Origin of the sequence: Streptomyces sp. NPDC008313 (assembly GCF_042956125.1) — a bacterium.
Taxonomy (GTDB): Bacteria; Actinomycetota; Actinomycetes; order Streptomycetales; family Streptomycetaceae; genus Streptomyces.
Map to the genome: position 1 here is coordinate 57672 of NZ_JBIBFR010000005.1, position 57671 is coordinate 115342.

48 protein-coding genes and 2 tRNA genes (2 of these 50 cut by a window edge) are annotated in these 57671 nt (G+C 71.5%); 10 read left to right on the top strand and 40 right to left on the bottom strand.

Going from position 1 to position 57671, the window contains the following annotated elements; genetic code table 11:
* From ACFY93_RS08610 to ACFY93_RS08625, 4 genes are all read right to left on the bottom strand, one after another.
* Window positions 1-1594, bottom strand: the 5' portion of a protein-coding gene (locus ACFY93_RS08610) for a LytR C-terminal domain-containing protein (RefSeq protein ID WP_391354944.1). 161 nt of this gene lie to the left of the window's left edge; 1594 of the gene's 1755 nt are visible here — the first part of the coding sequence; it begins with the start codon at window positions 1592-1594; its stop codon lies off the left edge, out of view.
* Between the two features lie 16 nt (window positions 1595-1610).
* On the bottom strand, window positions 1611-2249 hold the full coding sequence (gene nadD, locus ACFY93_RS08615) for a nicotinate-nucleotide adenylyltransferase (protein ID WP_391354946.1): 639 nt from the start codon (window positions 2247-2249) through the stop codon (window positions 1611-1613).
* A gap of 79 nt (window positions 2250-2328) precedes the next feature.
* Window positions 2329-2493 (bottom strand): hypothetical protein, encoded by a 165-nt coding sequence (locus ACFY93_RS08620; protein ID WP_003990192.1) that lies wholly within the window; start codon window positions 2491-2493, stop codon window positions 2329-2331.
* 256 nt (window positions 2494-2749) lie between these two features.
* On the bottom strand, window positions 2750-2911 hold the full coding sequence (locus ACFY93_RS08625) for a hypothetical protein (RefSeq protein WP_391354949.1): 162 nt from the start codon (window positions 2909-2911) through the stop codon (window positions 2750-2752).
* Between the two features lie 95 nt (window positions 2912-3006).
* Here ACFY93_RS08625 and ACFY93_RS08630 point away from each other — a divergent pair, with 95 nt between their 5' ends.
* Entirely contained in the window at window positions 3007-4143 is a 1137-nt protein-coding gene (locus ACFY93_RS08630; RefSeq protein WP_391354951.1) for a M48 family metalloprotease, read from the top strand.
* Window positions 4144-4152: 9 nt separating this feature from the next.
* Here the strand turns inward: ACFY93_RS08630 and ACFY93_RS08635 are convergent, their stop codons facing one another.
* From ACFY93_RS08635 to proB, 5 genes are all read right to left on the bottom strand, one after another.
* Window positions 4153-5220 (bottom strand): hypothetical protein, encoded by a 1068-nt coding sequence (locus ACFY93_RS08635; protein WP_391354954.1) that lies wholly within the window; start codon window positions 5218-5220, stop codon window positions 4153-4155.
* Between the two features lie 123 nt (window positions 5221-5343).
* The gene (locus tag ACFY93_RS08640) at window positions 5344-5973 is read right to left on the bottom strand and encodes a hypothetical protein (RefSeq protein ID WP_391354956.1); all 630 of its coding nucleotides are present in this window, start codon (window positions 5971-5973) and stop codon (window positions 5344-5346) included.
* Between the two features lie 58 nt (window positions 5974-6031).
* A complete protein-coding gene (locus tag ACFY93_RS08645; protein WP_391354958.1) occupies window positions 6032-7318 on the bottom strand; it encodes a glutamate-5-semialdehyde dehydrogenase in 1287 nt (428 codons plus the stop codon).
* A gap of 75 nt (window positions 7319-7393) precedes the next feature.
* Window positions 7394-7852 (bottom strand): hypothetical protein, encoded by a 459-nt coding sequence (locus tag ACFY93_RS08650; RefSeq protein ID WP_391355487.1) that lies wholly within the window; start codon window positions 7850-7852, stop codon window positions 7394-7396.
* A 139-nt stretch (window positions 7853-7991) separates the two neighbouring features.
* Complete coding sequence (gene proB, locus ACFY93_RS08655) at window positions 7992-9110, bottom strand: glutamate 5-kinase (protein ID WP_391354960.1); 1119 nt, start codon at window positions 9108-9110, stop codon at window positions 7992-7994.
* Window positions 9111-9468: 358 nt separating this feature from the next.
* Between proB and ACFY93_RS08660 the strand changes: the two genes are divergently transcribed.
* A complete protein-coding gene (locus tag ACFY93_RS08660) occupies window positions 9469-11565 on the top strand; it encodes a hypothetical protein (RefSeq protein WP_391354962.1) in 2097 nt (698 codons plus the stop codon).
* Between the two features lie 91 nt (window positions 11566-11656).
* On the opposite strand, the gene obgE is transcribed toward ACFY93_RS08660, so the two are convergent.
* The 19 genes from obgE to ACFY93_RS08755 all read right to left on the bottom strand — a co-directional run bounded on the left by obgE (window position 11657) and on the right by ACFY93_RS08755 (window position 39505).
* A complete protein-coding gene (gene obgE, locus ACFY93_RS08665) occupies window positions 11657-13093 on the bottom strand; it encodes a GTPase ObgE (protein WP_391354964.1) in 1437 nt (478 codons plus the stop codon).
* Between the two features lie 123 nt (window positions 13094-13216).
* A complete protein-coding gene (rpmA, locus tag ACFY93_RS08670; RefSeq protein ID WP_307540488.1) occupies window positions 13217-13471 on the bottom strand; it encodes a 50S ribosomal protein L27 in 255 nt (84 codons plus the stop codon).
* Between the two features lie 14 nt (window positions 13472-13485).
* Complete coding sequence (gene rplU, locus ACFY93_RS08675; protein ID WP_028802589.1) at window positions 13486-13806, bottom strand: 50S ribosomal protein L21; 321 nt, start codon at window positions 13804-13806, stop codon at window positions 13486-13488.
* A 186-nt stretch (window positions 13807-13992) separates the two neighbouring features.
* A complete protein-coding gene (locus ACFY93_RS08680; RefSeq protein ID WP_391354968.1) occupies window positions 13993-15345 on the bottom strand; it encodes a phospholipase D-like domain-containing protein in 1353 nt (450 codons plus the stop codon).
* Window positions 15346-15620: 275 nt separating this feature from the next.
* Window positions 15621-19925, bottom strand: coding sequence for an Rne/Rng family ribonuclease (locus ACFY93_RS08685; RefSeq protein ID WP_391354970.1), 4305 nt, complete (start codon window positions 19923-19925; stop codon window positions 15621-15623).
* 246 nt (window positions 19926-20171) lie between these two features.
* On the bottom strand, window positions 20172-20963 hold the full coding sequence (locus tag ACFY93_RS08690; protein ID WP_391354973.1) for a TIGR03936 family radical SAM-associated protein: 792 nt from the start codon (window positions 20961-20963) through the stop codon (window positions 20172-20174).
* Window positions 20964-21108: 145 nt separating this feature from the next.
* Entirely contained in the window at window positions 21109-22323 is a 1215-nt protein-coding gene (locus ACFY93_RS08695; RefSeq protein WP_391354975.1) for a hypothetical protein, read from the bottom strand.
* A gap of 131 nt (window positions 22324-22454) precedes the next feature.
* Complete coding sequence (locus ACFY93_RS08700; protein ID WP_391354977.1) at window positions 22455-23372, bottom strand: DUF2382 domain-containing protein; 918 nt, start codon at window positions 23370-23372, stop codon at window positions 22455-22457.
* 220 nt (window positions 23373-23592) lie between these two features.
* Window positions 23593-25542, bottom strand: a complete 1950-nt coding sequence (locus tag ACFY93_RS08705) for a TIGR03960 family B12-binding radical SAM protein (RefSeq protein WP_391354979.1) — start codon at window positions 25540-25542, stop codon at window positions 23593-23595.
* Window positions 25543-25702: 160 nt separating this feature from the next.
* Window positions 25703-27217, bottom strand: coding sequence for a CHAD domain-containing protein (locus ACFY93_RS08710; protein WP_391354982.1), 1515 nt, complete (start codon window positions 27215-27217; stop codon window positions 25703-25705).
* A gap of 63 nt (window positions 27218-27280) precedes the next feature.
* Window positions 27281-28480 carry a rod shape-determining protein RodA gene (gene rodA, locus ACFY93_RS08715; protein ID WP_391354985.1) on the bottom strand — a complete coding sequence of 400 codons (1200 nt, stop codon included), beginning with the start codon at window positions 28478-28480 and terminating at the stop codon, window positions 27281-27283.
* A gap of 112 nt (window positions 28481-28592) precedes the next feature.
* A complete protein-coding gene (gene mrdA, locus ACFY93_RS08720) occupies window positions 28593-30860 on the bottom strand; it encodes a penicillin-binding protein 2 (protein ID WP_391354987.1) in 2268 nt (755 codons plus the stop codon).
* Window positions 30861-31049: 189 nt separating this feature from the next.
* Window positions 31050-31721 carry a rod shape-determining protein MreD gene (gene mreD / locus ACFY93_RS08725; RefSeq protein ID WP_391354988.1) on the bottom strand — a complete coding sequence of 224 codons (672 nt, stop codon included), beginning with the start codon at window positions 31719-31721 and terminating at the stop codon, window positions 31050-31052.
* A gap of 12 nt (window positions 31722-31733) precedes the next feature.
* Window positions 31734-32678, bottom strand: a complete 945-nt coding sequence (gene mreC / locus ACFY93_RS08730; protein ID WP_391354990.1) for a rod shape-determining protein MreC — start codon at window positions 32676-32678, stop codon at window positions 31734-31736.
* A 269-nt stretch (window positions 32679-32947) separates the two neighbouring features.
* The gene (locus tag ACFY93_RS08735) at window positions 32948-33967 is read right to left on the bottom strand and encodes a rod shape-determining protein (RefSeq protein WP_037747701.1); all 1020 of its coding nucleotides are present in this window, start codon (window positions 33965-33967) and stop codon (window positions 32948-32950) included.
* Between the two features lie 356 nt (window positions 33968-34323).
* A complete protein-coding gene (gene ndk / locus ACFY93_RS08740) occupies window positions 34324-34737 on the bottom strand; it encodes a nucleoside-diphosphate kinase (RefSeq protein WP_391354992.1) in 414 nt (137 codons plus the stop codon).
* A gap of 74 nt (window positions 34738-34811) precedes the next feature.
* Complete coding sequence (locus ACFY93_RS08745; RefSeq protein WP_391354994.1) at window positions 34812-35189, bottom strand: DUF4233 domain-containing protein; 378 nt, start codon at window positions 35187-35189, stop codon at window positions 34812-34814.
* 3 nt (window positions 35190-35192) lie between these two features.
* Window positions 35193-36710 (bottom strand): glutamate ligase domain-containing protein, encoded by a 1518-nt coding sequence (locus ACFY93_RS08750; protein WP_391354997.1) that lies wholly within the window; start codon window positions 36708-36710, stop codon window positions 35193-35195.
* A gap of 170 nt (window positions 36711-36880) precedes the next feature.
* On the bottom strand, window positions 36881-39505 hold the full coding sequence (locus ACFY93_RS08755) for a valine--tRNA ligase (RefSeq protein WP_391355001.1): 2625 nt from the start codon (window positions 39503-39505) through the stop codon (window positions 36881-36883).
* Window positions 39506-39641: 136 nt separating this feature from the next.
* Between ACFY93_RS08755 and ACFY93_RS08760 the strand changes: the two genes are divergently transcribed.
* A complete protein-coding gene (locus ACFY93_RS08760; protein ID WP_391355003.1) occupies window positions 39642-40607 on the top strand; it encodes a hypothetical protein in 966 nt (321 codons plus the stop codon).
* Between the two features lie 106 nt (window positions 40608-40713).
* Here the strand turns inward: ACFY93_RS08760 and ACFY93_RS08765 are convergent, their stop codons facing one another.
* The 6 genes from ACFY93_RS08765 to ACFY93_RS08790 all read right to left on the bottom strand — a co-directional run bounded on the left by ACFY93_RS08765 (window position 40714) and on the right by ACFY93_RS08790 (window position 46479).
* Window positions 40714-41001 carry a hypothetical protein gene (locus ACFY93_RS08765; protein ID WP_391355006.1) on the bottom strand — a complete coding sequence of 96 codons (288 nt, stop codon included), beginning with the start codon at window positions 40999-41001 and terminating at the stop codon, window positions 40714-40716.
* Window positions 41002-41230: 229 nt separating this feature from the next.
* Window positions 41231-42517, bottom strand: a complete 1287-nt coding sequence (clpX, locus tag ACFY93_RS08770) for an ATP-dependent Clp protease ATP-binding subunit ClpX (protein ID WP_391355008.1) — start codon at window positions 42515-42517, stop codon at window positions 41231-41233.
* Window positions 42518-42688: 171 nt separating this feature from the next.
* Window positions 42689-43369 carry an ATP-dependent Clp protease proteolytic subunit gene (locus ACFY93_RS08775; protein WP_391355011.1) on the bottom strand — a complete coding sequence of 227 codons (681 nt, stop codon included), beginning with the start codon at window positions 43367-43369 and terminating at the stop codon, window positions 42689-42691.
* Between the two features lie 88 nt (window positions 43370-43457).
* Window positions 43458-44066: an ATP-dependent Clp protease proteolytic subunit gene (locus ACFY93_RS08780; RefSeq protein ID WP_391355491.1), complete on the bottom strand. Its 609-nt coding sequence runs from the start codon at window positions 44064-44066 to the stop codon at window positions 43458-43460.
* A gap of 718 nt (window positions 44067-44784) precedes the next feature.
* Window positions 44785-46176, bottom strand: coding sequence for a trigger factor (tig, locus tag ACFY93_RS08785; protein WP_391355014.1), 1392 nt, complete (start codon window positions 46174-46176; stop codon window positions 44785-44787).
* 226 nt (window positions 46177-46402) lie between these two features.
* Window positions 46403-46479: transfer RNA gene (locus ACFY93_RS08790), tRNA-Pro, on the bottom strand.
* 269 nt (window positions 46480-46748) lie between these two features.
* Here ACFY93_RS08790 and ACFY93_RS08795 point away from each other — a divergent pair.
* A tRNA-Gly gene (locus ACFY93_RS08795) sits at window positions 46749-46822 on the top strand.
* 144 nt (window positions 46823-46966) lie between these two features.
* On the opposite strand, the gene ACFY93_RS08800 is transcribed toward ACFY93_RS08795, so the two are convergent.
* Window positions 46967-47161, bottom strand: a complete 195-nt coding sequence (locus ACFY93_RS08800; protein WP_391355017.1) for a hypothetical protein — start codon at window positions 47159-47161, stop codon at window positions 46967-46969.
* Between the two features lie 623 nt (window positions 47162-47784).
* Here ACFY93_RS08800 and ACFY93_RS08805 point away from each other — a divergent pair.
* On the top strand, window positions 47785-48984 hold the full coding sequence (locus ACFY93_RS08805) for an acyltransferase family protein (RefSeq protein ID WP_391355020.1): 1200 nt from the start codon (window positions 47785-47787) through the stop codon (window positions 48982-48984).
* A gap of 114 nt (window positions 48985-49098) precedes the next feature.
* Here ACFY93_RS08805 and ACFY93_RS08810 read toward each other — a convergent pair whose 3' ends face one another.
* Entirely contained in the window at window positions 49099-49584 is a 486-nt protein-coding gene (locus ACFY93_RS08810; protein WP_391355022.1) for an HD domain-containing protein, read from the bottom strand.
* A 126-nt stretch (window positions 49585-49710) separates the two neighbouring features.
* Window positions 49711-50883, bottom strand: coding sequence for a SpoIIE family protein phosphatase (locus ACFY93_RS08815; protein WP_391355024.1), 1173 nt, complete (start codon window positions 50881-50883; stop codon window positions 49711-49713).
* Window positions 50884-51032: 149 nt separating this feature from the next.
* Between ACFY93_RS08815 and ACFY93_RS08820 the strand changes: the two genes are divergently transcribed.
* Complete coding sequence (locus ACFY93_RS08820; RefSeq protein WP_391355027.1) at window positions 51033-52262, top strand: GNAT family N-acetyltransferase; 1230 nt, start codon at window positions 51033-51035, stop codon at window positions 52260-52262.
* Window positions 52263-52305: 43 nt separating this feature from the next.
* On the opposite strand, the gene ACFY93_RS08825 is transcribed toward ACFY93_RS08820, so the two are convergent.
* The 3 genes from ACFY93_RS08825 to ACFY93_RS08835 all read right to left on the bottom strand — a co-directional run bounded on the left by ACFY93_RS08825 (window position 52306) and on the right by ACFY93_RS08835 (window position 54590).
* Complete coding sequence (locus ACFY93_RS08825) at window positions 52306-53121, bottom strand: DNA-formamidopyrimidine glycosylase family protein (RefSeq protein ID WP_391355029.1); 816 nt, start codon at window positions 53119-53121, stop codon at window positions 52306-52308.
* 183 nt (window positions 53122-53304) lie between these two features.
* Window positions 53305-53790, bottom strand: coding sequence for a ribose-5-phosphate isomerase (locus ACFY93_RS08830; RefSeq protein WP_391355031.1), 486 nt, complete (start codon window positions 53788-53790; stop codon window positions 53305-53307).
* Between the two features lie 218 nt (window positions 53791-54008).
* Window positions 54009-54590: a biotin transporter BioY gene (locus ACFY93_RS08835; RefSeq protein WP_391355034.1), complete on the bottom strand. Its 582-nt coding sequence runs from the start codon at window positions 54588-54590 to the stop codon at window positions 54009-54011.
* 347 nt (window positions 54591-54937) lie between these two features.
* Here ACFY93_RS08835 and ACFY93_RS08840 point away from each other — a divergent pair, with 347 nt between their 5' ends.
* From ACFY93_RS08840 to ACFY93_RS08855, 4 genes are all read left to right on the top strand, one after another.
* Window positions 54938-55090 (top strand): hypothetical protein, encoded by a 153-nt coding sequence (locus tag ACFY93_RS08840; protein ID WP_391355036.1) that lies wholly within the window; start codon window positions 54938-54940, stop codon window positions 55088-55090.
* Window positions 55091-55510: 420 nt separating this feature from the next.
* The gene (locus ACFY93_RS08845) at window positions 55511-56578 is read left to right on the top strand and encodes an ABC transporter substrate-binding protein (protein ID WP_391355039.1); all 1068 of its coding nucleotides are present in this window, start codon (window positions 55511-55513) and stop codon (window positions 56576-56578) included.
* Window positions 56579-56584: 6 nt separating this feature from the next.
* Complete coding sequence (locus ACFY93_RS08850) at window positions 56585-57454, top strand: ABC transporter permease subunit (RefSeq protein WP_391355042.1); 870 nt, start codon at window positions 56585-56587, stop codon at window positions 57452-57454.
* On the top strand, window positions 57430-57671 hold the 5' portion of the coding sequence (locus tag ACFY93_RS08855) for an ATP-binding cassette domain-containing protein (RefSeq protein ID WP_391355044.1). It continues 523 nt past the right edge of the window; the window shows 242 of its 765 coding nt (coding positions 1-242); the start codon lies at window positions 57430-57432; its stop codon lies beyond the right edge, outside the window. Before ACFY93_RS08850 ends, ACFY93_RS08855 begins: the two co-directional genes overlap by 25 nt.

Sequence of the window (57671 nt, forward strand, 5' to 3'; positions counted from 1 at the left end):
CGGACGCGGAACGGGCCGCGGCGGTGCCGGAGTCCAGGAAGGTGTAGCCGCCGTTGACCAGGGCGACGCGGGACTTCTCGGTGGCGCCCTTGTCCCCGGTGGCGTTCTTGAGGCCGACGCGGACGGCGTCGCCCTTCTCGGGGCTCTTCGCGGTACCGCCGAGGACGTCCTTGATCACGCTGTCGGTGGCCTGTGCGCTCAGGCTGCCGTCCTGCTGGACGGGGAGCATCGCGGTCCGGTAGTCGCCGCCCTTGGCGTGCTCGGCCAGTCCGGCGAGGAAGGTGCCGAGGTCCTTGTCGGTGAGCGAGGGGTCCAGGATCTGCGCCAGCGTCTGCACGGTGGTCGTCGCGGCCTGCGGGTCGGAGGACAGCTTGCGCAGCACGCCCTGCATGACCTGCCCGAACCGCTCCAGCTGGGCGTTCTGCTCCTCGCCCGGCCCCTGGTAGGTGGCGTAGGCGACGGCCATCCTGCCGCTGAGGGTCTGCTTCTCGCCCTTCTTCACGAGGGGCGGCTCGCCCTTCTTCTTCGCGTCGGGGTCGGGCACGTCGGTGTCGGTGTCGATGTCGATGTTGCCGACGAGTTCGACGAGGTTGTCGAGGTACGGGGTGTCGAGCCGCCAGGTGCCCTCGATGTCGGTCCCGAGCACCGTGTCGATCGAGTCCTGGGTCCCGGAGGAGCCGTCGTCGTCGACCGACTTGGCGAGGGTGGTCGTCGAGCCGTCCTCGTCGGTCAGGGCGAGGGAGTTGGGCAGCAGCACGGTGGTGCCCTGCTTCGTGGTGGAGTTGTCGACGAGCAGCGCCGTGGAGGTGCCGCCCTTCTTGGTGTGGTGCAGGTGGACGACGATGACGTCGCGCTTCTGGGCGCCGGCGGCCGTCGTGGTGCCGCCCTTGTCCTCGGAGGAGGTGCCGGGGAGCTTGCCCGCGTACCAGAGGTAGCCCACGCCGCCGACGACGACCAGGGCGAGGACCACGACCAGGGCGACGACCCGGCTGCGGGCCCGCCGCCGGGCCTCCTCGCGGCGCTCGGTGCGGTTCTCGGTGAACGCGAGCCAGTCGATGACGTCCTCGGAGTCCTCTTCCTCCTCCTCGACGAACGCGAACTGCCCGGTGCGGTGCTCACGGTCGTCCGCGGAATCCCGTCCGGAGTCCTCCGCGGGGCCGGCCTGCTGGGGGATGTACGCGGTCTGCTCGGCGGCGGCGGTCCGCCGCCGCTGCCCGCCGCCGTGGGCGCCGGGGCCGCCGTACGCGCCGGGGGCCCCCTGGGCGTCACGGGTGCCGTACGGGTCCTGGGGGCCGCCGTACGGGGACACGGGAGGCTGCCCGCCGGTGTCGTACCCGGTGCCGTAGGCGTCGTACGGGGGCACGGGGGCCTGTTGGCCGGTCGCGTACGGGTCGTAGCCGTACCCCGGCTGCTGTTGAGGCTGTTGCTGTTGCTGTTGAGGCTGCTGCTGCTGTTGCTGCTGCCCGTACGGGTCGTAGCCCTGGTGCTGCGCCTGCTGCGGCGGGACCTGCCGGTACACGGGCTGCCCGTACTCGTCGTAGCCGACGAGCTCGTACTGGTCCCCGCCCGGGTATCCGTCGTATCGGTCGTTCACCGGTGCCCCTCTCGGCTCACTCGCCGCGGTACAGCTCGCGCTTGTCGATGTAGCGCACCACACCGTCCGGCACCAGATACCAGACGGGGTCGCCCTTGGCGACCCTCGCGCGGCAGTCCGTGGACGAGATGGCGAGCGCGGGGACCTCGACGAGCGAGACGCCCCCTTCGGGCAGCCCGGGGTCGGTCAGGGTGTGGCCGGGCCGGGTGACCCCGATGAAGTGTGCGAGGGAGAAGAGTTCCTCGGCGGACCGCCAGGTGAGGATCTGGCCGAGCGCGTCGGCGCCCGTGATGAAGAACAGGTCCGTGTCGGGGTTGAGCGCGCGCAGGTCGCGGAGCGTGTCCGTGGTATAGGTCGGGCCGCCGCGGTCGATGTCGATGCGGCTGACCGAGAACTGCGGGTTCTCGGCGGTCGCGATCACCGTCATCAGGTAGCGGTCCTCGGCCGGCGAGACACTGCGGTGGCTCTTCTGCCAGGGCTGCCCGGTCGGCACGAACACCACCTCGTCGAGGTGGAACTGCGCGGCGACCTCGCTGGCGGCCACGAGGTGCCCGTGGTGGATCGGGTCAAACGTTCCGCCCATGACTCCGAGGCGGCGCTTGCCCGGGTTCGACGGACCGTTCGCCGGGCCGGTAGGCATGTCCTGCTCTCCCATGCGTGAAGACCCTACCGGCCCGGTCCGGGGGCTCCGGCCGACGGGCCTGTCCGGACGGCCGGGCCGGCCCGCCGGGCGGTCAGCGGTCCCGGTTGAAGCGGGTGGTGATCCACAGCAGCAGGAGAAGGATGAAGAGAGCGCCGCCACCGGTCAGGTACGGGCTGAGGCTCTCGTGGTTGCCGCCGTGCTCCTCGCCCTCGGCGGCAAGCGTGACCAACTGGGCAGCGGTGCTGTGGAAGCTCATCGTCGGCAGTACCTATCCGGGTGTGGGATCGGGATAAAGACTTCGGCCCATCGTAAGCGTGGGCCCGTTCCGGCCTCACGCCGACTCTGCCGTTGGGCCACTTCACCGGTCCCCGGACCCGCCCCGAGGCAACGTCCGCGGGGCGCGGGACGTCACTTGAGGTGAGAGCGGGTCAAGCGACGCCGACGGGAGGCGGGACGGAGGAAGAGCGACGGGTGGAGGGGCGGGCGGGGCCCGCGAGGGAACCGGCTCCCGGTCAGTCGTCGTCCCGCTTGTAGCCGCGCAGCAGGAACCACGCGAGCAGGACGGCACCCACCACCATCACGACCAGCACGACACGGAGCAGATTGCCCGGCCCCTGCTTGCCGGCGGCGTCGGCGGCCTCGGTCAGCCGGAGGGCTGCGGGAATGTGCTCCATGGGACGGCTCCTTACGGTGTGCTGCCCCATCACGGTATCTCCGCCTACGCTGGAGCCCGCTTCGGGGGGCACGGCACTGAGAGCATGGGGGACACATGTCCGACGACAGTCACGGTCACAACGGGCGCGAGCGGGTGCCCAGCAGGCAGCGCAGGCGTTTCGAGGGGATCTCCTCACGCGCGTACGAACACCCGGCGGACCGCTCGGCCCTGGTGGCCCTGCGCAAGCTCAGCGGCTTCGACACCGTCTTCAAGGCGCTCAGCGGGCTGCTCCCCGAGCGGAGCCTGCGGCTGCTCTTCCTGTCCGACTCGGTGCGGGTCTCGGACGCCCAGTTCGCGCACCTGAACGACATGCTGCGGGACGCCTGCTACATCCTGGACCTGGAGAAGGTCCCGCCGATGTACGTGAACCAGGACCCGCAGCCGAACGCGATGTGCATCGGCCTGGACGAGCCGATCATCGTGGTGACGACCGGCCTCGTGGAGCTGCTCGACGAGGAGGAGATGCGGGCGGTCATCGGCCACGAGGTGGGGCACGCCCTGTCCGGCCACTCGGTCTACCGGACGGTGCTGCTCTTCCTCACCGGCCTGGCCCTGCGGGTGGCGTGGATACCCCTGGGGAACCTCGCGGTCATGGCGATCGTGACCGCGCTGCGCGAGTGGTTCCGCAAGTCGGAGCTGTCCGCGGACCGCGCCGGCCTCCTGGTCGGCCAGGACCTGCGGGCCTCGATGCGCGGGCTGATGAAGATCGCCGGCGGCAACCACCTGCACGAGATGAACGTGGACGCCTTCCTCGAACAGGCCGAGGAGTACGAGGCGGGGGGCGACCTGCGGGACTCCGTGCTCAAGATCCTGAACGTGCTGCCGCGCAGCCATCCGTTCACCACGGTGCGGGCCGCCGAGCTGAAGAAGTGGGCCGAGTCCCGTGACTACCAGCGGATCATGGACGGGCACTACCCGCGTCGCAGCGAGGACAAGGACACGTCCGTCGCGGACTCCTTCCGGCAGTCGGCGGCGAGCTACGCCAGCGATGTGAAGGGGTCGAAGGACCCGCTGATGAAGCTGGTGAGCGACCTCGCGGGAGGCGCGGGGGACCTCGGCGGCCGGGTGCGGCGCGGGTTCGGCGGGTTCGCGAACGGGAGTGCCCCGGACTCCTCGGGGGAGTCCGGGGCGTCCGGGGCGCCCACGGAGGCGCCGCCGCGGGACGCGGGTGACGGCCCGCCCGCCGAGTAGGCCCGGCGGTCAGAGCTTCGGCTGTGCGCCGGCCGCGAGGGTGCCGCAGAGGGCCGTGGCGCCCTCGGTGGCGTACGGGTTGGTGCCGGCCGGGCCGCCCGCCTTCGCGGTCTGGCCGGCCAGCAGCGGGCGCAGCAGGCTGACCGAGTCCTCGGCGCAGGCGAGCGGACCGGCCTGGACGTAGGAGACGGCCAGCTCCGTCTGGTGCATGCGCAGGTCGTCGCGCTCGAAGCGGAAGTGCAGCTCGCGCCGGACGGTGAACAGCGACGCCTTGGCGTTCTCGTCCGAGCCGGTCGGCCGCAGCGCGTAGACGAAGGTGTGGTCGGAGACGACCTCCAGCGTGTTCGCGTCGGACTCGGCGGCCCGCAGGGTGCCCTGGACACGGATCCGGCTGTCGGCCAGCTCGGCGCGGGACGCGTCGAAGCGGATCACCCAGCCGGTCGGCGCGTGCCGCCCGTCCCCCGCCGGGCTGTCGAAGCTCTGGTCGAACTGGTCGAGCTGCCGCGGGTCCAGCAGTGTCCGGGCGGGCCTGGTGGCGCCGCCGGTGAGCACGTCCGGGTCGAGCGCGGACTCGACGAGGTAGTCCTTGGCGGTGGTCAGGGCGGTGACGACCTGGTTCTGCGAGAAGTGCGCGGTGCGCCGGGAGGAGGGCAGGGTGATGCCCTCGGCCCCCACACGGAACTGCGCGGCCGGACTGTGCGCGTACAGGTTCTCGGCGTTCGCGGAGCCGGGCACCGCGGCCTGCGGGGAGAGCGGGATCACGGTCATCCGCAGCGGCTCCGGCGGCCGTGCGGAGGCGCCCTGGTACGGATGGCGCACGCCCATGTAGATCGCGGTGCCGAAGGCGAGGGCGATCAGCAGGACGAGCATCAGCGCCTGCCGGGACAGACCGCGGCGCAGGCCGGGGCGGCGGCGCACCGCCGGGGTGTGGTCGCCGACACGCTCCTGCGCGGAGAACTCCTGGAGGCGGGCAGCGCGGACGAACGACTCGTCGAAGACGACGGATCGGTACTCGTCCTCTCCACCACCGGGAGCGCCCTCGGGCGTCCCCTCAGGTGGGTTTCCTGGCCCGCCCATACTCTGAGAGTAGGTCTGCGCGGGCGCCCGTAAACGCCCTGGTACGCGTCAAGTTGTGGCGCGGGTCCGGCCGGGATCCGAACGGTGTCCGGGCCGCGGTCCGGGCGGGCGTACGGCCCCGGCTCAGGGGGCGTGCGGAGCCGCCGGGACGGCGGGCCGGGAGTACCCGGCCGGGCCGGAGGGGACGGGGCCGGTGGGTGCGTCCCTGCCCTGTTCCATGCCGGTGGAGGCGGGCGACGGGACGGGGTCCTGGCCGCCCGAGGAGGCGCCCCGGTAGACGGCGCTGAAGGCCAGAGCGACCATGCCGACGCCCATCACGAGGGCCAGCATCCAGGCGACGGGGCGGTGCCAGCGGGCGACCTTGCCGTACGCCCCCGGCGCCCCGTGGCGCCCGTCCGCGAAGTCGGGGTCGTCCAGGTCGTCGAAGTCCGGGTCGTAGCCGAAGCCGCCGTGGCCGTCGGGCCCGAAACCGTCGTCGTAGCGGTCGTCGTCGCCGCGCGCGCCCCTCAGGCGGGCCCGGCGCGCCTCGGCCTCGGTGGCCTCCGCACGGGCCTCGGCGGCGGCCAGGAGGCGCTCCACGGCGGTCGGCTCGTGGACCTCGGCCGCCCGGACGAAGTCCTCGTCGAAGACCACGGTGGCGAACTCCTCGTCCCAGCCACCGCGGTCGCGGTCGTCGTCGGGCTCCCTGCCGTCGGCGAACGGCGTGCCCCCCACGTCCTCCGGCACGTGTCCAGAGTAGACCTGGGGGGTCAATTTGGGCAGACGGTACGGAAATTCTCCCGGCCCGTACGGGCGCCCGCCCCGCCGGGTCTCAGCGCCGGGTGTGGCCGTCCCCGGTGACGATGTACTTGGTGCTCGTCAGCTCGGGCAGGCCCATGGGGCCGCGGGCGTGCAGCTTCTGGGTGGAGATGCCGATCTCCGCGCCGAAGCCGAACTGGCCGCCGTCGGTGAACCGCGTGGAGGCGTTGACGGCGACCGTGGTGGAGTCCACCAACCGGGTGAACCGGCGGGCGGCCTGCTGCGAGGTGGTGACGATGGCCTCGGTGTGCCCGGACGTCCACAGCCGGATGTGCTCGACGGCCCGCTCCAGCGAGTCGACGACCGCCGCGGCGATGTCGTAGGAGAGGTACTCGGTCTCCCAGTCGTCCGGGGTGGCCTCCACGACGGTGGCGCGGGAGTCCTTGGCGTACGCGAGGACGCGCTCGTCGGCGTGCACGGTGACCCCGGCGTCCGCGAGGGCGTCCAGGGCACGCGGCAGGAACTCGGCGGCGATGTCCTGGTGCACGAGCAGGGTCTCCGCGGCGTTGCACACGCTGGGGCGCTGCGCCTTGGAGTTGATCAGGATGTCGACGGCCATGTCGAGGTCGGCCTCGGCGTCGACGTAGACGTGGCAGTTGCCGGTGCCGGTCTCGATGACCGGGACGGTGGACTCCTCGACGACGGTGCGGATCAGGGAGGCGCCGCCGCGCGGGATGAGCACGTCGACCAGACCGCGGGCGCGCATCAGCTCGCGGACGGAGTCGCGGCTCTCGCCGGGGACGAGCTGCACGGCGTCGGCGGGGAGCCCGGCGCCGCCCACGGCGTCGCGCAGCACGCGGACGAGGGCGGTGTTGGACTCGTAGGCCGAGGAGGAGCCGCGCAGCAGGACCGCGTTGCCGGACTTCAGGCAGAGGGCGGCGGCGTCGACGGTCACGTTCGGCCGGGCCTCGTAGATGATGCCGACGACACCGAGCGGCACCCGGACCTGGCGCAGGTCGATGCCGTTGGGCAGGGTCGAGCCGCGGACGACCTCGCCGACCGGGTCGGGCAGGGCCACGACGTCCCGCACGTCGGAGGCGATGGCGCGCACGCGCTCGGGGGTGAGGGTGAGTCGGTCGACGACGGTCTCGCTGGTGCCCGCCTCGCGCGCCTTGGCGATGTCCTTGGCGTTGGCGGCGACGATCTCGCTCGTACGGACCTCCAGCGCGTCCGCGATCGCGAGCAGCGCGTCGTCCTTCTCGGCGCGCGGCAGCGGCGCGAGGTCGGCGGCGGCGGCCTTGGCGCGGTAGGCGGCCCGGGTGACCGGGGACATCGAGTCGTACGGCGAGAGCGTGGTCATGCCCGCAGCGTAATGGTCCGGACGGGCCCGTTCGGAAGGTGTCCCACACCCCGAGACCGAACCGTCATGAAGCTCTCAAAAGGGGTGGACGCCGACGGGGGTGGCGGGCAGGGGGCCGTAGCCCTCGGCGACCCGCTGGTGGTAGGTCTCGCGGTCGACGACCTCCAGGCCGACGATCTCCCAGGGCGGCAGCCCGGCCGTCCGGCGGTGCTCGCCCCACAGCCGCAGCGCGACCGCCGCCGCGTCGTGCAGGTCGCGGGCCTCCTCCCAGTAGCGGATCTCCGCGTGGTCGCCCGCGTAGCGGCTGGTGAGCAGGAAGGGGTGGTCGTGGGCGAGCTGCTCCAGGCCGCGCCTGACCTCCTGCAGCGGGGCCTCGCCGCCCGAGACGCTCAGCGTGACGTGCCAGAGGCGGGGCTGTTCGGCGGGCTCCCCTCCGCCGTAGCTGTCACCGGCGGCGACGCTGGTGAGGGCGCGCTCCTCGCCGAGCGGGCGGGAGGTGCCACCACCGCGGGACACGGCCGCCCCAGGGCGCACTCGTCTCACGACGGCCTCCTTCTCGCAACGGTCGCGCTCGAACTCCCTGACAAAGTTGAGCAGGTGGGGCGCCGCCGCGTGGCGGTTTTACGGAACGTCCACCGCCGGGGCGGGGGATTCGGCCGGGCCGGCCCCTCGGCTACGGCCGCAGGAGTACCAGGTCGTCGCGGTGGACGACCTCCCGTTCGTACGCGGGGCCCAGCTCGCGTGCCAGTTCCCGGGTCGAGCGGCCGATCAGCTGGGGGATCTCCCTGGCGTCGAAGTTGACGAGTCCGCGTGCGACCGCGCGCCCGGAGGCGTCGCGCAGTTCGACGGGGTCCCCGGCGGTGAAGTCGCCCTCGACCGACGCGATGCCCGCGGGCAGCAGGGACGTCCGCCGCTCGACGACCGCGCGCACGGCTCCGTCGTCCAGCGTGAGCGCGCCCTGCGGGGTGGAGGCGTGCTGGAGCCACAGCAGCCGGTCGGCCGAGCGCCGGCCCGTGGCGTGGAAGTACGTCCCGGTGTCGCGCCCGGCGAGGGCGTCGGCGGCGTGCACGGCGCTGGTCAGCACCACGGGGATGCCGGCCGCCGCCGCGATCCCGGCCGCCTCGACCTTGGTGACCATGCCGCCGGTGCCGACCCCGGCCTTCCCGGCGCTGCCGATCTCGACGCCGGCCAGGTCCGCCGGACCCCGTACCTCCGCCATCCGGGAGGTGCCGGGCCTGCTGGGGTCGCCGTCGTAGACGCCGTCCACGTCGGAGAGCAGGACCAGCAGGTCGGCGTGGACGAGGTGGGCGACGAGGGCGGCGAGCCGGTCGTTGTCGCCGAAGCGGATCTCGTCCGTGGCCACGGTGTCGTTCTCGTTGACGACCGGGAGCGCGCCCATCGCCAGGAGCTTGTCGAGGGTGCGCGAGGCGTTGCGGTGGTGCGCGCGGCGGCTGGTGTCGTCGGAGGTGAGCAGCACCTGGCCGACCCGGATGCCGTACCGGGCGAAGGAGGCGGTGTAGCGGGCCACCAGGAGGCCCTGGCCGACACTGGCGGCCGCCTGCTGCCGGGCCAGGTCCTTGGGGCGGCGGCGCAGCCCCAGCGGGGCGAGACCCGCGGCGATGGCGCCGGAGGAGACGAGCACGATCTCGCGCTCGCCGCCGCTGCGGCCCTTGGCGAGGACGTCGACGAGGGCGTCCACGCGGTCCGCGTCGAGTCCGCCGGCGGCGGTGGTGAGCGACGACGAGCCCACCTTCACGACCACACGGCGGGCCCCGGCGGCGGCCTCCCGCACGGCCCGGTCCGGGTTCCCCCCGTCCGGCGCCGTCCGCTCCCCCGGCGTCGTCCGTCCCGCTCCCTGAGCCCTCTGTCCTGCCGCTGACACGCGCTTCCCCCACTGTTCCGACCAGCCCGGTCCCCGCAATCTACGGGAGGGCGGAGGGCGGACGCCGCCGCGTTTCGAGTGATGGACGGTGACGGCACCTTCGAACCCAAGGGCAGTATGCCCCTTTTCAAGTGATTACTCTCACCGAAGATTGCTACGCGGGCGCCACAAGTCATACGGTCAGTGGTCGGCCTCGTCAGAAGGCCGCGCCGCGCCCCACGCTTCCGTCCGCCGTCCGCCCACCGCACCCTTCGCAGGAGCCCAGCCCGTGCCCTCCGCAGGCCTCGCCCCCCGCCGCTTCGTGCAGCTCTCCGCACTGCTCGCGATGTTCGCGCTCTTCACGGCCCAGATCGTCGCAGCGCTGCTGCCGAGCGTCCCGGTGCTCGTCACCGCGAGCGCTGCCGGCCTCGCTCTGGACATCTATCTGCAGTACCGGGACCCCGGTCTGCTCGCGGCCCTCGGCAAGGTCCGCTTCGACGTCATGATCCGCCAGCTGCTGCGCGACATGCTGATCCTGGTCGGCCTGCTGCGGATCGACGGCATCAACCCGCTGCACGAGCAGGCTCCGCTGCTCATCGCGCTCTGCGTCTTCTACGCCCTGCACTTCGTGTGCCAGGCCGTCGCGGTCCTGGTCCGCCGCACCCGGACGCTGCCGATCGTCACCCGGAACATCGACGCGTCCGCGCTGCGGCTGAGCGCCGCGCCGCCGCGCATCCTGGCCCGCCGCCAGGGCCACCGCCTGCTGCTGTTCTCCGTCCCGGCGACGGCCGGCCTGCTCGCCACCGCCGCCACCACGGACGCCGTCTGGGGCTACTGCGGCCTCGGCGCCGCCGTCGCGCTGATCGCGGGCGGCACCGTGTACCTCGGCACCTGGATGCTGCCCCGCAAGCGGGCGAAGAGCGAGCAGCAGGTCATGAAGTGGCTGGACAAGTGGCTGGCCGACTACAAGCCGACGGTCGCCATGTACTTCTCCGGCGGCACGACGTCCGCGTACCAGGCGAACATGTGGCTCTCCACGCTCTCCGAGATCGACGCCAAGCCGCTGATCGTGCTGCGTGAACGTTTCATGGTGCAGAAGATCGAGGCCACCGACGTCCCCGTCGTCTGCTTCCCGAAGGTCTCCACGCTCTTCTCGCTGGAGAACTCGACCGTGAAGATGATGCTCCACCCGGCGAACGCCGCGAAGACCTCGCAGGTGCTGCGCATCCCCACGATCAAGCACGCCTTCATCAACCACGGCGAGAGCGACAAGCTGTCCTCCTGCAACCCGTACGCCAAGGCCTACGACGAGGTGTGGGTCGCCGGTCCCGCCGCGCGCGAGCGGTACGCGCTGGCCGAGGTCGGCGTCGAGGACAAGGACATCGTGGAGGTCGGCCGCCCGCAGCTGGCGCCGATCCGCCCCTACTCGGGCGCGCCCACGGGTACGTACACGACGGTCCTGTACGCCCCCACCTGGGAGGGCTGGGACGGCAACCCGGGCAACACGTCCGTGCTGCTCGCCGGCGAGAACATCGTGCGCCGGCTGCTCGCCGACGACGGTGTGCGCCTCCTCTACAAGCCGCACCCGATGACCGGCTCCGTGGACCCGCGCGCGGGCGCCGCGAACGAGCGCATCAAGGCGATGGTCCGCGAGGCCAACACCCGGCGCTCCGGTGCCCGCCCCGGCGCCGAGGCCGCGGCCGAGCTGGCCCGGCGCACCGCCGAACTCGACAGGCTGACCTCGACCGACTTCCGCACCAGCGCGGACGAGATGGAGCGGATGCTGCTCCAGGGCGCCCCGCGCGGTGACCGCGAGGCGGAGATCGCGCGGGCGACGGCCGCCTGGGAGGCCGCCTACTGGGCGTCCTTCCCGGAGTGGGAGCACCAGATCGTCACGGACGCCCGCCCGGCGATCTTCAGCTGCTTCAACCAGGCCGACCTGCTCATCAGCGACGTCTCCTCGGTCGTCTCGGACTGGCTGTCCAGCGAGAAGCCGTACGCGGTGGCCAACACCTCGGGCATGTCCGAGGCGGCGTTCCGCTCCGGCTTCCCGACGGTCTCCGCCGGTGTCGTCCTGACGCCCTCCGCCGAGGGTGTCCCGGAGCTGCTGGAGTCGGTGCGCCGCCCGGAGAACGACCGGTTCACCGCGGCCCGCGCCGCACTCAAGGAGCACCTGCTCGGCCCGTCCGACCCGCCGTCGCTGACGCGGTTCAACGGCGCGATCTCCGAGCTGTGCGTGAAGGCGGACGAGCGCCGGGTCCGTATGGAGTCCCGCCTCGCCGCGGAGATCCCCGGGCAGCGGGGCGCCGCCGAGGAGACGGCCCACGAGTCCGCCCAGGGCCTCGAGCCGGAGGAGAACGGGGCCGAGGACGCGGTCACGGCCTGAGCCCCGCCCCTGACGTCCTGATACGCCGAGAGCCGGACCCCCGCGGGGGTCCGGCTCTCGGCGTATCGGCGGGTGGAGTGCCCGGCCGCTGCTAGAACGGCTCGAAGTCGTCGTACTCCTGGTCCGCCTCGTCGCGCTCCGCCTGCTTGTCGCGGCGGCGCTGGGCGGCCGGGCGCGGGGCGTCGAAGCGGTGGTCCTCGCCACGGCGGCCGAGCATCTCGGCGCCGGCCATGACCGTGGGCTCCCAGTCGAAGACGACCGCGTTCTCCTCGGGGCCGATGGCAACGCCGTCGCCCGTGCGGGCACCGGCCTTCATCAGCGCCTCCTCGACACCGAGGCGGTTGAGCCGGTCAGCGAGGTAGCCGACGGCCTCGTCGTTGCTGAAGTCGGTCTGGCGGACCCAGCGCTCGGGCTTCTCGCCGCGGACGCGGTACAGGCCGTCCTCCTCCTGGACCACGGTGAAACCGGCGTCGTCGACGGCCTTGGGCCGGATGACGATGCGGGTGGCCTCCTCGACGGGGCGGGCCGCGCGCGCCTGGCCGACCATGTCGGCCAGGGCGAAGGAAAGCTCCTTGAGACCGGTGTGGGCCACGGCGGACACCTCGAAGACGCGGTAGCCGCGCTCCTCCAGGTCCGGGCGGACCATCTCGGCCAGGTCCTTGCCGTCCGGGACGTCGATCTTGTTGAGGACGACCATGCGGGGACGGTTGTCGAGGCCGCCGTACTGCTTCAGCTCCTCCTCGATGATGTCGAGGTCGGAGAGCGGGTCGCGGTCGGACTCCAGGGTCGCCGTGTCCAGGACGTGCACCAGGACGGAGCACCGCTCCACGTGGCGCAGGAACTCCAGGCCGAGGCCCTTGCCCTGGCTGGCGCCGGGGATGAGCCCGGGGACGTCCGCGATCGTGTAGACGGTCGAGCCGGCCGTGACCACGCCCAGGTTGGGGACGAGCGTGGTGAAGGGGTAGTCCGCGATCTTCGGCTTCGCCGCGGACAGCACCGAGATCAGCGACGACTTGCCCGCGCTCGGGTAGCCGACGAGAGCGACGTCCGCGACCGTCTTCAGTTCGAGGACGATGTCCTGGAAGTCGCCGGGCACGCCGAGCAGCGCGAAGCCGGGCGCCTTGCGGCGGGCCGAGGACAGAGCCGCGTTGCCGAGGCCGCCGCGGCCGCCCTGGGCGGCCACGTACGAGGTGCCCTGGCCGACGAGGTCGGCGAGCACGTTGCCCGCCTTGTCGAGCACCACCGTGCCGTCCGGGACCGGCAGGACGAGGTCCTGGCCGTCCTTCCCGGAGCGGTTGCCACCCTCACCGGGCTTGCCGTTGGTGGCGCTGCGGTGGGGCTTGTGGTGGTAGTCCAGGAGGGTGGTGACGGACTGGTCGACGACCAGCGTGACGTCACCGCCACGGCCGCCGTTGCCGCCGTCGGGGCCGCCGAGCGGCTTGAACTTCTCCCGGTGGACGGAGGCACAGCCGTGGCCTCCGCTACCCGCGGCGACGTGCAGCTCGACGCGGTCCACGAAGGTGGTCATGGTGGGGTGCCTCCAGCACTTCGGGTACTGCTTCAGTTACGTACGGAATGTCTCTTCGGTAACACGCGAAAGGCGGACCCGCTTCCCGTACGGGAAGTGAGGTCCGCCTCGCGAAGGATCCGATCAGGCGACCGGAACGACGTTCACGACCTTGCGGCCACGGTGCGTGCCGAACTCGACCGCACCGGCGGCCAGCGCGAACAGCGTGTCGTCCTTGCCGCGGCCGACGCTCGCGCCGGGGTGGAAGTGGGTGCCACGCTGGCGGACCAGGATCTCACCGGCGTTGACGACCTGACCGCCGAAGCGCTTCACGCCGAGCCGCTGAGCATTGGAGTCGCGACCGTTCCGGGTGGACGATGCGCCCTTCTTGTGTGCCATCTCTCCTCAGTCCCTTACTTCGCAGCCGCGGGGATCTCAGTGACCTTGATCGCCGTGTACTGCTGGCGGTGGCCCTGACGACGGCGGTAGCCGGTCTTGTTCTTGTAGCGAAGGATGTCGATCTTCGCGCCCTTGTGGTGGTCCACGACCTCGGCCTGGACCTTGATGCCGGCCAGGACCCACGGGTCGCTCGTCACGGCGTCGCCGTCGACGACGAGCAGGGTCGAGAGCTCGACCGTGTCGCCGACCTTGGCAGTGGAAATCTTGTCAACCTCAACGATGTCGCCGACAGCAACCTTGTGCTGGCGACCACCGCTGCGCACGATGGCGTACACGCGGATCTCTCTCTCGCTCGGAACGGATCCCCCGCAGTCCAGCCGCGCGCTGCGCGAACGGCCTCTCCCGAGACGCACGGCGTCGCGGGAGGAAGAGGTTTACAGGGGTGCGGCGCACTAGGGAAACACGCCGACGGTCAAGGTTACGGGGCCCGGAGTGCCCGGTCAAACCGGGCCCCCGCGGCCTCACGTGGTGGGCTTCTCGCCGTCGTCCGGGAGCGGCTTCACGCCCTTGCACAGGTCCGTGGTGTCACTCGTGCCGGGGTAGGCGACCTTGGTCACCCGGTCGAAGTGGGTCCGGTACATGTCGTGCACGGCGTCGTCGTCGACCTTGATGATCGACTCGTCGTTCTCGCGCAGCGCGGGCCCCGTGTAGTTGCCCGAGCCGGTGAAGCTGACCTTGTTCCGCACCCCGTCGTACACGCCGTCGACGAGGATGTACTTGGAGTGGATGATGAACGGCGTCGTCAGCTTCTTGCCGGGACTGAGCGGGTCCCGGTCGTCGTTGTAGCAGCGGACGGTCGGGCCGCCCGTGGTGTGCATCTTCTCCCACGTGCCCTTGGTGCCGCCGGAGCTCTTCGCGCTGTCCGACTCGGCGTACACGATGCTCACCGAGCAGCCGGACTTCTTCAGCGAGACGAGCTTCTCGGCGATCGCCAGCCGGGTGAGCTTGAAGATCGCGACCCGGACCTTGGTGTGCTGGGTGACGCCCGCGGTGTCCTTGTACGTGCACTGGACGTTGTTGAGCACCGAGTAGACGGTGTCGGTGGCGCGGGTGTTGCCGGCCCGGGGGAAGAAGTACGCCTTGTAGAGGCCGTTGCTGACGGTGCGGTAGTTCCAGGACGCCCAGTCCCTGGCGGCCATCGTGTCAAAGTAGTCGGAGTAGGCGTCGTACATCGTCGGGTTGTTCGGCAGCACCAGCGCGTCGTTGAAGAAGCGGGTGTTCGCCGACGGCGTGGAGTTCGTGGTGGTCTCGACGACGACGTTCGTGGCGCCCGCGACCGCGGAGAACAGCCAGAACTTGTTGTGCATGATCGACTTGCCGAACCTCGGGTCGCCGAGGCACGACTTGTCCTTCGGGCAGGTCGTGATGTACGAGCGCTTCGTGCGGTCCGTGCCGAGCGCGGAGGCCAGGGTGCCGTACGACGTGTTCGTCGGACGGTCGCTGACGCTCGACTCGTCCAGCAGCACCTGGACGTTGACGCCGCGGTTGCGGGCGTCGACGAGCGCGTTGACGACCGTCGCCTCCCAGACGTGGTAGACCGCGACCTTGATGGTCGAGCCCGGCAGCGCGGCGTTGGTCAGCTCGACCAGCCGGGTGCGGATCGCGTACTGCTGGTCCGTGGTGCCCAGCGGATCGTTGAAGATCGGGCCCTCGGTCCAGGTCGGGCTCTCCGCCGCCTGCGCCGATCCCGCCGCGGACACCGCCTGGGCTCCCGCCGCCGACAGCACCGTGGCCAGTGCCACGGCCTGACGCCCGCCCTTGACCGGCTTCACCGCACGATGCCGCCCGGTGCCCTTCAGGCGCGCACGCGCCATGTCGTCCCCTCCCCGTCGCGACCGGCCGTTCTCCCTGATGACCACTCGCGTTCTCCTCCATGTGACCACGTGAGTTTTACATGTGACTGCCTGTGCTCCAAGTGACGGGTCGGCCATCCGTGGCTCCGGACACCCGAAAAGGTGTCAGGACGCCACCACGGCGACGGCCTGACGGCCGGTCAGGAGCGGCGGACGGCGCACGCCGATGCCCCCGCCCCGCGGTGTGGCCGCGGGGCGGGGGCATCGGCGTGCGCGGAAGGCGTGCGCCCCGGTGCTCAGTCCTCGTCGGTGGCCGCCGTGACGGCGGACGGGGACTGCTGGGCCGCGGCGGCGGTCTTCTTCGACGCCGCCTTGGAGGCCGTCTTGGTCGTCTTCGCCGCCTTCTTCGCCGTGGCCTTCTTCGCCGCGGTCTTCTTGGCCGGCGTCTTCTTGACCGCCGCCTTCTTCGCGGTCGCCTTCTTGGCCGCCTTGCGGGCCGTCTTCTTCGCCGGCTCCGTCTCGTCGGCCGCGACCTCCGGCTCCGGCTCCGGCGCGGTGGCCGGCTCCGCGGCCGCGGGGACGACCACGACGGCCGTCTCCTCGGACGAGGTCGGCGCGGTGGCCTTGCGGACGGCACGGCGGCGCGGACGGGCCGGGGCGGCACTCGCCGCGGGCGCGGCGGCCTCCTCGGCCGGCTCCGCGACCGGCGCCTCGGCCTGCCCGGCGACGGACGCGGGCTCGGCGACCGGCTCAGTGACCGTCACGACGGCCTCCTCGGCGGCCTTGGGCGAACCGGCCGGGGCGGACGCCTTGCGGGTCGCCCGGCGGCGCGTACGGCCCTGGGGAGCGGCCTCCGCCTGCGGCTCCTGCGCCACCTCGGCCTCAGGCTGCTGCGGCTCGGCGGGCGTCTCGGCCCGCTGCTGCGCGTGCGGTGCCTCGACCACCGGGTCCTCGACCGCGGCCGGTTCGGCCTCGGCGGCGTCCCGGGTCTTCGGCGCCCGCTCCTCGCTCCGCGAACGGGGAGCCCGCTCCTCGGTCCTCGGCGCGCCCGCCGGTGCAGAGGCGCGACGGCTCGCACGGCGCCGCGAACGGCCCCGGGTGGCCGCGGCCTCCGCCTCGGCGACGCTGCCGTACAGCTCCTCGTCGGGCGCGAAGTCCGGCGCGGGCAGCGCGGCCGGCGCGGCGGCCTCGGCGGCCACCTCGGCCTCCGTCTCGACGGGCTCGGTCTCCCGCGTCCCCTCCGCCTCGTACACCGCGTGCTCGTGCTCGTGGACGTGCTCGGAGCCGCCGCGGCCGCGCTTCTTGCGCTTGCCGCCGCCCCCGGCGGAGGCCGGCTGCTCCATGTGCACGATGACGCCGCGGCCGTTGCAGTGGACGCAGGTCTCCGAGAAGGACTCCAGCAGGCCCTGGCCGACCCGCTTGCGGGTCATCTGCACGAGACCCAGCGAGGTCACCTCGGCGACCTGGTGCTTCGTACGGTCGCGCCCCAGGCATTCGAGCAGGCGCCGCAGCACGAGATCGCGGTTGGACTCCAGGACCATGTCGATGAAGTCGATGACGACGATGCCGCCCAGGTCGCGCAGCCGCAGCTGGCGCACGATCTCCTCGGCCGCTTCGAGGTTGTTCCTCGTCACGGTCTCCTCGAGGTTGCCGCCCTGACCGGTGAACTTGCCGGTGTTGACGTCGACCACGACCATCGCCTCGGTCTTGTCGATCACCAGCGAACCGCCGCTCGGCAGCCAGACCTTGCGGTCCAGCGCCTTCATCAGCTGCTCGTCGATCCGGTACGTCGCGAAGACGTCGACCTCGGACGTCCACCGCGACAGGCGGCCGACCAGGTCGGGCGCCACGTGGGACACGTACCCGTGGATGGTCTCCCAGGCCTCGTCACCGCTGACGACGACCTTGGTGAAGTCCTCGTTGAAGATGTCGCGGACGACCCTGACGGTCATGTCCGGCTCGCCGTACAGCAGCGTCGGCGCGTTCGAGCTGCCGCCCTTCGCCTTCTTCTGGATCTCCTCCCACTGACCCTGGAGCCGCTCGACGTCGCGGCGCAGCTCGTCCTCGCTGGCGCCCTCCGCGGCGGTGCGCACGATCACGCCCGCGTCCTCGGGGACGATCTTCTTGAGGATGGTCTTCAGGCGGGCCCGCTCGGTGTCGGGCAGCTTGCGGCTGATGCCGGTCATCGAGCCCTCGGGCACGTAGACCAGGTAGCGGCCGGGGAGGGAGACCTGGCTGGTCAGCCGGGCGCCCTTGTGGCCGATCGGGTCCTTGGTGACCTGCACGAGGACCGGCTGGCCGGACTTCAGCGCGGACTCGATGCGGCGCGGGCCGCCCGACATGCCGAGCGCCTCGAAGTTGACCTCACCGGCGTACAGGACGGCGTTGCGTCCCTTGCCGATGTCGATGAAGGCGGCCTCCATCGACGGCAGCACGTTCTGGACCTTGCCCAGGTAGACGTTGCCGACGTACGAGGTCGACTGCTCCTTGTTGACGTAGTGCTCGACGAGCACGTCGTCCTCGAGGACGCCGATCTGGGTGCGCTCACCGCTCTGCCGGACGACCATCACGCGCTCGACGGCCTCGCGGCGCGCCAGGAACTCGGCCTCGGTGATGATCGGGACGCGGCGGCGGCCCTGCTCACGGCCCTCGCGGCGGCGCTGCTTCTTCGCCTCGAGACGGGTGGAGCCCTTGATCGACTGCACCTCGTCACCGGCGTCGCCGTGCCGCTCCTCCTTCTTGCGCGGCTCGCGGACCTTGACGACGGTGCGCTCGGGGTCGCCGTCGCCGGGCGCGGCGTCGGCCTCACCGGCCGAGTCACCGGCGCGGCGGCGACGGCGACGGCGGCGACGGCTGCTGCTGGAGCCGGAGCCGCCCTGGTCGTCGCGGTCGGCGTCCTCCTCGGCGTCCTCCTCCGTCTGCTCGGCGGTGTCCTCGGCGTCCTGCTCGGCCTGCTCGGAGGCGAGCTCGTCGTCGCCGTGGTCGGCGTCGGTGTCGTTCGACTCGCCACGGCGACGGCGGCGGCCACCGCGGCGGCGGCGACGGCGCGAACCGGACTCCTCGCCGTCGTCACCCTCGGCGCCGTCCTCGGCGGACTCCTCGTCGGTCTCCCCGGCGGGCTCCTCCGGCTCGGCGACGGCCTCGGAGCGGGCGGGGGCGGCGGGCGTCTGCTCGTCCTCGGCGGCACGGCGGCGACGGCGGCGGCGCGGCCCCGTCTCCTCCTCGACGGCGGCCTCGGGGGCCTCGGGCTCCTCCTCGGCGGCCTCCGCGGCGGCCGCGGCGGCGGCGCGCTCCGGGGTCTGGAACATCGGTTCGGTGAAGACGGGCGCCTGGAACACCGCGACGGCGGGGCGGGCCGGGCGGCGCCCGCCCTCCTCGTCGGCGCGGGCCGGGGCGGGAGCGGAGAACCCGGTCGCGGCCTTGCGGCCGGCACGGCGCCGGGGGCGGCGGCCGCCGTCCTCGGGCTGCTCGGCCTGCGCGGCCTCGGCGGCGGTGGGCTCCTGGGTCTCGCGGGTCACGGGCGCCTCCACACGCTCGTCGGCGGCTGCGCCCTCGGGCGCGCCGGCGGGCGCGGCCGCGCGCCGGGTGGCGCGGCGGCGGGTACGGCGGTCGGCGGCGTCCTCGGACGCCACGGCGGCGGCCTCGGTCTCGTCCGCGGCGACGGCCTCGGCGACCTCGGCGGTCCCGTCGGCTTCCTCCTCCTCGAGCTCCGCGGCCTCGGCGGTACGGGGCGCACCGGCGGGGGCGGACGCCCGGCGCGTGGCGCGACGGCGCGTACGTCCGGCGGGAGCGGCCTCCTCGGCCTCGGTGGCCGCGGGGGCCTCGTCGGCGGCGGGGGTCTCGTCGGCGGCCGGGACCTCGGCGGACTCGACGGACTCGGGTGCGGCGGCCGGCGCGGTGACCCGGCGGGTGGCACGGCGACGCGCACGCGGCGCGGCGGGCTCCTCGGCGGCTTCAGCGGCAGGTTCGGCGGTCTCCGTCTCGGCGGCCTCGGCCGTCGGCGCACCGGCGGGCGCGGACGCCCGGCGGGTGGCACGACGACGCGCACGCGGCTCGGCGGCAGGTTCGGCGGTCTCCGTCACGGCGGGCTCCGCTGCGGTCTCGGCGGACGCCGCCACCACCGTCTCGGCGCTCTCGGGCGCGGCGGCCGGCGCGGTGACCCGGCGGGTGGCACGGCGACGCGCACGCGGCGCGGCGGGCTCCTCGACGGCTTCAGCGGGCTCGGCGGCCTGCGTCACGGCGGGCTCCGCTGCGGTCTCGGCGGACGCCGCCACCACCGTCTCGGCGCTCTCGGGCACGGCGGCCGGCGCGGTGACCCGGCGGGTGGCACGGCGACGCGCACGCGGCGCGGCGGGCTCCTCGGCAGAGGCAGAGGCAGAAGCCGTCGCGGACGGCTCGCTCGCCGTCTCGGCGACGTCGGAGGCCTCGGCGGACGCAACGGCCGGAGCCGTCGTCTCGGCCGCGGCCTCCGAACCGGCGGTGGGCGGCCCGGCGGGGCGCGACGCGGCGCGGCGGCGGCGCCGCGGCGGCAGGGTGTCGCTGGGGGTGTCGTTGGTGGCGGAGCCCGGGGTGGGCTCGGCGGATTCGGTCGGCTCGAGCATGCGGGTGGATCTCCCGTCAGGCTCCCGGGCGCCGCGCCTGGTCCGGATGATTCCGGTGACGTCCGCGGCTCGCGCGATGCGCGGTGCCGCCGTCCGGGGCGCGGGCGCCGCACGGGAGCTCTCTGTGTCCTGTCTCGCCGGTTCCGTACACCATGTGTGCGTACGGCCTGGCGAAAGTCTTCTGGTCGGTGCGCTGCCCGACCCAGGTGGCTCCCGAGTACGAGGGCGGCGCTACGACGTCCGTCCTTACGCGGGACCTTCCGGCGCCGGCACCTTCGCGGCGGCGGTGGCGGTGGCCCCAGGAGAATCGGCTGGGGCGATCGCCGCCGCCTCGCGGTCGGGCGCGAGCGGGTCGGTCACCGTGCCGGTCTCTTCATCGAACAGCCCCTGCGCCAGCCTGGTCACCGCTACGGGGACCGGCGGCGCCAGGTCGGCCACGGCGCGGAGACCGGACAGGACGTCGTCGGGTCGAACGGCAGGCGTCACGTGCCGAACAACCAGCCGCAGTATCGCACAGGGCCGGTCGGCCGGCGCATCGGCCTGGGGACTGTGCGTATCCAGGCTCGCCACGGCGGCCCGGGCGTCGAAGGTCCGCATGCCGTTCTTGGTCCTGCGCTGGACCTCGACGGTGTCCGCCGCGCGGAAGGCCTCGGCGGCGCGCCGCGCGTCGTCGGGGGCCACGCCCTCGAGGCGCAGCTCCCACACGGACGCGGTGAGCCGGTCGGCGAGACCCGAGGTGCGGGCCTCCACGGCGTCGGTGACGTCCAGCCCGGCGGGCATCGACTCGTCGAGGAGTTCGCGCAGCTTGTCCGGGTCGCGCGCCTCGGTGAGCGCGATCTCCAGGTACTCGGCCTCACTGCCGGTGCCGGTGGGTGCGGCATTGGCGTACGACACCTTGGGGTGCGGCGTGAACCCCGCCGAGTACGCCATCGGCACCTCGGCACGGCGCAGCGCACGCTCGAAGGCGCGCTGGAAGTCACGGTGGCTGGTGAACCGGAGGCGGCCGCGCTTGGTGTAACGCAGTCGGATGCGCTGCACCGCGGGTGCGGGCGGCGGGCCTTCGGGCTGTCGCTTGCCCAGGGGAACTTCTCCTTGTGTACGGGGGGCGGATCGTGACGCGCCCCCGTGCGGGGACGCGGCGGAGCGTTCCGTGCGGCGCCCGTCGGGTGCCGCGCGGTCCGGCTCACCCCCGCGTCGACGGGGGCACCTCGCGCCCGGTCCTGTGTTCCAGGGTACGCGCCTCCTTGTGTGCGGTTTCCCGCCGGTCCACCGGCTCGGGGCGCCCGAACAGGGCCCTGCGGACGTCGGCGCGCGCCTGCCGCACCGTCTGGCGGGCGGTGGCGAGCGCCTGCCGGGTGGACCGTCCCACGCTGCGGGCGGCCGCGGCGGCGGGGCGCAGCACGGTGGCGCGCACGACGTGTCCGACAGGCGTGAGGACGGTGCGGTACGCCCAGCGGACCGGTTCCACGAAGATCCACCGCAGGGCCGTGGCGAGCAGGCGCCCCACCGCGAGCGAGATCCGCCCCGCGACCCGCCACGCGTGCGTGCACGCGTCCGCGGTCTCCCGTCCGATCACGAGCAGGACCCGTCCTGCCGGGGCGAGCACCCAGCGCCACACGGCGAGCGCGGGCAGGACCAGCAGGAGGCGGAGCGTCCAGTACAGGGCGGCGCCGAGGCCGGTGAACATCATCCCTACGAGCCGCGCGAGTCCGCGCCCGCACCACGCGAGCGCGCGTCCGGCGGGCGCGAGGATCCACGTGTACAGCGACGTCGCCGGTACGACGACGAGATACCGCACCAGCCAGGCCACCCCGGCGCAGAGGCCGGTGCCGAGGGCCGCCAGGACCGACCCGATGCCCTTGAGCAGCCGGGCGAGGGCGTGCCCGGCGGGCGTCAGCAGCCGTGCGTACAGCCAGCCGAGCCCGGCGCCGACGACGCCGAGCAGCCACGCGAGTCCGGCACCGACGACGCCGAGCGTCCACGCGAGTCCGGCACCGATCCCGCGCGCCAGCCACGCGACGCCGTGCCCGGCCGGGGTCAGGACCCGCCGGTACAGCCAGACGGCGGGCACGACGAGCAGTACGTGTCCGAGCAGGGCGAGTCCCTTGCCGACCGGGACGGCGACGTAGCGCCACAGCGCTGTCCACGGCCACACAAGCACCGCCCACGCCACCCACCGCAGCGCCCGGCCGAGCGGCCGCAGCACGGTGTCGTTCAGGAGCCGCCCGGCCGCCACCAGCGCGTCCCAGACCATCCGCACGGGGACCACCAGGACGAGGACCACGATCCGGACGGGGACACGGATCGCGACGGTGAGGCAGCCCTCCGGGGACTGCGGCTGTGGCTGTGGCCGCGCCTGTTCCGCGGGCCGCCCGGGCGGCCGCTTCTCGAGATCCATGCCTGTCAGGACGCGCGGGAGCGCCGTATGGATGCGGCGGGCGGGCGGGAAGAGGCCGGTCCGTGCCCGCCCGCGTGATGTCGCGGGCGGGCACGGCCGGCCTGGTGGGCGGTGTGCTCAGGGGCGGAGGGTTACCGCATGCCGCGGCCCCGGCGCTTCGACTGGTCGTCGATGCCCTCGGCGTCCGTGCCCTCCTTCTCGACGCCCTCGGCCTCGATGCGCTCCTTGCGCACGCGGCCGCGCACGGTCTCCTGCTCGGTGCGCTCGTCGGTGGTCATCCGGACCCGCTCGACGGGTACCGTCTCGGTCTCCACCACCGGGCGCTCCTCGTGGAGGGTGACCTCGTACTCGGCCTCGGAGAGTTCCTGGCCGCTCATGGCCTTGCCCCGGTTGGCCTCGGTGATCGGCTCGCGCTCGATCCGGACCTCCTCGTGCCGGACGGGCACGGTCTGCTGCACGTCCTCCGTCACGACGTACTTGCGCAGCCGGGCGCGGCCCGTCTCGTGCCGCTCGACGCCGACGTGCATCTGCTCCTCGGAGCGCGTCATGGCGTTGTCGCCGCCGCCCGTGGCAGCCGCGTGGCGGCCGCCTTCAGCGGTGCCCTGCTTCCGGGTGCGGCCGGCCGCTCCCGCGGCTCCCGCCGTACCGGCGGCGGTTCCTGCCGCCGTCCCGGTGCCGCCGTGGGCCCAGCCGCCTTCGCCCGGCCGGTTGGCCTGGGTCCACGCCTCGTCCCACTTGATGCCGTAGTGCTCGTAGAGCCGGTGCTCCTCGGACTCGGAGAGATGTCCGCCCGCGTCCACGTCGACGTTGGGCGCACCCTTGATCTTGTCCTTGGCGTAGGGCACTTCCAGGTGGTCCTCCACCATGGTGGCCTCAGCGATGGGCACGAACGACTCACTGCTGCCGAAGAGACCCGTCTTGACGGTCACCCACTCCGGGCGTCCGGTCATGTCGTCGAAGAAGACGTGCCTGGCGTCGCCGACTTTGGAACCTGTCCCGTCGTAGACGGGGTGCCCCAGCAGGGCGGGAATCTGCTCTCGGGTGATCATGAGGTCTCACCCTCCTTCCGCTGGCTCTCCTCCCGAGTTCTCACCCTCACTCGTACAAAACGGAAATATGCCACCTTTCGCGGCATACGCCCCAGAAGCCCCACGGAGCACTTCCGGGCCGCATCCCGCACGGGCCCACGGGCTCACAGGCCGCACACGACGAGGCGGGGGCGCCGGCGTCGAAACGCCCGCGCCCCCGCCTCGTGGCCGGACCGTCGGGTCAGTGTGTGTGACCACTGCCCGCCGGCTGCTTCACCGTCAGCGGGAGCAGCTTCTTGCCCGTGGGGCCGATCTGGATCTGCGTGTCCATGGCCGGGCACACCCCGCAGTCGAAGCAGGGGGTCCAGCGGCAGTCCTCGACCTCCGTCTCGTCGAGGGCGTCCTGCCAGTCCTCCCAGAGCCAGTCCTTGTCGAGACCGGAGTCGAGGTGGTCCCAGGGCAGGACCTCCTCGTAGGTACGCTCACGGGTGGTGTACCAGTCGACGTCCACGCCGAAGCCGGGGAGCGTCTTGCCGGCGCAGCTCATCCAGCGGTCGTACGAGAAGTGCTCGCGCCAGCCGTCGAAGCGGCCGCCGTCCTCGTAGACGGCGCGGATGACGGCGCCGACCCGGCGGTCGCCGCGGGAGAGCAGGCCCTCGACGATGCCGGGCTTGCCGTCGTGGTAGCGGAAGCCGATGGAACGGCCGTACTTCTTGTCGCCGCGGATCTTGTCACGGAGCTTGCCGAGCCGGGCGTCCGTCTCCTCGGCCGACAGCTGCGGGGCCCACTGGAACGGGGTGTGCGGCTTGGGCACGAAGCCGCCGATCGACACCGTGGCGCGGATGTCGTTCTGCCCGGAGACCTCGCGGCCCTTGGCGATGACGTTGACCGCCATGTCGCCGATCTGCAGGACGTCGTCGTCCGTCTCCGTGGGCAGACCGCACATGAAGTACAGCTTGACCTGGCGCCAGCCGTTGCCGTACGCCGTCGCGACCGTCCTGATCAGGTCCTCTTCCGAGACCATCTTGTTGATGACCTTGCGCATCCGCTCGGAGCCGCCCTCGGGGGCGAAGGTCAGACCGGAGCGGCGGCCGTTGCGGGTGAGCTCGTTGGCCAGGTCGACGTTGAACGCGTCCACGCGGGTGGAGGGCAGGGAGAGACCGATCTTGTCCTCCTCGTACCGGTCCGCCAGGCCCTTGGCGATGTCGCCGATCTCCGAGTGGTCGGCGGAGGACAGCGAGAGCAGGCCGACCTCCTCGAAGCCGGTCGCCGCCAGCCCCTTCTCGACCATGTCGCCGATGCCCGTGATGGAGCGCTCGCGCACCGGGCGGGTGATCATGCCCGCCTGGCAGAAGCGGCAGCCGCGGGTGCAGCCGCGGAAGATCTCGACCGACATGCGCTCGTGCACCGTCTCGGCGAGCGGCACCAGCGGCTGCTTCGGGTACGGCCACTCGTCGAGGTCCATGACCGTGTGCTTCGACACGCGCCACGGGACGCCGGACCTGTTGGGGACGACGCGGGCGATCCGGCCGTCGGGCAGGTACTCGACGTCGTAGAACGCCGGGATGTACACCGACCCGGTCCGGGCGAGGCGGAACAGGACCTCCTCGCGGCCGCCGGGCCGCCCCTCCGCCTTCCAGGCGCGGATGATCTCGGTCATGTCGAGCACGGCCTGCTCGCCGTCGCCGATGATCGCCGCGTCGATGAAGTCCGCGATCGGCTCCGGGTTGAACGCGGCGTGTCCGCCGGCCAGCACGATCGGGTCGTCGACCGTGCGCTCACGGGACTCCAGGGGGATGCCGGCCAGGTCCAGCGCCGTGAGCATGTTCGTGTAGCCCAGCTCCGTGGAGAAGGACAGGCCGAAGACGTCGAAGGCGCCGACCGGGCGGTGGCTGTCCACCGTGAACTGCGGGACGCCGTGCTCGCGCATCAGCTCCTCGAGGTCCGGCCACACGCTGTAGGTGCGCTCGGCGAGGACGCCCTCGCGCTCGTTCAGTACCTCGTAGAGGATCATGACGCCCTGGTTGGGCAGCCCGACCTCGTACGCGTCCGGGTACATGAGGGCCCAGCGGACGTCGCAGTCGTCCCACGGTTTGACGGTGGAGTTCAGCTCACCGCCGACGTATTGGATGGGCTTCTGCACATGCGGGAGCAGGGCCTCGAGCTGTGGGAAGACCGATTCGGCAGGCATCTCGCGAACCTTCGTGAGCTGACAGGGGTGACCATTCAGCGTAACGCGGCCGAAGGCACCCGCCGCACGTCCGCGACGGTGGCGGGGCGGGGGCGGGCCGGGGACGGCGCGTCCGCCGCCCGGCCCGGACCTCGTCCCCGGCCCGGAGCGGCCCGCCCCCTCAGAGCCCGGACCGGTTCCCGACCGCCTCCCACACGCCGGGCAGCGCCTCCTCGGCGCGGGCCGCCAACCGCTCCTGCCTGCCGTACAGCACGCCGTACGTGAAGGTGCTCTCCCCCGCCGCGTCGGCCTGCTCCGCCAGTTCCCGCAGGGCCTCGCGGGCCATCACGCTGTCCTGGTGGTCGCCGAGCAGGCTCTGCACGGACTTCAGCGACTTCGCCAGTCTCCTCGCGGGCCCGCCCAGCGCGGGCGTCGCGGTCTCGGCCGCGTACCGGGCGCGCTTGGCCTTCTTGCGGGCCTCGTGCAGGGCCCGGTCGCGTTCGGTGCCGGGCTCCAGGGCGAGCGCGTGGCCGACGCGGTCCGAGACCCTCGCCACGTCCTTGCGCACGGCCCTGGCCAGCACCTTCTCCGGTTTCCCGGAGGCCGCCGCGCGCAGCGGCGGCTGGGCGAGCAGCGTGTCGAGCGCGGCCAGCAGGTCGAGGTAGCGCCTGCTGTCCAGCGTGTCGAGGAGGCGGCGCCGGGAGTCGGCGCGGCGGGCGAGGGACCAGGTGCGCAGCCGGTTGCGGACGGGGCCCGAGCGGAGGGCCTTGGGCAGCTCGTCGAGGGCCGCGCTCAGCCGGGCGGTGAGGACCTCCTGGTCGCGGTCGGCTCCCAGTTCGCCGGCCAGCCACTTCAGCTCCTGCCCGACCGGGCCGGTGACGGCGCGGTCCAGGACCTTGCCGTACGAGCGGAAGGCGCTGCGCATCCGGCGGGTGGCGACGCGCATGTCGTGCACCCCGTCGTCGGCCTCCCGGCGGACGGCGGGGTCGAGCGCGACGATCGCGTCGCGCTGGGCCCTGACGTACGCGAGGACGTGGTCGCCCGCGCCGGCCAGGGCGGGGTGCCCGGGCTTCTTGCGGGTGGAGCGCGGTCCCGTCTCCCCGAGCGCCCGCGCCAGCTTGGAGGCGGACGCGGAGGGCGTGAGACCGGCCTCGCGGAGCGTGCGGTCGACCTCGTCGAGGAAGGCCGGGTCGCCTCCGTCGGCCAGTTCGGCCTCGACCTCGGTCCACTCGGCGGTGCCCTCGCCGCCGGCCAGCCGCTCGGCGCTCACCCGGTCGACGCTGACCTCGGCGAGCAGGGCGCCGTCGGCGTCGAGGAGATGGCGCACGTCACGGACCGACACCAGCCGGACCAGGGGGGCGAGTGCGGCGTCGCGCACCCGGGAGCGTACGAGGGAGCGGAGCGTGTCCGGGACGGTGTCGGAGAGCGGGGCGCGGATCTCGTCCCGGACCCCGGCGGCGACGGGCAGCTTCAGGTGCCAGCCCGCGTCCTCGCCGCCGGTGCGGCGGCGCAGGGTGACGGAGGAGGCGGCCAGCCGCTGGTCCGACGTGTCGTAGTAGACGGCGTCGAGTTCGGCGACGCCCCGGTCGACGACCCGCGCGACGCCGCGGACCCCGGTCAGGTCCGGCAGCCCGACGTCGCCCCCGCCCGCGGGGCCCTCGTACTTCCGCTCGATCTCACGCTTGCTGTCCGCCATGAACCGAATCTAGCCCCGGACCCGGCTCATGGGCAGACCGCGACGAGGGCGCCGCGCCGTTCGTCAGGCGGACATCGGGCGCTGGACCCTGATCGACTGGAGCAGGCCGACCGCCACCCAGACCGCGAACATCGACGAGCCTCCGTAGCTGACGAAGGGCAGCGGGAGACCGGCGACCGGCATGATGCCGAGGGTCATGCCGATGTTCTCGAACGCCTGGAAGGCGAACCAGGCGATGATCCCGGCGGCGACGATCGTGCCGTACAGCTCGGTCGTCTCGCGGGCGATGCGGCAGGCGCGCCACAGGACGACGCCGAGGAGCAGCAGTATCAGTCCGGCGCCGACGAACCCGAGTTCCTCCCCGGCGACGGTGAAGACGAAGTCGGTCTGCTGTTCGGGGACGAACTGCCCGGTGGTCTGCGAGCCCTGCCCGAGACCGGTGCCGAACAGGCCGCCCGAGCCGATCGCGATGCGGGCCTGGTTGGTGTTGTAGCCGACGCCGGCCGGGTCGAGCTCGGGGTTGGCGAAGGCGGCGAAACGGTTGATCTGGTACTCGTCGAGGATGCCCAGCTGCCAGACGGCGACCGCGCCGAGCGCTCCGGTGCCGAGCAGCCCGAACACCCAGCGGTTGGAGGCGCCGGAGGCGAGCAGCACGCCGAGCACGATGATGACCATGACCATGACCGAGCCGAGGTCGGGCATGAGCAGCACGATCATTATCGGGACGGCGGCGAGGCCGAGGGCCTGCAGGACGGTCCGGTGGTCGGGGTAGGGCTTGTCGCCCGCGTCGACCCGGGCGGCGAGCAGCATCGCCATGCCCAGGATGATCGTGATCTTCACGAACTCGGAGGGCTGGAGCGAGAAGCCGCCGCCGAACACGATCCAGGCGTGCGCGCCGTTGACCGTCGCGCCGAGCGGGGTCAGCACGAGCAGGATCAGGAAGACGGAGATCCCGTAGAGGATCGGCACGGCGGTGCGCAGGGTGCGGTGGCCGAGCCAGATCGTGCCGACCATGAGACCGAACCCGATGCCGGTGTTCATCAGGTGCCGGATCAGGAAGTAGTACGGGTCGCCCTGGTTGATCTCGGTGCGGTTGCGGGTCGCCGAGTAGACGAGGGCCGCGCCGATCAGCGAGAGCGCGATCGCCGAGAGCAGTATCGGCCAGTCGAGCCGGCGGGCCAGCGAGTCGCGGGCGACGAGCCGGGACCAGGAGGACCGCTCGGGTCCGTAACCGGAGACGGAGAAGCCGTTCGCGCCGGTCATGTCAGGGTCCTTTGGCGGTGCTGGGTGGCTCGGGTCGGGTCGGTGGCGGCCGGGCGGTGCCGCGGCCCCGAAGCGGGGGCCGCGGGTGTCGGGCGGTGCCGCGGGGCTGGGTTCACGTCAGCATCCTCCGCCTCTTCCGCTTCGGCCGGGCTCCGCGCCGCCGGGTGTCGCGGTTCGAGGTGTCCGGCGGGCTCGTGGTGGCGGCCGGGGTGCCGGTGCCGTCGTCGGCCGGCTGTCCGTCGGGCCCGGTCGCCTCCTCGTCCGCGTGCGGGTCGTACTTCTTGATCTCGGGTGCGTCGATCGAGCCGTCGGACTGGATCTTCGGGAGGCTCTTCTGCGGGGTGGGCAGGAGCGCCTTCTTCCTGTCGATCTCGCCGTCCTGGGAGACGCCGTAGAGCGCGTCGTAGATCTTGCGCACGGCGGGACCCGAGGCGCCGGAGCCCGTACCGCCCTGGGAGATCGTCATGACGACCGCGTAGTCCTTGGTGTACGTGGTGAACCAGGACGTCGTCTGCTTGCCGTAGACCTCCGCGGTACCCGTCTTGGCGTGCATCGGGATCTTCTCCTGCGGCCAGCCGACCTGGGCGAAGCGCCAGGCGGCGGTACCGCGGGTGGCGACGCCCGCGAGGGCCGCGTCCATCTGACGGAGCGTCTTCTTGTTTATCGGCAGCTTGCCGTGCGAGGAGGGCTTGATCTCCTGGACGTCCTTGCCGTCGGCGCTGACGATCGCCTTGCCGACGGTCGGGTCGTGCAGGGTGCCGCCGTTGGAGATGGCCGCGTAGATCGTGGCCATCTGGATCGGGGTGACGAGGGTGTCACCCTGGCCGATGGAGTAGTTGACGGCGTCACCGGCGCGCATCCTGTTGCCTTCGAGGCAGTTCTCGTACGCGATCTTCTCGACGTAGTCGCCGTCCTTCTTGCCGCTCTTGCACCAGGCGTCCTTGTTGGCCTTCCAGTAGTCCTGCTTCCACTGGCGGTCGGGGACGCGGCCGGTGACCTCGTTGGGGAGGTCGATGCCGGTCTTCTTGCCGAGGCCGAACTGGTGGGCGGCCTTGTAGAACCAGTCGTCGGGGTGCTTCTTGGGCTTGTTGCCGCCGTCCTTCTTCCACTCGTTGTGGGCGAGGCCGTAGAAGACGGTGTCGCAGGAGACCTCGAGGGCGCGGCCGAGGGAGATCGGGCCGAAGTTCTCCGACTCGAAGTTCTTGAAGACCTGGTTGCCGATCGAGTACGAGCTGGTGCAGGGGTAGCGGCCGTCGAAGTCGTAGCCGGCCTCGACGGCGGCGGACGTCGAGATCACCTTGAAGGTGGAGCCGGGGGCCGACTGACCCTGGGTGGCGCGGTTGAGCAGCGGGTAGTTGGACTTCTTGCCGGTGAGGTCGGCGTAGTCCTTCCCGGAGATGCCGCCGACCCAGGCGTTCGGGTCGTACGTCGGGTTGGACGCCATGGCGACGATGCGCCCGGTCTTGGCCTCCATGACGACGACGGCCCCGGAGTCCGCCTTGTAGTTCTCGCCGGTGTTCTTGTCGAACTGCGTACGGGCGACCTTCATCGCGTCGTTCAGCTCGTACTCGGCGACGCTCTGGACGCGGGCGTCGATGCTTGTGACGAGGTTGGAGCCGGGCTCGGCCTCGTCGCTCTTGGCCTGGCCGAGGACGCGGCCGAGGTTGTCGACCTCGTAGCGGGTGACGCCCGCCTTGCCGCGCAGCACCTTGTCGTACTGGCGCTCCAGGCCGCTGCGTCCGACCTGGTCGGAGCGGAGGTAGGGCGAGTCGGTGTCCTCGGCCTTGGTGATCTCCTCGTCGGTGACGGGTGAGAGGTAGCCGAGCACCTGCGCGGTGTTGGAGCCGCCGGGGCCCGCGTAGCGCCGTACGGCCTCGGGCTCGGCGGAGATGCCGGGGAAGTCCTCGGAGCGCTCGCGGATCTGCAGGGCCTGCTTGGGGGTGGCCTCGTCGGTGATGGGGATGGGCTGGTACGGGGAACCGTTCCAGCACGGCTGCGGCGTCTTGGCGTCGCAGAGCCGGACCTTCTCCATCACGTCCTTGGGCTTCATGCCCAGGACCCCCGCGAGCTTGGTGAGGACGGCCTCGCCGTCGTCCTTCATCTTCATCAGGTCCGTGCGCGAGGCGGAGACCACGAGACGGGTCTCGTTGTCGGCGATGGGCACACCGCGGGCGTCGAGGATCGAGCCGCGCACGGCGGGACTGACGACCTGCTGCACGTGGTTGCCGGAGGCTTCCTTGGCGTACTCGTCGCCGTTGCGGATCTGGAGGTACCAGAGGCGGCCGCCGAGGGTGCCGAGGAGGGAGAGCACGAGGATCTGGATGACGACGAGCCGGATCTGGACCCTCGGGGTCCGGCCGGTCTCGGGAATATTAGTCATGGGCGCGGCCCATCCCCTTGAGGGTGGTGGTGGGCGACGGGTGGGAGTTGGTCACTGCTGCCTCCCCCGCTCAGTGTGTGGACGAGTCGTACATGTACACGAGCGGCCTGTGTGCCGGGCGAGCACTCGGCCGCCGCGCGGGGGCGGGCTCTCGCGGGGATGGGGCCGGGGGCGAGGACGGGGACGGGGTCACAGCCGCTTGACCCCCTTGATGCGTCCGGCGCGGGCCACCCTGGCCTTCGCCGCCTTGACGCGCAGGCCGCCGCGCTGTCCGCCGATCTTGAGACCGGTGCCGGAGGACAGCCAGCCGGAGGCGACGTCTCCCCCGGCGGCGGAGCCGCCGGACTCGGCGAGCGGGTCGTTGTCGGCGCGCCGGGCCAGGGCCATGAGCCCGGGGACGACGAAGGGCGCGAGGAGCAGGTCGTAGAGCGCGGCGGTGAACAGCAGGCTGCCGAGTCCCACATGGCGGGCGGCGGTGTCGCCGACGAGGGCGCCGACGCCCGCGTAGAGCAGGGTCGAGCCGACGGCGGCGGCGACGACCACGGCCATCGGCCCGGTCGCCGATCTGACCTGGCCGTTGTCGGGTTTCACGAGCCCGGCGAGGTAGCCGATGACGCAGAGCACGAGGGCGTAGCGTCCGGCGGCGTGGTCGGCGGGCGGCGCGAGGTCGGCGAGCAGGCCGGCGCCGAAGCCGATGAGGGCGCCGCCGACGTGCCCGTAGACCATGGCGAGGGCGAGGACGGTCAGCAGGAGGAGGTCCGGCACGGCGCCGGGCAGGTGCAGGCGGGCGAGGACGCTCACCTGCACGACCAGGGCGACGGCCACCAGGGTGACGGAGAGCAGCATCCGGTTGAAACGCATGGGGTTCGGCTCCTACTGCTCTTGCTGCTGGCCGTCGGCGGGCGCGTTCGCCGACGGGGTGACCGTCACGGTCACGGTCGGCGTGGGGGTCGGCTTCGGCTTGGCCGGGAGCACCTCGTCGCGGGGGTCCTTGCGGGGCGCCTCGACGACGACGCCGACGATGTCGAGCTTCGTGAACGAGACGAACGGGGTGACGTAGACCGTGCGGGTGAGGTCGCCGCCGGAGGGGTCGACGCGGGTGACCTCGCCGACGGGGACGCCGGGCACGAACGGCTTGTCGGCCTGCGAACCGAAGGTGACCAGCCGGTCGCCCTTCTTGACCTTGGCCTTGCCGTTGAGCATCTCGACGCGGAAGGGGCGGTCGCCCTGTCCGGAGGCGAAGCCGAGTTCGTCGGTGGACTCCATGCGGGTGCCGACCGTGAAGTCGGGGTCGTTGGCCAGCAGCACCGTCGCGGTGTGCGGGCCGACGGTGGTGACACGGCCGACGAGGCCGTCGCCGTTGAGGACGGTCATGTCGCGCTTGAGGCCGTCGTTCGCGCCCGCGTCGATGGTGACGGTCCAGGAGAAGCCCTGGGCGGCTCCTATGGCGATCACCTGGGCGCCCTTGATCCCGTACTGGCCGGTGCCGGCCGTCTTGAGGATCCTGTCGAGCTGCCTCGCCTTGCTGCGGTTGCGGTCGTCGCTGCCGAGCTTCGCCTTCAGCGCGGCGTTGTCCCGCTCCAGCCGGGCGACCCGGTCGTGCCGGTCGCCCGACTCGCGGACCGCCTCGATGGCGTTGCCGACGGGGTCGACCGCTGCCGACACCCCGTTCTCGATCGGGCCGAACACCGTGGCGGCGCCCTGGCGGGCACCGTCGACCGGTGAGTCCTCCCCGCCTCGGATGTCCACCGTGATCAAGGCGAACGCGATGGCGATCAGCAGCACCAGGAGCAGCCGGCTCTCTCGTGTGTCCCTCACGTGCGGCGGCCGTGCCTTCCTCGTCGAAATCGTGGAAACGGTCTGAACCGTCCAAACCGCTGGAACCGCAGAAACCGTGCGGTCCTCGGATTGACGGGATGTCGGGGATTGACGGGTGTCGGGTTGTCGCGGATTGACGGGATGTCTCGGATTGACGGGCGCCGAAAGCCGCCCGCGGGTCCAGGCGTTATGGGGGAGCTTATGCCTCGATATCAACGATCCGCCGTACGAGAAGGCTTCATCTCGTACGGCGGAATCGAAGAGTTACGTCATCTGCGCGGCTGGGCGTCGAGAACCTGCTGAAGCGCCTCGAACTCCTCGACACACTTGCCGGAGCCGAGCGCCACGCTGTCCAGCGGATCTTCCGCGATGTGGATCGGCATGCCCGTCTCACGGCGCAGCCGCTCGTCGAGGCCGCGCAGCAGGGCCCCGCCGCCGGTCAGCACGATGCCGCGGTCCATGACGTCACCGGAGAGCTCCGGCGGGCACTTGTCGAGGGTGGTCTTCACGGCGTCGACGATCGCGTTGACCGGTTCCTCGATGGCCTTGCGGACCTCGGCGGCGGAGATGACCACGGTCTTCGGCAGGCCGGACACCAGGTCGCGGCCGCGGATCTCGGTGTGCTCGTCGTTGTCGAGGTCGTACGCCGAGCCGATCGTGATCTTGATCTGCTCGGCCGTCCGCTCACCGAGAAGGAGGCTGTACTCCTTCTTGATGTGCTGGATGATCGCGTTGTCCAGTTCGTCGCCCGCGACGCGGATGGACTGCGCGGTCACGATGCCGCCGAGCGAGATGACCGCGACCTCCGTGGTGCCGCCGCCGATGTCCACCACCATGTTGCCCGTGGCCTCGTGGACCGGCAGGCCGGAGCCGATGGCCGCGGCCATGGGCTCCTCGATGATGTGCACCTGGCGGGCGCCGGCCTGCGAGGAGGCCTCGATGACGGCGCGGCGCTCGACTCCAGTGATGCCGGAGGGCACGCAGACGACGACACGGGGGCGGGCGAGGTAGCGCCGCTTGTGGATCTTCAGGATGAAGTAGCGGAGCATGCGCTCGGTGATCTCGAAGTCGGCGATCACGCCGTCCTTCAGCGGACGCACGGCGACGATGTTGCCCGGGGTCCGCCCGATCATCTTCTTCGCCTCCGCGCCGACCGCGAGGATGCCACCGGTGTTGGTGTTGATCGCGACGACGGACGGCTCGTTGAGTACGATCCCCCGACCCCTGACGTACACCAGCGTGTTGGCGGTCCCGAGGTCGACAGCCATGTCACGGCCGATGAACGACATTGAGTTCCCCATCAGGATTCGTCTGGCCTTCCCAAGTGGAGCGTTTGATGGCTTTTCAGGTCGGCGAGGGTGGGTGCTGTGACGTGAAGGCTCCATCGTAGACGCGCCTGCACGAGCACTGTGCGAGGGTCTTCGCCATTGTCAGCAGACGACGAGCCCTCTCGCTTGTGGAGACGGGCCATCGGGGGCATCCGTTCCCCCGATCGGCACCCATATGCCGCGGGACGGCCGAATTCTCACGGCCGTCCCCGGCCGAGGGCCCCGGTGAGGTGACGGGCCGTCAGGAGATAAATTTCTGGGCACTCCCCCGGCCCCCGGCCACGAGGCCCCTCACCTCACTGTGTGTGCGGCGACGCTCACGCGCGGCCGGGGAAGAAGATCTTCAGCTCGCGCTCGGCGGACTCCTCGGAGTCGGACGCGTGAATCAGGTTCTCCCGGACGATCACCCCGAAGTCGCCCCGGATGGAACCGGGCGCGGCGGCGACCGGGTCGGTCGGACCGGCGAGGGCGCGGACGCCCTCGATGACCCGCTCGCCCTCGACGACGAGGGCGACGACGGGGCCGGAGGCCATGAACGCGACGAGGGGCTCGTAGAAGGGCTTGCCCTTGTGCTCGCCGTAGTGCTGCTCCAGGGTGTCCTGGTCCAGCGTGCGCAGTTCCAGCGCGGTGATGCTCCAGCCGGCCTTGCGCTCGATACGGCTGATGATCTCGCCGGTCAGGCCGCGACGGACGGCGTCGGGCTTGAGCAGGACGAGGGTGCGCTGGCTCACTGTGGTGGCTCCTTCGGTCACATGGTGCGGAGGACCGAGGCTACAGGGCGTGTCCGGGCGGGCGTCACGCAGAGTCAGGTACCGGAGGTCCCGGCCGCGGATCCCGTCGCGGCGGCCGCCTCGGACATCGCCGCGAACCGGGCCTTCGCCTCGTCGATCTTGCGGCCGTAGTGCACCGACGCCCACCACAGGGCCGCGAAGACCGCGCCCATGAAGAACATGGCCGGCACAGCGAGACCCGAGGCGATCAGGGCGATCTGCAGGGCCCAGCCGAGCGCGACGCCGCCGGGGCGGGTGATCAGGCCGCACAGCACCAGGCACAGGAACATCGCGACACCGCTGACGGTCCAGACCGTGCCCATGGTGAGGTCCGGGTCCTTCATCGCGACCAGACCGGCGAAGCCGATGACGAAGAACTCGCCGATCAGGGTCGAGGCACAGAGCGTACGCACGGGTCAGCCCCTCCCCAGGAGCAGTCGGGACTCGCCCACGGTGATGACGGAGCCGGTGACGAGGACGCCGCCGCCCGCGTACTCGCCCTCCTCCTCGGCGAGCGTGATCGCGGCCTCCAGGGCGTCGTCGAGGCGCGGCTCGACCTGGACCCGGTCCTCGCCGAAGACGTCGACGGCGATCTGCGCCAGCTCGTCGGCGTCCATCGCGCGGTGACTGGAGTTCTGCGTCACGACGACCTCGGCGAAGATCGGTTCGAAGGCTTCCAGCAGCCCCCGTACGTTCTTGTCGGCGCTCGCGCCCACCACACCGATCAGCCGGCTGAAGTCGAAGACCTCGCGGACGGCCTCGGCGGTGGCCCGCGCCCCCGCCGGGTTGTGCGCGGCGTCCAGGACGACGGTCGGCGAGCGGCGTACGACCTCCAGACGGCCGGGCGAGGTGACCGCGGCGAACGCCTTGCGGACGGTGTCGATGTCGAGCCGCTCGGCGCGGGCGGCGCCCACGCCGAAGAACGCCTCGACCGCGGCGAGCGCCACCGCCGCGTTGTGCGCCTGGTAGGGGCCGTGCAGCGGGAGGAAGACCTCCTCGTACTCCCCGCCGAGGCCGCGCAGCGTCAGGACCTGGCCGCCCACGGCGACCTGCCGGGACACGACACCGAACTCCAGGCCCTCGCGGGCCACGGTCGCGTCGGCCTCGACGGCCTTCTTCAGCACCACCTGGGCCGCGTCCACCGGCTGCTGCGCCAGGATCACGGTCGCGCCCTGCTTGACGATGCCCGACTTCTCCACGGCGATCTCACCGGGGGTGGTGCCGAGCCGGTCCGTGTGGTCCAGGTCGATGGGGGTGAGCACGGCGACGTCGCCGTCCATGACGTTCGTCGCGTCCCAGCTGCCGCCCATGCCGACCTCGACGACGGCCACGTCGACGGGCGCGTCCGCGAAGGCCGCGAAGGCCATCCCGGTGAGCACCTCGAAGAAGGACAGCCGGTACTCCTGCTGGGCGTCGATCATCTCGACGTACGGCTTGATGTCGGTGTACGTCTCGATGAACCGCTCCGCCGACACCGGCGCGCCGTCCAGGCTGATGCGCTCGGTGACGGACTGGACGTGCGGCGAGGTGTAGCGGCCGGTGCGCAGCTCGAAGGCGCCGAGGAGGGCCTCGATCATGCGGGCCGTGGACGTCTTGCCGTTCGTCCCCGTGATGTGGATCGAGGGGTAGGCGCGCTGCGGCTCGCCGAGCAGATCCATCAGCGCGGCGATCCGGCTGACGGAGGGCTCCAGCTTGGTCTCGCCCCAGCGGCCGGCGAGCTCCGTCTCGACCTCGCGCAGCGCCTCGGCGACCTCGGGGTCGGCGGGGCGCGCGGGCACCTCGGCCTGCGGCGGGCCGCCCTGGGCGCGCAGGGTGCGGCTGCCGGCCTCGATCACGGCGAGGTCGGGGTCCCGGTCGGTCTCGTTCGCGACGAGTTCGTCGAAGGGGTCGAGCGGGTCGGGGTCGCTTGCGTCATGCGGGGGGAGCTGGCTCACGGGACCAGTCTACGGAGGGCCGGCGGGCCCCATGGGTTTTGCCCCCTCCGGCGGCCGGGGAGCGGGGCGCGGGCCCTGGTGCGGGGCGGCCGGACCGCGGGTGCGGGCAGGGCGAAGGGGTGGAGGCCCGCCGCGGGCGCGGCGGGCCTCCACCCCTGACGAAACGCCGGTCAGGCCTGCGGCAGCCGCTCCAGCTGGTCGGTGATGCGGGCGATGTCCTCGTCCGCCTTGGCGAGCCGGCCGCGGATCTTGTCGACCACGTGATCCGGTGCCTTCGCGAGGAACGCCTCGTTGCCGAGCTTGGCGTCGGCCTGCGCCTTCTCCTTCTCCGCCGACGCGAGGTCCTTGGCGAGCCGCTTCCGCTCGGCGGCGACGTCGATCGTCCCCGAGAGGTCGAGCGCCACCGTGGCACCGCCGACCGGCAGGGTCGCGGTCGCGGTGAAGCCCTCGCCCTCCGGCTGGAGCCGCAGCAGCTGCCGGATGGCCGCCTCGTGCGGTGCCAGCGCCGTACCGTCCAGGGTGAGCCGGGCGGGGACGCGCTGGCCGGGCTGCAGGCCCTGGTCGGCGCGGAAACGGCGGACCTCGGTGATGACCTGCTGCAGCGTCCCGATCTCCCGCTCCGCACCGGCGTCACGGAAACCGCTGTCGGACGGCCACTCGGCGACGACGACCGACTCGCCGCCCGTGAGCGTGGTCCACAGGGTCTCCGTCACGAACGGCACGACCGGGTGCAGCAGCCGCAGCGTGACGTCCAGGACCTCGCCGAGGACGCGCCCGGAGACCTTCGCCGGCTCGCCTCCGCCCATGAACGTCGTCTTGGACAGTTCGAGGTACCAGTCGAAGACCTCGTCCCAGGCGAAGTGGAACAGGGCGTCGGACAGCTTCGCGAACTGGTAGTCGTCGTAGAGCGCGTCGACCTCGGCGACCGTGGCGTTCAGCCGGGACAGGATCCAGCGGTCGGTGGCCGACAGCTTCTCGGCGGGCGGCAGTTCGCCCTCGACGGTCGCGCCGTTCATCAGCGCGAACCGGGTGGCGTTCCAGACCTTGTTGGCGAAGTTCCGGGAGCCCTGGACCCAGTCCTCGCCGATCGGCACGTCGACGCCGGGGTTGGCGCCGCGCGCGAGCGTGAACCGCAGCGCGTCGGAGCCGTACTTGTCCATCCAGTCCAGCGGGTTGACCGCGTTGCCGAAGGACTTCGACATCTTCTTGCCGAACTGGTCGCGGACCATGCCGTGCAGGGCGATGGTGTGGAACGGCGGGGTGCCGTCCATCGCGTACAGGCCGAACATCATCATCCGGGCGACCCAGAAGAAGAGGATGTCGTAGCCGGTGACCAGGACCGAGTTCGGGTAGAACTTCGCGAGGCTCTCGGTCTGTTCGGGCCAGCCGAGCGTGGAGAACGGCCACAGGCCGGAGGAGAACCAGGTGTCCAGGACGTCGGTGTCCTGGCGCCAGCCCTCGCCGGTGGGCGCCTCGTCGTCGGGGCCGACACAGACGACCTCGCCTTCGGGGCCGTACCAGACGGGGATGCGGTGGCCCCACCACAACTGCCGCGAGATGCACCAGTCGTGCAGGTTGTCGACCCAGTCGAAGTACCGCTTCTCCATCTCCTGCGGGTGGATCTTGACCCGGCCGTCGCGGACGGCGTCGCCCGCGGCCTTCGCCAGCGGGCCGACCTTGACCCACCACTGCATGGACAGGCGCGGCTCGATGGTGGTGCTGCACCGCGAGCAGTGGCCGACGGAGTGGACGTAGGGGCGCTTCTCGGCGACGATCCGGCCCTCGGCGCGCAGCGCGGCGACGATGGCGGAGCGGGCCTCGAGGCGGTCCAGGCCCTGGAAGGGGCCGTGCGCGGTGATGACGGCGTGCTCGTCCATCACGGCGATGGACGGCAGGTCGTGGCGCTGGCCGATCTCGAAGTCGTTCGGGTCGTGGGCCGGGGTCACCTTGACGGCGCCGGTGCCGAACTCGGGGTCGACGTGCTCGTCGGCGACGACCGGGATGGAGCGGTCGGTCAGCGGCAGCTTGATGAGCTTGCCGACGAGGTGCCTGTAGCGCTCGTCCTCGGGGTGGACGGCGACGGCGGTGTCGCCGAGCATCGTCTCGGCGCGGGTGGTGGCGACGACGATGGTGTCCTCGCCCTCGCCGTACTTCATGGAGACGAGTTCGCCGTCGTCGTCCTGGTAGTTGACCTCGATGTCGGAGATCGCGGTCAGGCAGCGCGGGCACCAGTTGATGATGCGCTCGGCGCGGTAGATCAGCTCGTCGTCGTAGAGCCGCTTGAAGATGGTCTGGACGGCCTGGGAGAGCCCTTCGTCCATGGTGAAGCGCTCACGGGACCAGGCGACGCCGTCGCCGAGGCGGCGCATCTGCCCGGAGATCTGGCCGCCCGACTCGCCCTTCCACTGCCAGACGCGCTCGACGAACGCCTCCCGGCCCAGGTCGTGGCGGGACTTGCCCTCCTTGGCCAGCTCCCTCTCGACGACGTTCTGCGTGGCGATGCCGGCGTGGTCCATGCCCGGCTGCCACAGCGTCTCGTACCCCTGCATGCGCTTGCGGCGGGTCAGGGCGTCGATGAGGGTGTGCTCGAAGGCGTGCCCCAGGTGGAGGCTGCCCGTGACGTTCGGCGGCGGGATGACGACGGTGTACGGCGGCTTCTCGCTCTTCGCGTCGGCCTCGAAGTAACCCCGTTCCACCCAGCGCTCGTACAGCGGCCCCTCTACCTCGGCCGGCGCGTACTGGGTCGGCAGTTCGGGAGTGGACGCTGATGGCGGCTGCTGAGAGTTCTCGGTCACGCGCTCAGTTTAGAGGTGTCACGGGGCCGTCCCGAAACGCGTTTGTTCGGTAACGGTGCGACCCCGGGTAGCCCCGGCCGTCGGTGCGTACGCCAGGATGTTCGTAACGCATAAGCATCTGGAGGGGAACCCAGGAATGAGTCACAACCAGCCGGGCCCGTACGGCGGGCAGCCCCAGCAGCCCGGACCGTACGGTCAGCCGGGCCCCTACGGCCAGCAGCCGCAGGCCCCTCAGCCCGGCTACGGCGGTCAGCAGCCGCCGGCCCCCCAGCCCGGTTACGGCTACCCGCAGCAGGCTCCGCCGGCCCAGCCCGGCTACGGCTACCCGCAGCAGGCCCCTCAGGGCGTCCCGCCCCAGCAGCCCCCGTACGGCCAGCAGCCCTACGGCGCCGTCCCGCAGCCGCCCGCCCCGGGCGGCGGCAAGAAGAAGACGGGCCTGATCATCGGCGCCGTGGCGGTCGTCGCGGCGATCGCGGTCGGCGCGTACTTCGTCCTCGGCGGCAGCGGCGGCGGCTCCGACATCGCGGACGACGGCCCCCACAAGCTCACGACGCCGGAGACGGTGCTGGGCGAGTACAAGAAGGCCGACGACGCCGACAGCGGCGGCTTCGACGAGAGCGACATCAAGGACGCCGAGAAGCACGGCGTCAAGAACGCCAAGGATGTGCACGCCGGGTACCAGACCGGGGACGAGAGCAACCCGCTTGCCTTGAGGGCCATCAACTTCATGGGCGTGTACGGCGACATCGACGACCCCGAGTCGGTCGTCGATGCCATGTTCGCCGAGATGAAGAAGGAGTCGGGCAAGGACTCGGACTCGGGCGAGGTCGTGGGCAGCCCGAAGGCCTTCGAGCCCAGCTCTCTCGACGGGGCTGTCCTCAAGTGCCAGGAGACGAAGTTCAAGGGTGACTCGTCGTCGAGCGGCTCGTCCTCCGGCCCCAAGGAGATCAGCGTCCCCATCTGCATCTGGGGTGACCACAGCACCCTCGGCGTCGTCATCTCCGTCGACATGGCCAACGCCATGGCCGGTAAGGACGCCGACCTGAGCAGCGCGGCCGACATGACGGCCAAGTTCCGCAAGGAAGTCCGCGTCAAGGCCTGACGTCGTTCACCACGGCAGGATCTCGAACCATGGGGCTCGGCCAGTTGGCCGAGCCCCATTTCGCCTGCGCCCGTCCGGCGCAGGTCACTGCCTCCGAGTCGAGCTCTCAGGCACGTTGGCAAGCCGCGGTGGCATGCGACGGCTTCACTCTGATGTTCTCCAGTGCCATGACGCAGAATGGATTCGGCGCATCAGCCCCGATCGGCGTGTATATGGCACGGTAGCTACATGCGGCCTTCACCTTGGGGCCAACGGCATACCCCTTGCTGCCGATGTAGTTCGCGCACGCGCTCTGACTGGCACTGGCCGGCGTGGCCGTCACGAGTGGCACGACGCCCACGGCCGCGACCACACTTGCTGTCGCCACGATTCTCTTGATCTTCTGCGCCTTCACGCATGCCTCCCGTTTCATTGCATCAGCCACTCGAACGAGTAGCTGATCAGGTCGGCTTCATAAGATCACAGAGAACGATCAGCATTCTCGGCGTCACTCGAGACTGGCGCGAAGTCGTCGCGGCCGGATGCCGAAGATCGAGAAACCGAATGCCGGCATCCCTACCGACAGACGGGGGCGCCCGGCGAGATTGATTTCGCCGGGCGCCCCCGTGTGTCCGTAGCGGCGGTTACGCCGTCTTCTGCTCGCCCGAGCCTCGGCCGCGGGCGTCCCTCGGGATCAGGGTGGGGTTCACGTTGGACAGGACGACGTCCGCCGTGATGACGACGCGGGCCACGTCCTTGCGGGACGGGACCTCGTACATCACCGCCTGGAGGACCTCCTCCATGATGGCGCGCAGGCCGCGGGCGCCGGTCTGGCGGAGGATGGCCTGGTCGGCGATGGCCTCCAGGGCCTCGCGCTCGAAGTCCAGCTCGACGCCGTCGAGTTCGAACAGGCGCTGGTACTGCTTGACCAGGGCGTTGCGCGGCTCGACGAGGATCTGCAGGAGCGCCTCGCGGTCCAGGTTGTGCACGGAGGTGATGACGGGCAGACGGCCGATGAACTCGGGGATCATGCCGAACTTGACCAGGTCCTCCGGCATGACCGCCTCGAACTGGTCCTTCGACTCGATCTCCCGCTTGGAGCGGATCGTCGCGCCGAAGCCGATGCCCTTCGCACCGGCCCGGGACTCGATGATCTTCTCCAGGCCCGCGAAGGCGCCGCCCACGATGAACAGGACGTTCGTCGTGTCGATCTGGATGAACTCCTGGTGCGGGTGCTTGCGGCCGCCCTGCGGCGGGACCGAGGCCGTGGTGCCCTCGAGGATCTTCAGCAGGGCCTGCTGGACGCCCTCGCCCGACACGTCGCGCGTGATCGACGGGTTCTCGCTCTTGCGGGCCACCTTGTCGATCTCGTCGATGTAGATGATGCCCGTCTCGGCCTTCTTGACGTCGTAGTCAGCGGCCTGGATGAGCTTCAGCAAGATGTTCTCGACGTCCTCGCCGACGTACCCCGCCTCGGTGAGCGCCGTGGCGTCCGCGATGGCGAACGGCACGTTCAGCATCCGGGCCAGGGTCTGCGCGAGGAGGGTCTTGCCGGAGCCCGTGGGGCCCAGCAGCAGGATGTTCGACTTCGCCAGCTCGATGGCGTCCTCGCGGCCCTGCCCTCCGCCGTTCTCACCGGCCTGGACGCGCTTGTAGTGGTTGTACACCGCGACCGACAGGGCCTTCTTCGCGGGCTCCTGCCCGACCACGTAGCCCTCGAGGAACTCGTAGATCTCGCGGGGCTTCGGGAGCTCCTCCCAGCGGACCTCGCTCGTCTCCGCGAGTTCTTCCTCGATGATCTCGTTGCAGAGGTCGATGCACTCGTCGCAGATGTACACACCGGGGCCTGCGATGAGCTTCTTGACCTGCTTCTGGCTCTTGCCACAGAACGAGCACTTGAGCAGATCGCCGCCGTCACCGATGCGTGCCACGGTGTGCTTCCCCTTCGCCTGGGAGACGCCTAGGTCCAGCGGCTCCTGGTGCTGCCTTATGTCCGACGGTACCTTGCCGAGCCCCCCGTTCGGGCCCCCCTTGGCGCGGTTCACTTTGTCGTGGACCGCGCCAAGGGGGCCGCGGACGAGCGGCAGACGATACAGCGGTCGTCAGACGACAGCGGAATTGTTCAACTTGCGGGTGGAGATGATCTGGTCGACCAGGCCGTACTGGAGCGCGTCCTCGGCCGTGAGGATCTTGTCGCGCTCGATGTCCTCGCGGATCTGCTCGATCGGTGTGGTCGAGTGCTTGGCCAGCATCTCTTCCAGCTGCGCACGCATCCGGAGGATCTCGTTCGCCGCGATCTCGAGGTCGGAGACCTGGCCCCGGCCGGTCTCGCTGTAGGGCTGGTGGATCAGGACACGCGCGTTCGGAAGGGCCATGCGCTTGCCCGGCGTGCCGGCGGCCAGGAGGATCGCCGCGGCCGAGGCCGCCTGACCCATGCAGACCGTCTGGATGTCCGGCTTCACGAACTGCATCGTGTCGTAGATCGCGGTGAGCGCCGTGAAGGAGCCGCCGGGGCTGTTGATGTAGACCGAGATGTCACGGTCGGGGTCCATCGACTCCAGGCACAGCAGCTGCGCCATGACGTCGTTGGCGGAGGCGTCGTCGATCTGCACGCCGAGGAAGATCACGCGCTCCTCGAAGAGCTTCGCGTACGGGTCGTACTCGCGCACACCCTGCGAGGTGCGCTCGACGAAGCGCGGGATGACGTAGCGGGACTCGGCGCGAGGACCGGTGTACTCGGCCTGCGCACGGCCGAGGAGGCCGCTGCCGGGGAAGTCGTTCACTGTGTGTCTCCTGATAAGCCTGAAAGGGGCCGAGGCGGTCGGCTGGGGTGCTTGAGCGCGTACGCCGGCGTGCGGCCGGCCCGTGCTGCTAAGCGGCCCCGGTACCGCCGCCGCCCGGCATACCGGCAGCGGTGGGCATGATGTCGTCGATGAGGCCGTACTCCTTGGCCTCGATCGGGTCGAACCAGCGGTCGCGGTCCGAGTCGATGGTGACCTGCTCCACCGTCTGGCCGGTGTGGAAGGCGGTCAGCTCCGCCATCCGCTTCTTGGTGTGCAGCAGCCGCTCGGCGTGGATCTTGATGTCCGAGGCGGAACCGGCGAGGCCGGCCGAGGGCTGGTGGATCAGGATCTCGGCGTTCGGCAGCGCGAAGCGCTTGCCGGGGGTGCCGGCGCTGAGCAGGAACTGGCCCATCGAGGCCGCCATGCCCATGGCGATGGTCACCACGTCGTTCTTGATGTACTGCATGGTGTCGTAGATCGCCATACCGGCCGTGATCGAACCGCCGGGGCTGTTGATGTAGAGGTAGATGTCCTTGTCCGGGTCTGAGGCAAGGAGCAGCAGCTGTGCGGTGATCTTGTTCGCGATGTCGTCGTCGACCGGCTGGCCGAGGAAGATGATCCGCTCGTTGAGCAGCCGGTTGTAGACCTGGTCGCCGAGGCCACCACCGATGGAGGGCTCGCCGGCGGCGGAGGGCATCAGATTCGTCACGTATCCACCTGCTCGTCTTACGACGGCGCCGGGCCGTCTCACGTCTTCTGCTGGGGCGTGGGACCCCGGTACGCACCGCTGGGGGCGGCTTCGGGGACTCCCCTGCCCTCGTATTCATGGACCCTAACGCGCGGGTGTCTCCGGGGAATCCCGCAGAGGGAACTGTTCGCTGTGAGCGCATGCGCTGCGCTGGGCTTTAGGGGTGAGGGGGCGGGGGCGGGGGCCTGCCCCCTGTGGGCGGGGGCGGGCCCGGGGGTCCCCCGCGGGGGCGGGGCGAGCCCTTCTGGGGGGGTGCGGGACTTCGCGTGGTTTCCCGCGTCTCCCCGCGTCCCCCCGGGGGGCCTTCTTGCGGGGGAGCCGGGTGCGGGTGGGTGGGGGTTGAGCGCGCCGTTCCGAGAGGCGCCCCTGAGGGGCGCCTCTCGTCGTTCGCCGGGTGCGGGTGGGTGGGGGCTGGGCGCGCCGTTCCCCGCGCCCCTGAGGGTGCCTCTCGCCGTTCGGCGGGTGCGGGGTGGCCGGGGGGCGGGCGTGCCGTTCCCCGCGCCCCTGAGGGGCGTCTACTGGCCGTGTCGGCGGGTGCGGGGTCGCCGAGGCCGGGCACGGCGTTTCTCCGTGGCCGCGGTGGGGCGGCTTGTGGGTGGGAACGGGGACGGGCCCCGGGCCGCCTTTCGGCGGTCCGGGGCCCGGTCGTGGTGCGGGGAGCGGAGGCTCAGGCCTCCGGCTTCTCCTCGGCGGGGGTCTCGGTCGCCGCCTCGACGGCCTCGGCCGTCTCGGGGGTCTCCTCGTCCTCGTCGTCGTCCAGGTCGACGACCTCGCCGTTGGTGTCCTTGACCGTGGCGGCCTCGACGACGACCGCGAGGGCCTTGCCGCGGGCGACCTCGCCGACGAGCATCGGGACCTGGCCGCCCTCGACGACCGCCTGGGCGAACTGGTCGGGGGACATGCCGGAGGAGGCCGCGCGCCGCATGAGGTGCTCGGTGAGCTCCTCCTGGTTGACGTTGAGCTTCTCCTTGTTGACGAGCTCGTCGAGGACGAACTGCGTCTTGATGCCCTTGACCGCGGCTTCCTTGGTCTCGGCGTCGAACTCCTCGACCGTCTTGCCCTGGATCTCGAGGTACTTCTCGAGGTCGAGGCCCATCTGGCCGAGCTGGTGGTGCTCGAGGTTGTGCTTACGGGTGTTGATCTCGTCCTCGAGCAGCTTCTCGGGGACCGGGACCTCGACCAGCTCGAGCAGCTTCTCCAGGACGCGCTCCTGGGCCTGCGTGGCCTGGTCGTACTGCTTCATGTTCTCGAGGCGCTTGCGGCTGTCCGCGCGCAGCTCCTCCAGGGTGTCGAACTCGGAGGCGAGCTGGGCGAAGTCGTCGTCCAGCCCGGGCAGCTCGCGCGCGGCGACCTGGGTGACCTTGACGGTGACCTCGGCCTCCTTGCCGGCCGCCGAGCCGCCCTTGAGCTCGGAGGTGAAGGTGGCCTCGCCACCGGCCTCCACGCCCGTCACGGCGGCGTCGACGCCGTCGAGCAGCTCGCCCGAGCCGATGGTGTAGGAGACGCCGGAGGCGACTCCGTCCTCGAGGACCTCGCCGTCGACCTTGGCCTCCAGGTCGAGGGTGACGACGTCGCCGTCCTGGGCGGCACGCTCGACCGGGGAGGTCGAGGCGAAGCGCTCACGGAGCTCCTCGACGGCCTTGTCGACGTCCTCGTCGCTGACCGAGACGGCGTCGACCTCGACCTCGATGCCGGAGTAGTCCGGGATCTCGATGGACGGGCGGACGTCGACCTCGGCGGTGAAGTTCAGCGTCTCGCCGTCCTTCAGCTCGGTGATGTCGACCTCGGGCTGGCCGAGGACGTTCAGCTCAGCCTCGTTGACCGCTTCGGTGTAGAACTTCGGGAGCGCGTCGTTGACGGCCTCTTCGAGCACGGCGCCGCGACCGAACCGCTGGTCGATGACGCGCGCCGGGATCTTGCCCTTCCGGAAGCCCTTCACCGTGACCTGCTGGTTGATCTTCTTGTACGCCGCGTCGAGGCTGTCCTTGAGCTCCTCGAAGGGCACCTCGACAGTGAGCCGAACCCGAGTCGGGTTCAGGGTCTCCACGGCGCTCTTCACGGTTCGGTCTCCTTGTGGCTGACTGCTTGGGGTTCTGCCCAGGTGTTCTGCCCGGCCGGGCAGTCCTTCGGCGGATTCGCGGCCCCTGAGAGACGTGGGAGTGCAGACACACGGGCGCGCAGTCTGCATAGTAGCCGCAGGTGGTACACGCCCCAAAAGGCGATCTTCGGACCCGCGCATTCCCGGCGGTGCTCCGGGCAGGACGATGCCGGTCACAGGACCGTGCTGGTCGGGGTGGCGGGATTTGAACCCACGGCCTTCCGCTCCCAAAGCGGACGCGCTACCAAGCTGCGCCACACCCCGTCGGTGCGACACGTAGGGTACATGCCCCCGGACTGTGCGGCCGCCCCGCTTTCACGGGCGCGCGCGAGCGCGGGACCGGCGCGTACAGAGCACCGGGACCGGCGTGCACGGCGCACCGCGACCGGCGTGCCGGGACCGGCGCGTACGGCGCACGTGAGCGGCACGGATGGCGGCGGCCGGGGCGGCGCGGGCAACGGGTGTGCGGCGAGGGGGTGCGACCCGCTACGATGCCTCCTGTGCCGCGGTCACTGACCTGCGGCGCGACCTGTGCGGGCGTAGCTCAATGGTAGAGCCCTAGTCTTCCAAACTAGCTACGCGGGTTCGATTCCCGTCGCCCGCTCCACACGGCTCAGGGCCAGGCCGGAGGATCATTCCTCCGCCTGGCCCTGATGCGTTCCCCCCCGGGCGCGGGCGCGCGGCGCGCCGGCGGTGCCGGTCCGGTTCCGGCGGACGGGAGGGCCGGCGAGCGGGCCGGCGGCCCGGGCGGTCAGAAGCTGATCTGGTTGATCGTCTCGGCCAACGAGTTGAGGAACCGGTTGATGGACGGGGCCATGCCGGTCGACGCCAGGAAGAAGCCGAAGAGCACCGCCACGACGGCGGGACCCGGCTTGATCGATCCCCCTCGGAGCAACACCACCAGGATGATCGCCAACAGCAGCACCACTGACAGCGAAATGGCCACAACTGATCACACCCTACGGTCGGTCCACTCTCCCGGCCCGGGGATGCAGCCCCTCGCACCCCCGCCAGAACCATCGTGCCACCAACAGGGCTCCCGTATGCGGCGCGTGACACATCATCGGTCACGCGCGCATCCGGTCCGCCCGGCCGCACCGCCTCGGCGCGGGCGAACGGCCGGTCCCCGCACAGCAATTCGAGGGTGTACCCGCACAGCGAATTCAGACTGATCGTTTCCATGCCCACACATCCTGTTCGCAGGTAATTCGAATTGTTGCGACAGGCACATCGCAGGATGTGAACAGACTCCCGCCGAAGCGCGTAACCGACCGTCGAAGACAGGCGGAAGCGGACAATCCACTGGAGTCGCCCGCGAGTGTTATGCACCTTTTAGTCGGGATGTATCCGGACGTAACGCCCTCTGATGGCATGACGACCAACGTGCGGATCAGCAGGTGCACTTCGTCAAATCCGGGGTAGACGCAGGCGATAACCATGAATCCAGAAGAGGGTTTTACGGAATCCCACAGATAACGCTAGGGTGCCTGAGATGTTTCACGCTGCCTCGTCCCCCGCAAGCGCAGCGAGGTCACGGTCCGTCTTGCCGAGGTCCTGGTGGGAGGGTCCGTGACGAACTCGTTGCGACCGTACGGTCAACACAAAGCGCCGCTCCCTCCGGTCCAGCCGCCGGCGGAGGGAGTGCCGAGCCCGCGCCCGCCGCAGTCGTCCCCCGAGACCTCGGGCGCCTCGTCGCCCGGTGCCGGCCGGGCCGCACCGCGCGACGCGTTCTTCGACAACGCGAAGTACCTGGCGATCGTGCTCGTCGCGATGGGCCACGCCTGGGAGCCGCTGACCGACTACAGCCGCAGCGCCGAGGCGCTGTACATGGTCGTCTACACCTTCCACATGCCGGCGTTCATCGTCATCTCCGGCTACTTCTCCCGCAGCTTCGACATGCGGCCCGACCGGCTCAGACGACTGGTGACCGGCGTCGCCGTCCCCTATGTGGTCTTCGAGGTCGCGTACTCCCTCTTCAAGCGGTGGGCCGACGACGATCCGTCCCACCCGATCAGCCTGCTCGACCCCTGGTATCTCACCTGGTTCCTGGTCGCACTGTTCATATGGCGGCTGACCACCCCGCTGTGGAAGATCGTGCGGCGGCCGGTCCCGCTCGCCCTCGCGATCGCCGTGCTGGCCACGGTCTCCCCGGACATCGGTGACGACCTCGATCTGCAACGGGTCCTGCAGTTCCTGCCGTTCTTCGTCGTCGGCCTGGTCCTGAAGCCGGAGCACTTCCAGCTGGTCCGGCGCCGTGAGGTGCGGATCCTGTCGGTCCCGGTCTTCGCGGCCGCCCTGGCCGTGGCCTACTGGGCCGCCCCGCGGATGGCGTCGACCTGGTTCTACCACCGGGACAGCACCCAGGAGCTGGGGCATCCGTGGTGGACCGGCGTGGTGATGACGCTCGCCCTCTTCGGCTGCTCCATGGTGCTCACGGCCTGCTTCTTCGCCTGGGTACCGCGCCGCAGGACGTGGTTCACGGTGCTGGGCGCGGGCACGCTGTACGGCTATCTGCTGCACGGCTTCGTCGCCAAGGGCTCCCGCATCTGGGGCTGGTACGACACCTACACGTGGCTGCACCACCCGCTCGGCGAGGTCTTCCTGACCGTCTTCGCGGCGGCGCTCATCACCGCGCTGTGCACCCCGCCGGTCCAGCGCCTCTTCCGCTTCGCGATGGAGCCGAAGATGGAGTGGGCCTTCAAGCGGGACGCCGCCGAGCTCGCCCGCGAGCGGTCGCGGGCCGAGTCCCGCGAGCGGGCGAGGGCCTGAGCCCCGGACCGGGAAGAGAACGGGAACGAGGACGAGGCGGCGCGGGGACACGAGGACGCGTACGGACACGAGGGCGCGGGCCGGGAGAACCGGTCCGCGCCCTCGTGTCCGCGCTCACACGGTCCCGAGGCCCAGCAGCGCCCGCATGGTGGCGTACTTCTTGGTGAGCCGCGCGCGGGTGTGCTCGTCGAGTACGGCCAGCCGGGCCGGGTCGGCGTTGTGCGCGAGGTCCGCCTTCTTGACCAGGAGCGCACCCGGCGTCGCGAGTATCCGTCCCGCGTACGCCTCCGGGGTCTCCCCCGCCCGCTTGGTGACCGCCCGTACGACGTCCTTCGTACAGGGGGTCAGCGGGGCCTCGCGGAGCCAGTCCTCGGTGAGCGCCTCGTCCTCGACCGCGTCGTGCAGCCAGGCCGCCGCGACGAGTTCGTCGTCGCCTCCCCCGGCGCGCACCCCGTCCGCCACCGCCCGCAGGTGCTCGGCGTACGGACGGCCCGCCTTGTCGGTCTGGCCGGCGTGCGCCGCGCGGGCCACGGCCTCGACCTCGGTGAGGGACAGGAGCAGGAGCGGCGGCGGCGTCTCGTGCGCATCGTCGTGTGTCATGGGTCGAGTGTGCCCCCGCGGGGCGCCGGCACCTCTACCTCCGGCGGAAGGCGCCCGGCGTCCGGAGGCCCGGCGTCCGGAGGCTCAGCGTCCGGCCGAAGGCGCTCGGCCTTCGTCCGAAGGCACTCAGCGTCCGGCCGATGGCCCCTCGCGGCATATCAGCAGCAGGGCTCTGTCGTCGTTCACGTCCTTGGCGACCGCTTCGATGAGGTGCCAGGCGGCGCCCTGGAAGCCGCCGGCGACATAGCGGTCGGCCTCGCCGGTGAGCCGGTCCATGCCCTCGACTATGTCCCGGTCGGACGTCTCCACCAGACCGTCCGTGAACAGCATCAGCACGTCACCGGGGCGCAGCACCCCCTTCACGGGGTCGAACTGGGCGCCGTCGTACACCCCGAGGAGCGGGCCCTCCGCGACCTTCTCCTCCCAGCGGCCGCTGCCCGCGCTGAGCTGGAGCCCCGGCGGGTGCCCGGCGGAGAACAGCTCGTAGTCCCCCGACTCCAGGTCGAGCACCAGGTGGATCGAGGTGGCGAAACCCTCGTCCCAGTCCTGGCGCAGCAGATAGCCGTTCGCGGCGGGCAGGAACGCGTGCGGGGGCAGTGAGCCCAGCAGTCCGCCGAACGCGCCCGACAGCAGCAGCGCGCGCGAGCCGGCGTCCATGCCCTTGCCGGAGACATCCGTGAGCACGACCTCCAGGGTCCGTCCCCCGTTGGTGCGGGCCGCCACCACGAAGTCCCCCGAGAACGACTGCCCTCCGGCAGGGCGCAGCGCCATCTCCCGGTGCCAGCCCACCGGCAGCTTGGGGAGTTTGCTCTGCACCCGGATGCGTTCACGCAGGTCGAACAGCATGGTGCCGCCGCGCCGCCAGGGCACGCCGACCCGGCTGCGGAACTGTGCGATGAGCAGGCCGAAGAGACCGCAGGCCGCGACGACGAGGACGACGCCGGGGGTGACCCGGGAGGGGCCCTCCGTGTACGGGCCGAGCCGCACGGACTCGACTATCAGCGCGGTGGCCGCGGCCGCGTAGAGGCCGAGCAGGCTGGAGGGCCGCAGCAGCAGGCCGCCCGCGACGATCGGCAGGACCAGGGCGGCGGGCGCGCACCAGACGGAGTTGACGAGCGTGGTGGAGGCGATCAGCGGGACGGTGAGCAGGAGACCGGCCAGGGCGACCCAGTCGGAGCCGTCCCCGCGGAAGTAGTCCACGGCGGATCTGCGCAGCCCTGTGCGGGCCCGGTGCCACTGCTTCCTCAACCGGGCCGTGAACGTATCGGCCGCCGCGCGCCGCTCTCGTCCTGCTGCCATTGTTCGGGACCCTATCCATCGGACCAGGTGCTTGGCACGGGAGGTCCCACTTGTCCCCCTTCCGAGGGCGCACGTCACAGGTTCGAACCCCCGGCGTCCAGGGAGAAATTCCCTGGCTCGCGCCCTGGCACCCTGGTAGGGATGGGCACATGACGACTGAGGTGCGGGTACTGCGGCAGAGCGAGTGGAACGCGTGGTACGACACCCTGCTCCGCGCGTTCGGCGGGCTTCCGGAGACCGCCGAGGAGCGCGAGCTGTGGGACTCGCTCACAGAGTACGACCGTTGTCTGGGTGCTTGGGAGGGTGACAGCTGTGTGGGGACCGCGGGGGCGTTCCGCTTCCGGCTGACCGTGCCCGGCGGGGCGGCGGTGCCCACGGCGGGCGTCACCATGGTCGGCGTCGCCGCGACCCATCGGCGGCGCGGGGTACTGACGTCCCTGATGCGGCGGCAGCTCGAGGACGTCCGCTCATGGGGTGAGCCGCTGGCCGCGCTGACGGCGTCGGAGCCGGTGATCTACGGCCGGTTCGGGTACGGCATCGGCACCCTCCATCTGAGCGCGGAGATCGACACCGTCCGGGTCGGCCTGTCCGTCCCGTCCGGTACCGACGACGTACGTCTGCGCTACGCCGATCCGGCCGCCGTGCTCGACGCGTGCGAGGCCGTGTACGCGCGCCGGGTGCCCGGCCGTCCGGGGATGCCGGAGCGCGGGCCGGGCTGGGAGCGGTTCGCGCTGCTGGACCCGGAGCGCAACCGCGACGGGGCGTCTGCGCTGCAGTGCGTGGTCGCCGAGCGGGACGAGGAGGTCGTCGGTTACGCCCGGTTCCGCGTCAAGCCGGAGTGGGACGCGGCGGGCCCGAAGGGGACGGTGGTCCTCGTCGACCTGGAGGCGCTCGACCCGGCGGCGCACGCGGCGTTGTGGCGGTTCCTCTTCGACATCGACCTGACCTCGCGGCTCGTCGCCCGCGGGCGGCCCATGGACGAGGCGTGGCAGCACTGGGTGTCCGACATCCGCCGGTGCGCGCCGCGGGTCCGGGACTCGCTGCACGTCCGGCTGGTCGACGTCGGCGGGGCGCTTCAGGCGCGGACGTACCAGGCGCCGGTGGACGTGGTGTTCGACGTCGAGGACGCCTTCTGTCCCTGGAACGAGGGGCGTTGGCGGCTCACGGGCGACGCGAAGGGCGCGGCCTGCGAGCGCACCGACGACGCGCCCGATCTCGCGCTTTCCGTGCGGGAGTTGGGAGCGGCGTATCTCGGGGGCGTGTCCCTGGTGTCGCTCGCGGCGGCCGGACGGGTGCGGGAGGTGCGGCGGGGAGCGCTGGCGGAGGCGTCGGCGGCCTTCCTGTCGCCGGTGGCGCCGTGGCTGCCGCACGGGTTCTAGACCGGCAGGCTCGGGGCAGGGGGCGTACGCGCGACGGGTGTGTTCAGGTCCGCTGGCAGTCCGGGCACCAGAACAGGTTGCGGGCGGCGAGGGGGGCCGTGCGGATCGCCGCGCCGCAGAGGTGGCAGGGCAGGTTCGCCCTCCGGTAGACGTAGACCTCGCCGCCGTGGTCGTCGACGCGCGGCGGGCGGCCCATCGCCTCGGGGGTGTGCTCGGGGCGGACCGTGTCGATGCGGTTGTCGCGGACGCCGTCGCGCATCAGGCCGACGAGGTCGGCCCAGATCGCGTCCCACTCGGCGGGCGTGATGTCACGCCCCGCGCGGTACGGGTCGATGCCGTGCCGGAAGAGGACCTCGGCACGGTAGACGTTGCCGACACCCGCGACGACCTTCTGGTCCATCAGCAGCGCGGCGATCGTCGTACGGCTGCGGGAGATCCTGCGGTACGCGGCCGAGGGGCCGGCGTCGGGGCGGAGCGGGTCGGGTCCCAGCCGGTCGTGTATCGCCTGCTTCTCGGCGTCCGTGATCAGTGCGCAGGTGGTGGGGCCGCGCAGGTCCACGTACGAGGTGCCGTTGGCCAGCCGGAGGCGGACGGTGTCCGTGGGCGGCGGGGCGGGGGCGTCACCGAAGGCCACCTTGCCGAAGAGGCCGAGGTGGATGTGGACCCAGTCGGCGGGGCGGAAGCGGAGGAAGAGGTGCTTGCCGTGGGCTTCCGCGTCGGTGAGGGCGTGGCCGTCGAGCTGGGCGGCGGCCGGGGCGAACCTGCCCTGGGGGCTGGTGACGCGGGCGGGGCCCCGGGGTGTCCCGAACCTGGCCCGGTAGTCCTGGGCCAGGCGGTGGATGGTGTGCCCCTCGGGCACGGTGCCTCCTGCTGTTGCCTCCCAGGGGCGCAGCGGGCTCCTCGCCCCCTCCGCCCCTTCCCGTTCCGTCTCCCGGGGCTCCCGCCCCGGTCCCCGCTCCTCAGACGCCGGAGGGGTCGAAGGACCTAGGGCCTCTCGTTTGGATCACGCCGGGCTCGCGGGGTCCGGTCCCAACGAAAGACCCTAGGACTGCGGGTGGTGCGGCGGGATCGGGGGGAGCTCTCGGGTGGTCTCGTAGTCCGACAGCATGTCGATGCGGCGGATGTGGCGCTCGTCGCCCGAGAACGGGGTCGTGAGGAAGGTCTCGACGAACTTGGTCGCCTCGTCCTGGGTGTGCATCCGGGCGCCCACGGCCACGACGTTCGCGTCGTTGTGCTCGCGGCCGAGGGCCGCGGTCTGCTCGCTCCAGGCGAGGGCCGCGCGGACGCCGGCCACCTTGTTCGCGGCGATCTGCTCGCCGTTGCCCGAGCCGCCGATCACGATGCCGAGGGACCCCGGATCGGCCGCCGTGCGCTCCGCGGCGCGCAGGCAGAACGGCGGGTAGTCGTCCAGGGCGTCGTAGATGTGGGGCCCGCAGTCGACGGGCTCGTGGCCTGCGGACTTGAGCCACTCGACGAGGTGGGTCTTGAGTTCGAGACCGGCATGATCGGAGCCGAGGTACACGCGCATGGTCCGAGTGTGACACGGCTGTCACGGATCGGCTCCGCCGGGTGCCCTCTCGCCCGCGGCGCGAGCCGGGCCATGGAATGTCAGGTAAGTCCCGGTGGATCGTGCGCATGCGAAGGCCCGCGAGTCTCCTTGCCTGAGATCCGCGGGCCAGGTGCATGCCGCTTCTTCCGGGTCACGCGGTCGGTGTCCGGGCCGCGCGTTCGGGCCCGGACCCGGTGTCACTTCTTTCCGGCGAACTTCCAGGCGGTGGGGAGCGCGCCCATCGCCAGGGCGGCCTTCAGCGCGTCGCCGATCAGGAACGGGGTGAGGCCGGCCGCGATGGCCTCGGTGAACGACATGCCGGTGGCAGCGGCCAGGTAGGGCACGCCGACCGCGTAGATGACCGCCTCGCCCAGCAGCATCGCGCCCGCCGTGCGCAGTACGGAGCGGTCGGCACCCCGGCGGGCGAGGGCGCCCACGAGGGTGGCGGCCAGCAGCATGCCGAGGACGTAGCCGAAGGACGGGGCGGCCGCGCCGGAGCCGCCGCCCGCGAACCACGGCACGCCGGCCATGCCGACGAGCGCGTACACGGCGAGGGAGAGGAAGCCGCGTCCGGCGCCCAGCGCGGTGCCGACCAGGAGCGCGGCGAACGTCTGACCGGTCACCGGCACGGGGGAGCCCGGCACGGGCACCGAGAGCTGGGCGGCGAGCCCGGTGAGCGCGGCGCCGCCGAGCACGAGCGCGACGTCACGGACGCGGGACGCGGGGAGCAGGTCGGCGAGGACCTCGCCGGGGCGGGAGGTGACGGCAGCGGTGCTCATGGGGACTCCGGCGAGTGCGGGTGTCCCCCTTGCTCCTGAGGAGCCCGGGGGAAGACGGTTCGGGACACGGCGACGCTATCCCAGCGCCCGGCCGGTGATCACCGTCAGCGCTCGACAAAGCGGGGATCTCGGCCTTGGTGCGCTTCTTACAAACACGGGCCCTTACACCCGGAGCGGCGTGACGCTGATCACGGAGGTGGGATCGCATCACGGGCCGCCTTCCGCAGCCGAAGGAGGACGCCAGAGCTGTAGGTTCCCGCCAACAGGTCCGGCGCGGTACAGGCGAAACAATCCGGAAACGTGGAATGCGTTGACAGCGTTCGGGCGCGACGGTGAACATTGTTTCCATGAACAGCGCGCAGCTTTTCCTCCCGGTGATCCGGTCGCGGCAGTGCCGCGACCTGGAGACCGGCCGCGCGCTGTCGCCTCCGCGGCGCATTCCGCTGACGAAGTGCCGTGTCATCGACCTGATGCGGGTCGGACACACCCTCTGTCGCTAGTCACCGCGGCGCCCTCCCGGGAGTCGTCGGACAGCCTGCGGGGACCGTGACCGGCACTCCGTCACCAGCGCCGGCCGGCAGACCGTCACCAGCGCCTGGACGGACGCCGGTTGCCGCCGGACGAGCCCGTGGGGCCCGCGTCGCGCCGACGCGCTGAGGCCTTCCGGTGCGTCTCCGGTTGACCGGGTCCGGCTTCCGCCCGCCTCCAGCTGCTCGCCCTCATTCACGGCACAGCGCCACCGGCTCTCCCTTTCCGCCTTTCCGCCTTTCCGCCTTTCTGCCTTTCTGCCTTTCTGCCTTTCTGCCTTTCTGTCTTTCTGCCTTTCGGTTCAGCGAATTCATCGTCACCGAATTTCCGCGCCGCACCGTCATGCCCGCGTGCGCCGCGCAGGAATCACGTCGACCTCACGGAGTCCCGTCATGCCACCAGTGTCCGCGTCCGGTCTCGATCGCCGGCTGTTCCTGTCCTCCCTTCTCGGCGTCGCCGCGGCGGGCGCCGGGCTGAGCGGGTGCGCGGACAGCAGCGCCGCCACCGGCTCCGAGGAGTCCCTGTCCAAGCCGCTCGCCACCAAGGTGCCGTCCGGTGTCGCCCTGAAGGTCGCCGACTTCCAGGGCGCCCAGCGGCTCCAGCTGAAGCTCGCCGGACTGTCCGGCCTGCCGTTCACCGTGTCCGACTGGGTGAACGTCGGTGCCGAGCCTGATGTCATCAACGCCTTCCGCGCCAAGTCGCTGGAAGTCTCCGGCAACGCGGGCATCCCGCCGATCCAGGCGCACTTCCAGGGGTTCGACGCGAAGATCGTCGCGATCGACATCACCCGCAAACCCAACTACCTCTTCGCCACCAGGCCGGGCAGCGACATCACGTCCGTCGCCGGCTTCAAGGGCCGCAAGCTGGCGTTCTCCCAGGGCCAGGCCCAGGGCGTCGTGCTGCTGCGGGCCCTGAAGAAGGCCGGTCTGAAGGACGACGACGTGACCCTGGTGCAGCTAACCAGCAACCAGTTCCTCACCGCTCTGCAGTCCGGGCAGGTGGACATCGCCCCGCTCGCCAACAGCCAGGCGCCCGCCTACCTCAAGCAGTACGGCCCGAAGGGCGCCCACGTCATCAAGACCGACGTCGTCGACCTGCTCAGCCTGCTGTGGGCGCCCACCACGGTGCTGGCCGACCCCGCGAAGGCCGCGGCGGTCGCCGCGTACATCCCGCGGTGGGCCAAGGGCCTGGTCTGGGCGTACGAGCACCCCGACGCCTGGAACAGGGAGTTCTACGTCAAGACGCAGAACCTGACGCTCGCGCAGGCCGAGGACATCACCGCGCTCGCCAACAAGCCGCTGTTCCCGCCCAGCTGGGACGAGGCGGTCAGGTGGGAGCAGGAGACCGCCGACCTGCTGGCCGAGGGCGGCTTCGTGAAGGCGTTCGACGTCGAATCCCTCTTCGACCGCCGCTTCGAGGCCCTCGCCGCCAAGTCCGTGCCCGCGACGTACCGGAGTTGATCCGCCATGACCACCACCACCGCACCGGCACCCGCCGCCACCGGCGCCGGCCCCGCGGACGTTGCCGCCAAGGCTTCCCGGGACCGGCGGCCCGGCCGTCGCCGCGGCCTCGCCCCCGGGAAACGACTGCCCGCCTCCCGCCTCGTCGGGCCCGCCCTCGTCCTCGCCCTGTGGACGGTCGCGTCCGCCGCCGGTGCCCTCGACCCCGGCGCCGTCCCGGCCCCCTGGACGGTCGTGCGCACCACGGGGCAGCTGTGGAGCGACGGCACGCTCGCCACGGATGTCCTGACCTCGCTGCGCCGTGCCGCGTACGGGTTCGCCCTCGGCCTCTTCGCCGGGGTGGTCCTCGCCCTCACGGCCGGGCTCAGCCGCATCGGCGACGCGCTGATCGACGGGACGGTCCAGCTCAACCGGGCGGTGCCGACGCTCGGTCTGATCCCGCTGTTCATCCTGTGGCTCGGCATCGGCGAGACGTTCAAGATCGCGATCATCGCCATCGTCGTCTACGTCCCGGTCTACCTCAATCTGCACGCCGCGCTGTCCGGCATCGACAGCCGCTACGTCGAACTTGCCGAGGCCCAGGGCCTGTCCAGGCTGACGTTCGTCCGGCAGGTCGTCGTCCCCGGCGCGCTGCCCGGCTTCTTCGTCGGGCTGCGGCTCGGCGTGACCGGTTCCTGGCTGTCACTGGTCGTCCTGGAGCAGATCAACGCGACCAGCGGACTCGGCTACATGATGTTCCAGGCCCAGAACTACGGCCGTACCGACATCATCCTGGTCGGTCTGCTGATCTACGGCGTGTTCGGCCTGGTCTCCGACAGCGTGGTCCGTCTCATCGAACGGAGGGCGCTGTCATGGCGACGAGCGCTGAGCAACTGACCCCCGCCCCGGCCGGCACCCTGGACGGCGCACCGCCCGCCGTCCGCCTGACCGGCCTGACCCGCTCCTTCGAAGGCCGTACGGTCCTCGACGGCATCGACCTCGACCTTCCGGCCGGCCAGTTCACCGCCCTGCTCGGGCACAGCGGGTCCGGGAAGAGCACCCTGCTGCGCGCCGTCGCGGGCCTGGACCACCAGGTCACCGCCAGCGGTGAACT

What these genes read in the sequence shown, in the direction of transcription:
- ACFY93_RS08700 (WP_391354977.1), bottom strand. Translation starts at nt 23,372, where the DNA reads ATGATCACCCGAGAGCAGATTCCCGCCCTGCTGGGGCACCCCGTCTAC.
- obgE (WP_391354964.1), bottom strand. Translation starts at nt 13,093, where the DNA reads ATGACCACCTTCGTGGACCGCGTCGAGCTGCACGTCGCCGCGGGTAGC.
- ACFY93_RS08710 (WP_391354982.1), bottom strand. Translation starts at nt 27,217, where the DNA reads ATGGCGGACAGCAAGCGTGAGATCGAGCGGAAGTACGAGGGCCCCGCG.
- ACFY93_RS08840 (WP_391355036.1), top strand. Translation starts at nt 54,938, where the DNA reads ATGAACAGCGCGCAGCTTTTCCTCCCGGTGATCCGGTCGCGGCAGTGC.
- rodA (WP_391354985.1), bottom strand. Translation starts at nt 28,480, where the DNA reads ATGACCGGCGCGAACGGCTTCTCCGTCTCCGGTTACGGACCCGAGCGG.
- ACFY93_RS08820 (WP_391355027.1), top strand. Translation starts at nt 51,033, where the DNA reads ATGACGACTGAGGTGCGGGTACTGCGGCAGAGCGAGTGGAACGCGTGG.
- ACFY93_RS08735 (WP_037747701.1), bottom strand. Translation starts at nt 33,967, where the DNA reads ATGTCGTTCATCGGCCGTGACATGGCTGTCGACCTCGGGACCGCCAAC.
- nadD (WP_391354946.1), bottom strand. Translation starts at nt 2,249, where the DNA reads ATGGGAGAGCAGGACATGCCTACCGGCCCGGCGAACGGTCCGTCGAAC.
- ACFY93_RS08845 (WP_391355039.1), top strand. Translation starts at nt 55,511, where the DNA reads ATGCCACCAGTGTCCGCGTCCGGTCTCGATCGCCGGCTGTTCCTGTCC.
- ACFY93_RS08630 (WP_391354951.1), top strand. Translation starts at nt 3,007, where the DNA reads ATGTCCGACGACAGTCACGGTCACAACGGGCGCGAGCGGGTGCCCAGC.
- ACFY93_RS08810 (WP_391355022.1), bottom strand. Translation starts at nt 49,584, where the DNA reads ATGACACACGACGATGCGCACGAGACGCCGCCGCCGCTCCTGCTCCTG.
- ACFY93_RS08685 (WP_391354970.1), bottom strand. Translation starts at nt 19,925, where the DNA reads ATGCTCGAGCCGACCGAATCCGCCGAGCCCACCCCGGGCTCCGCCACC.
- ACFY93_RS08760 (WP_391355003.1), top strand. Translation starts at nt 39,642, where the DNA reads ATGAGTCACAACCAGCCGGGCCCGTACGGCGGGCAGCCCCAGCAGCCC.
- ACFY93_RS08695 (WP_391354975.1), bottom strand. Translation starts at nt 22,323, where the DNA reads ATGGATCTCGAGAAGCGGCCGCCCGGGCGGCCCGCGGAACAGGCGCGG.
- mrdA (WP_391354987.1), bottom strand. Translation starts at nt 30,860, where the DNA reads ATGACTAATATTCCCGAGACCGGCCGGACCCCGAGGGTCCAGATCCGG.
- ACFY93_RS08635 (WP_391354954.1), bottom strand. Translation starts at nt 5,220, where the DNA reads ATGGGCGGGCCAGGAAACCCACCTGAGGGGACGCCCGAGGGCGCTCCC.
- ACFY93_RS08645 (WP_391354958.1), bottom strand. Translation starts at nt 7,318, where the DNA reads ATGACCACGCTCTCGCCGTACGACTCGATGTCCCCGGTCACCCGGGCC.
- ACFY93_RS08815 (WP_391355024.1), bottom strand. Translation starts at nt 50,883, where the DNA reads ATGGCAGCAGGACGAGAGCGGCGCGCGGCGGCCGATACGTTCACGGCC.
- ACFY93_RS08835 (WP_391355034.1), bottom strand. Translation starts at nt 54,590, where the DNA reads ATGAGCACCGCTGCCGTCACCTCCCGCCCCGGCGAGGTCCTCGCCGAC.
- ACFY93_RS08780 (WP_391355491.1), bottom strand. Translation starts at nt 44,066, where the DNA reads ATGCCCTCCGCCGCCGGCGAGCCCTCCATCGGTGGTGGCCTCGGCGAC.
- ACFY93_RS08620 (WP_003990192.1), bottom strand. Translation starts at nt 2,493, where the DNA reads ATGAGCTTCCACAGCACCGCTGCCCAGTTGGTCACGCTTGCCGCCGAG.
- rpmA (WP_307540488.1), bottom strand. Translation starts at nt 13,471, where the DNA reads ATGGCACACAAGAAGGGCGCATCGTCCACCCGGAACGGTCGCGACTCC.
- ACFY93_RS08680 (WP_391354968.1), bottom strand. Translation starts at nt 15,345, where the DNA reads ATGGCGCGTGCGCGCCTGAAGGGCACCGGGCGGCATCGTGCGGTGAAG.
- ACFY93_RS08830 (WP_391355031.1), bottom strand. Translation starts at nt 53,790, where the DNA reads ATGCGCGTGTACCTCGGCTCCGATCATGCCGGTCTCGAACTCAAGACC.
- mreD (WP_391354988.1), bottom strand. Translation starts at nt 31,721, where the DNA reads ATGCGTTTCAACCGGATGCTGCTCTCCGTCACCCTGGTGGCCGTCGCC.
- ACFY93_RS08705 (WP_391354979.1), bottom strand. Translation starts at nt 25,542, where the DNA reads ATGCCTGCCGAATCGGTCTTCCCACAGCTCGAGGCCCTGCTCCCGCAT.
- ACFY93_RS08850 (WP_391355042.1), top strand. Translation starts at nt 56,585, where the DNA reads ATGACCACCACCACCGCACCGGCACCCGCCGCCACCGGCGCCGGCCCC.
- ACFY93_RS08625 (WP_391354949.1), bottom strand. Translation starts at nt 2,911, where the DNA reads ATGGAGCACATTCCCGCAGCCCTCCGGCTGACCGAGGCCGCCGACGCC.